The sequence below is a fragment of the Modestobacter sp. KNN46-3 genome (genome assembly GCF_011039295.1).
This window is the reverse complement of sequence record NZ_JAAKGN010000025.1, coordinates 1-43325: the sequence shown is the minus strand read 5'-3', so window position 1 is coordinate 43325 and position 43325 is coordinate 1. Positions and strand designations below refer to the sequence as shown.

The 43325-nt window shown below is 74.5% G+C and carries 38 protein-coding genes and 1 pseudogene; 25 read left to right on the top strand and 14 right to left on the bottom strand.

All coding sequences use genetic code 11. The features are described from left to right. Positions 1–169 precede the first annotated feature (169 nt). The 8 genes and pseudogenes from G5C62_RS08325 to G5C62_RS08290 all read right to left on the bottom strand — a co-directional run. Positions 170–433 (bottom strand): annotated as a pseudogene (locus G5C62_RS08325) (malate:quinone oxidoreductase); the annotation flags it as partial. 65 nt (positions 434–498) lie between these two features. Then, complete coding sequence (locus G5C62_RS08320) at positions 499–1428, bottom strand: AEC family transporter (protein ID WP_164700622.1); 930 nt, start codon at positions 1426–1428, stop codon at positions 499–501. Between the two features lie 25 nt (positions 1429–1453). After that, entirely contained in the window at positions 1454–2317 is an 864-nt protein-coding gene (locus G5C62_RS08315) for a RimK family alpha-L-glutamate ligase (RefSeq protein ID WP_164700621.1), read from the bottom strand. Further along, positions 2314–3828 (bottom strand): aldehyde dehydrogenase (NADP(+)), encoded by a 1515-nt coding sequence (locus G5C62_RS08310; protein WP_164700620.1) that lies wholly within the window; start codon positions 3826–3828, stop codon positions 2314–2316. Before G5C62_RS08310 ends, G5C62_RS08315 begins: the two co-directional genes overlap by 4 nt. Before the next feature lie 29 nt (positions 3829–3857). Next, on the bottom strand, positions 3858–5030 hold the full coding sequence (locus G5C62_RS08305; RefSeq protein ID WP_036334455.1) for an L-talarate/galactarate dehydratase: 1173 nt from the start codon (positions 5028–5030) through the stop codon (positions 3858–3860). A 20-nt stretch (positions 5031–5050) separates the two neighbouring features. After that, a complete protein-coding gene (locus G5C62_RS08300) occupies positions 5051–6382 on the bottom strand; it encodes an enolase C-terminal domain-like protein (RefSeq protein ID WP_164700619.1) in 1332 nt (443 codons plus the stop codon). A gap of 46 nt (positions 6383–6428) precedes the next feature. Further along, positions 6429–7343, bottom strand: a complete 915-nt coding sequence (gene kdgD, locus G5C62_RS08295) for a 5-dehydro-4-deoxyglucarate dehydratase (protein WP_164700618.1) — start codon at positions 7341–7343, stop codon at positions 6429–6431. 134 nt (positions 7344–7477) lie between these two features. After that, the gene (locus G5C62_RS08290; protein WP_164700617.1) at positions 7478–8371 is read right to left on the bottom strand and encodes a LysR family transcriptional regulator; all 894 of its coding nucleotides are present in this window, start codon (positions 8369–8371) and stop codon (positions 7478–7480) included. 142 nt (positions 8372–8513) lie between these two features. On the opposite strand from G5C62_RS08290, the gene G5C62_RS08285 reads away from it, so the two are divergent. The 4 genes from G5C62_RS08285 (at position 8514) to G5C62_RS08270 (ending at position 12168) form a co-directional block, all read left to right on the top strand. Further along, positions 8514–9524: a tripartite tricarboxylate transporter substrate binding protein gene (locus G5C62_RS08285; RefSeq protein WP_164700616.1), complete on the top strand. Its 1011-nt coding sequence runs from the start codon at positions 8514–8516 to the stop codon at positions 9522–9524. A gap of 70 nt (positions 9525–9594) precedes the next feature. Further along, the gene (locus G5C62_RS08280) at positions 9595–10227 is read left to right on the top strand and encodes a tripartite tricarboxylate transporter TctB family protein (RefSeq protein ID WP_164700615.1); all 633 of its coding nucleotides are present in this window, start codon (positions 9595–9597) and stop codon (positions 10225–10227) included. A 10-nt stretch (positions 10228–10237) separates the two neighbouring features. After that, positions 10238–11767 carry a tripartite tricarboxylate transporter permease gene (locus G5C62_RS08275; RefSeq protein WP_164700614.1) on the top strand — a complete coding sequence of 510 codons (1530 nt, stop codon included), beginning with the start codon at positions 10238–10240 and terminating at the stop codon, positions 11765–11767. Then, positions 11764–12168 carry a universal stress protein gene (locus G5C62_RS08270; protein WP_164700613.1) on the top strand — a complete coding sequence of 135 codons (405 nt, stop codon included), beginning with the start codon at positions 11764–11766 and terminating at the stop codon, positions 12166–12168. The genes G5C62_RS08275 and G5C62_RS08270 overlap by 4 nt, the downstream gene beginning before the upstream one ends. A gap of 72 nt (positions 12169–12240) precedes the next feature. Here G5C62_RS08270 and G5C62_RS08265 read toward each other — a convergent pair whose 3' ends face one another. Together G5C62_RS08265 and G5C62_RS08260 are read right to left on the bottom strand one after the other, a co-directional pair. Further along, entirely contained in the window at positions 12241–13434 is a 1194-nt protein-coding gene (locus G5C62_RS08265; protein WP_036334444.1) for an acyl-CoA desaturase, read from the bottom strand. 36 nt (positions 13435–13470) lie between these two features. Next, complete coding sequence (locus tag G5C62_RS08260; protein ID WP_164700612.1) at positions 13471–14577, bottom strand: ferredoxin reductase; 1107 nt, start codon at positions 14575–14577, stop codon at positions 13471–13473. A gap of 89 nt (positions 14578–14666) precedes the next feature. Between G5C62_RS08260 and G5C62_RS08255 the strand changes: the two genes are divergently transcribed. Continuing rightward, a complete protein-coding gene (locus tag G5C62_RS08255) occupies positions 14667–15866 on the top strand; it encodes a CdaR family transcriptional regulator (protein WP_241175784.1) in 1200 nt (399 codons plus the stop codon). A 27-nt stretch (positions 15867–15893) separates the two neighbouring features. Beyond that, on the top strand, positions 15894–16643 hold the full coding sequence (locus tag G5C62_RS08250; RefSeq protein WP_164700611.1) for an SDR family oxidoreductase: 750 nt from the start codon (positions 15894–15896) through the stop codon (positions 16641–16643). Between the two features lie 6 nt (positions 16644–16649). Here the strand turns inward: G5C62_RS08250 and G5C62_RS08245 are convergent, their stop codons facing one another. Then, positions 16650–16967, bottom strand: a complete 318-nt coding sequence (locus tag G5C62_RS08245; protein WP_241175783.1) for a metalloregulator ArsR/SmtB family transcription factor — start codon at positions 16965–16967, stop codon at positions 16650–16652. 145 nt (positions 16968–17112) lie between these two features. On the opposite strand from G5C62_RS08245, the gene G5C62_RS08240 reads away from it, so the two are divergent. Genes G5C62_RS08240 through G5C62_RS08205 form a run of 8 tightly spaced genes read left to right on the top strand, consistent with a single transcriptional unit; the run spans position 17113 to position 25210 of the window. Beyond that, positions 17113–17463: an NADH-quinone oxidoreductase subunit A gene (locus G5C62_RS08240; protein WP_241175782.1), complete on the top strand. Its 351-nt coding sequence runs from the start codon at positions 17113–17115 to the stop codon at positions 17461–17463. After that, positions 17454–18584 (top strand): hypothetical protein, encoded by a 1131-nt coding sequence (locus G5C62_RS08235; RefSeq protein WP_206330526.1) that lies wholly within the window; start codon positions 17454–17456, stop codon positions 18582–18584. Before G5C62_RS08240 ends, G5C62_RS08235 begins: the two co-directional genes overlap by 10 nt. Further along, on the top strand, positions 18581–19513 hold the full coding sequence (locus tag G5C62_RS08230) for an NADH-quinone oxidoreductase subunit H (protein WP_164700609.1): 933 nt from the start codon (positions 18581–18583) through the stop codon (positions 19511–19513). The genes G5C62_RS08235 and G5C62_RS08230 overlap by 4 nt, the downstream gene beginning before the upstream one ends. Before the next feature lie 11 nt (positions 19514–19524). Then, positions 19525–20064 (top strand): NADH-quinone oxidoreductase subunit J, encoded by a 540-nt coding sequence (locus G5C62_RS08225; protein ID WP_164700608.1) that lies wholly within the window; start codon positions 19525–19527, stop codon positions 20062–20064. Then, positions 20061–20363 carry an NADH-quinone oxidoreductase subunit K gene (locus G5C62_RS08220; protein WP_164700607.1) on the top strand — a complete coding sequence of 101 codons (303 nt, stop codon included), beginning with the start codon at positions 20061–20063 and terminating at the stop codon, positions 20361–20363. The genes G5C62_RS08225 and G5C62_RS08220 overlap by 4 nt, the downstream gene beginning before the upstream one ends. Then, a complete protein-coding gene (locus G5C62_RS08215) occupies positions 20360–22282 on the top strand; it encodes a proton-conducting transporter membrane subunit (RefSeq protein WP_164700606.1) in 1923 nt (640 codons plus the stop codon). Before G5C62_RS08220 ends, G5C62_RS08215 begins: the two co-directional genes overlap by 4 nt. Positions 22283–22286: 4 nt before the next feature. Continuing rightward, positions 22287–23774, top strand: a complete 1488-nt coding sequence (locus tag G5C62_RS08210; protein WP_164700605.1) for a NuoM family protein — start codon at positions 22287–22289, stop codon at positions 23772–23774. Further along, positions 23774–25210: an NADH-quinone oxidoreductase subunit N gene (locus tag G5C62_RS08205; protein ID WP_206330525.1), complete on the top strand. Its 1437-nt coding sequence runs from the start codon at positions 23774–23776 to the stop codon at positions 25208–25210. Before G5C62_RS08210 ends, G5C62_RS08205 begins: the two co-directional genes overlap by 1 nt. Positions 25211–25224: 14 nt before the next feature. Here G5C62_RS08205 and G5C62_RS27995 read toward each other — a convergent pair whose 3' ends face one another. Both G5C62_RS27995 and G5C62_RS08195 read right to left on the bottom strand, forming a co-directional pair. After that, positions 25225–26136: a LysM peptidoglycan-binding domain-containing protein gene (locus G5C62_RS27995; RefSeq protein WP_164700604.1), complete on the bottom strand. Its 912-nt coding sequence runs from the start codon at positions 26134–26136 to the stop codon at positions 25225–25227. A 244-nt stretch (positions 26137–26380) separates the two neighbouring features. Further along, positions 26381–26788, bottom strand: coding sequence for a hypothetical protein (locus G5C62_RS08195; RefSeq protein WP_164700603.1), 408 nt, complete (start codon positions 26786–26788; stop codon positions 26381–26383). Positions 26789–26928: 140 nt separating this feature from the next. Here G5C62_RS08195 and G5C62_RS08190 point away from each other — a divergent pair, with 140 nt between their 5' ends. From G5C62_RS08190 to hutH, 11 genes are all read left to right on the top strand, one after another. Further along, complete coding sequence (locus G5C62_RS08190) at positions 26929–28374, top strand: cytochrome P450 (protein WP_241175781.1); 1446 nt, start codon at positions 26929–26931, stop codon at positions 28372–28374. A 140-nt stretch (positions 28375–28514) separates the two neighbouring features. After that, positions 28515–29540 (top strand): 3-oxoacyl-ACP synthase III, encoded by a 1026-nt coding sequence (locus tag G5C62_RS08185; protein WP_036334427.1) that lies wholly within the window; start codon positions 28515–28517, stop codon positions 29538–29540. Beyond that, positions 29537–32107 (top strand): alpha/beta fold hydrolase, encoded by a 2571-nt coding sequence (locus G5C62_RS08180; protein WP_241175780.1) that lies wholly within the window; start codon positions 29537–29539, stop codon positions 32105–32107. Before G5C62_RS08185 ends, G5C62_RS08180 begins: the two co-directional genes overlap by 4 nt. After that, on the top strand, positions 32104–33072 hold the full coding sequence (locus tag G5C62_RS08175) for an NAD(P)-dependent oxidoreductase (RefSeq protein WP_036334425.1): 969 nt from the start codon (positions 32104–32106) through the stop codon (positions 33070–33072). Before G5C62_RS08180 ends, G5C62_RS08175 begins: the two co-directional genes overlap by 4 nt. 17 nt (positions 33073–33089) lie before the next feature. Then, a complete protein-coding gene (locus tag G5C62_RS08170) occupies positions 33090–33647 on the top strand; it encodes a hypothetical protein (protein ID WP_052090929.1) in 558 nt (185 codons plus the stop codon). A gap of 101 nt (positions 33648–33748) precedes the next feature. Then, entirely contained in the window at positions 33749–35638 is a 1890-nt protein-coding gene (locus tag G5C62_RS08165) for a hypothetical protein (protein ID WP_164700602.1), read from the top strand. Positions 35639–35788: 150 nt separating this feature from the next. Beyond that, entirely contained in the window at positions 35789–38437 is a 2649-nt protein-coding gene (gene nirB, locus G5C62_RS08160; RefSeq protein WP_164700601.1) for a nitrite reductase large subunit NirB, read from the top strand. After that, on the top strand, positions 38434–38820 hold the full coding sequence (gene nirD / locus G5C62_RS08155; RefSeq protein WP_164700600.1) for a nitrite reductase small subunit NirD: 387 nt from the start codon (positions 38434–38436) through the stop codon (positions 38818–38820). Before nirB ends, nirD begins: the two co-directional genes overlap by 4 nt. Before the next feature lie 86 nt (positions 38821–38906). Then, on the top strand, positions 38907–39470 hold the full coding sequence (locus tag G5C62_RS08150; RefSeq protein WP_036335359.1) for a dihydrofolate reductase family protein: 564 nt from the start codon (positions 38907–38909) through the stop codon (positions 39468–39470). Between the two features lie 41 nt (positions 39471–39511). Then, positions 39512–40312 carry an IclR family transcriptional regulator gene (locus G5C62_RS08145; RefSeq protein WP_206330524.1) on the top strand — a complete coding sequence of 267 codons (801 nt, stop codon included), beginning with the start codon at positions 39512–39514 and terminating at the stop codon, positions 40310–40312. Positions 40313–40385: 73 nt separating this feature from the next. After that, positions 40386–41936: a histidine ammonia-lyase gene (hutH, locus tag G5C62_RS08140; RefSeq protein ID WP_164700599.1), complete on the top strand. Its 1551-nt coding sequence runs from the start codon at positions 40386–40388 to the stop codon at positions 41934–41936. 434 nt (positions 41937–42370) lie between these two features. Here the strand turns inward: hutH and G5C62_RS08135 are convergent, their stop codons facing one another. Further along, on the bottom strand, positions 42371–42802 hold the full coding sequence (locus G5C62_RS08135) for a hypothetical protein (RefSeq protein WP_164700598.1): 432 nt from the start codon (positions 42800–42802) through the stop codon (positions 42371–42373). Positions 42803–43325 lie beyond the last annotated feature (523 nt).

Below are 43325 nucleotides of genomic sequence, written 5' to 3'. Positions count from 1 at the left end.
GATCACCGCCGGGCAGCGGGTGCAGGTGCTCAAGACCACGGAGGGCCGCGGCAGCATGGTCGGCTTCGGGACCGAGCTGGTGACCTCGGCCGGCGGCTCCCTGGCGGCCCTGCTCGGCGCCCCGCCCCAGCCCCAGGTGCGGCACCGAGCGGATGAAGTCCTCCGGTGGGCCGAGGAGACCGCGCTCGACCAGGTGGGCCCACAGGGTCAGCGAGGTGAGGAACTGTGCACCGATCTGCACCGCGGCCGACACGTCGACGGTCCCGTCGGGACGGCGGGGCGTGTAGTTGAACTCGCACAGCCCGGCGTGCCCGGTGCCCGCGTTGTTCCAGGCGCTCGAGCTCTCCAGCCCCGCGGCGTCCAGCCGCTCGACCACGGTGATCGTCCAGCCCGGCTCCAGCTCGCTGAGCAGCACGCCCAGCGTCGCGCTCATCACCCCGCCACCGACCAGGACGACGTCCCGGTGCTCTGGTCCGACGTCGGTCATCGCTCTCCCTCTCATCGCAGCAACAGCGCCACACCGAGCAGCACCGGCACCGACAGCACGGTGGTCAGCAGCACCACGTCGCGAGCCACCGCACTGCCCCGGTCGTAGGTCGTGGCGTAGACGAACACGTTCTGTGCGGTGGGCAGGGCGGAGGTGAGCGTGACCGCCAGCAACGGCACCCCCGCCAGCCCGACCCCCCAGCGGCCCAGCGCGTAGGCCAGTGCCGGCTGCACCGCCGTCTTGAGCGCAACGGCCAGCCAGACCTGGCCACCGCCGTCCCCGGACGCCGGCCGCGGCGCCCCGTGCAGACTCGACCCGAAGGCGAGCAGCGCCGCGGGGACGGCGAGGGCGGCGAGCAGCTCGACCGGCTGGAGCACGACCGCGGGCAGCCGCCACCCGGTCTCGGCCAGCAGCAGGCCGACCAGGCAGCCGAGCACCACCGGCGTGCGCACCGGCTGGCTGAGCACCTGCCAGCGGGACGGCGCGCCCGCATCCGGCCCGCGCGAGCCGGCGAGCACCGCGAGCCCCACCGGGGCCATCACCAGCACCTGGAAGAGCAGCACCGGCGCCACGTAGGTGGCGTCGCCGAGCACGTAGACCGCGATCGGGAGGCCGAGGTTCCCGGCGTTGACGTAGGAGGACGCGAGCGCACCGGTGGTCAGCGAGGCCGGGCGCAACCGCCACCACCAGCGGGCGAGCCCGGCGTACAGCGCGGCAGCGACCAGGGCACTGCCGCCGGTGGCCACCAGAGCGGCGGTGAACAGCCCGGCCGGGTCCGCCTCGGCCAACGTCAGCAGCAGCAACGCCGGCGTCGCGACGAAGTAGGACAGGCGGGACAGCACCCCGGCGGCGTCGGGGCCCAGTGCTCCGGTGCGGCCGGTGAGCCAGCCGACGGCGATGACCGCGGCCAGGGCGGCGAACCCGCTCAGGACCGCGGTCACGTGGCCGCAGGCCGCACCGTGGCGGTCACCGGATCGCGTCCCCCACCGCGGCCACCAGCTGGGCGAGGGCGCCGTCCGGGGCCTGCGGGAGGAAGAGGCTCGGCTCGGCCAGCTCGAGCTCGAGCACCACCGGGGAGCCGCCCGCATCGGCGACCAGGTCGATCCGGGCGTACAGCACCGGGGCGGCACCGGGCACGAGCGACGGCACCGCGTCGAACACCGCCTGGGCGACCGCGCGCTGCTCCGGGGTCGGCTCGACCGCGCGCAGGTCGCCGCGGCTGTCGCGGTCCTGGCGCACCCCTTCGCCGCGCTGCAGCAGCGGGCCCTTGCGCACGGCGTGGGAGAACCGGCCGCCGAGGAAGAGCATCGCGGTCTCCCCGGCGTCGTCCACGCTGGCCAGGTAGGGCTGGACCATCGCCGTCCGGCCGGCCGCGGTCAGCTCGGCGACGTGCCCGAGCACCGCCGCCGGCTCGGTCCACCGGGCGGTGTCCCGGGAGCCGGCCGAGATCGACGGCTTCACCACCCACTCCCCCGCCTCCGGCAGCGCGACGACGTCGGTGGGGTCCCAGACGGTCGGGACGACGGGCAGCCCGGCGGCGACGAGGTCGCGCAGGTGGGCCTTGTCGGTGTTCCAGGCCAGCACCTCGACCGGGTTGCGCAGCCGCGGGACGGCGGCGGCCCAGTCCAGGAACTCCGCCCGCCGCCAGGCGTAGTCCCAGCAGGACCGGACGACGGCCAGGTCGTAGTCCGCCCAGTCGACGTCCGGGTCGTCCCAGCGCACCAGGTCGACCGCCAGCCCGGCCGCGCGCAACGCGGGCGCCGCGATCGGCAGGTCCGGGTCGACCCGCAGTCCCCGCTCGCTGCTGACCAGCGCGACCCGCGCGCTCACGCCGGCAGCTGGAGGACGCCGTCGATCCGCCGCGGGATGCCGGTGTGGTCGTCGGTGAGCTCGGCCGGGAGCACGTCGGCCGGGGCGCCCTGCCAGGTGACCGGGCGGAGGAACCGGCGGATCGCCGAGGTGCCGACCGAGGTGTGCTGGGAGTTGGTCGACGGCCACGGCCCGCCGTGGTGCTGCGCCCAGGACACCGCGACACCGGTCGGGTAGGCGTCGTAGACGATGCGGCCAGCCCGGGTGCGGAGCTCCTGGGAGACCGCCAGCGGCAGCTGGGTCTCCCCTGCGCCCCGCAGCACCGTGGCGGTGAGCGAGGAGGGCATCTTCGCCAGCGCGGAGAAGAGCTCCGGCTCGCCGTCGTACCGGGCCACGACCGTGACCGGGCCGAAGACCTCCTCGGTGACCTGCTCGGGCAGCCCGGCGGCCGAGGTGGTCAGCAGCAGAGGCGTCGCGGCGAAACCGGTGCCGTCGCCCTCGGTGCCGCGGGCGACAGCGGTGACCCCCGGCGCCTCGGCGATGGCGGCGGACAGCTTCCCGAACGACGCCGCGATGCCCTCGTTGAGCAGCACCTGCGGGCTGCTGCCGCGCACCGCCTCGGCCATCGCGTCGACGACCTGGTCGCCCTCGGCACCGGCGGGCACGAGCACCAGGCCGGGCTTGGTGCAGAACTGACCGGCGCCGAGGGTGAAGGACCCGACGAGCTCCGCCCCGAGCTGGCTGCCGCGCTCGGCGGCGGCCTGCGGGGTGACCACGACCGGGTTCAGGCTGCTCAGCTCCCCGAAGAACGGGATCGGGTCCGGGCGCTGCTCGATGATCTGCAGCAGCGCACGGCCGCCGTTCACCGAGCCGGTGAAGCCGACCGCGCGGATGGCCGGGTGGGCGACCAGGGTCGCGCCGGCCTGCAGGCCGTGCACCAGGCCGAGCGTCCCCTCGGGGGCGCCGGCCTCGCGGGCCGCGGCCACGAACACCTCGAAGACCAGCTGAGAGGTGGCCGGGTGCGAGCCGTGCGCCTTCACCACCACCGGGCAGCCGGCCGCCAGGGCCGAGGCGGTGTCGCCGCCGGGCACGGAGAAGGCGAGCGGGAAGTTGCTGGCGCCGAAGACGGCGACCGGGCCGATCGGGAGGAGCATCCGGCGCAGGTCCGGGCGCGGGCCCATGGGGGTGTCACCGGCGTGGTCGATGGTGGCCTCGAGGTAACTGCCCTCTCCGAGCACCTCGGCGAAGAGCCGCAGCTGGTAGGCGGTACGGGTCAGCTCGCCGTTCAGCCGGCCGGTGCCCAGGGCGGTCTCCCGGTCGGCGACGGCGACGACGTCCTCCCGCCGGGCCTCCAGCGCGTCCGCGAGGGCCCGCAGCAGGCCGGCCCGGCCGGCCCGGCCCATCTCCTCCAGAGCCGGGGCAGCGGCCAGGGCCGCCTCGCACAGCCGGGCCACCTCCTCGGGGGTGGTCTCCTCTGCGACCACCTCGGCCGCCTGTCCGGTGCGCGGGTCGATGCTCACGACGTCGGTCATGGGTGCTCCTGTCGGTTCGGGGTGGCGGGTCAGTGGGGCGCGTCGACGTGGACGCGGTCCACGGTCCAGGCGCGCGCCTGCTCGGTCAGGGTGACACCGAGACCGGGGCGGTCGGACAGGTGCATCCGGCCGTCGCGGGTCTCCAGTCGCTCGTTGAACAGCGGGTGCAGCCAGTCGAAGTGCTCGACCCACGGCTCGTGCGGGTAGGCCGCGGCCAGGTGCACGTGGATCTCCATGGCGAAGTGCGGCGCGATCTGCAGGTTCGCGTCGTCGGCGAGCGCGGCCAGCTTCAGGAACTGCGTGATGCCGCCGATCCGCGGGGCGTCGGGCTGCAGGATGTCGACCGAGCCGGCCCGGATAAGCTCGCGGTGCTCGGCGACGCTCGTGAGCATCTCCCCGGTGGCGATCGCGGTGTCCAGCGAGCGGGCGAGCTGGGCGTGCCCCTCGGCGTCGTAGGCGTCCAGCGGCTCTTCGATCCACACCAGGTCGAACTCCTCCAGCCGGCGGCTGACCCGCATGGCCGTGGGCCGGTCCCACTGCTGGTTGGCGTCCACCATGAACGGCACACCGTCACCCAGGTGCTCGCGGACGGCGCGCACCCGGCGCAGGTCCTCCGCCGAGTCCGGCAGCCCGACCTTGATCTTGATGCCGCCGACGCCGCTCTCCAGCGTGCGCGTGGCGTTGTCCTTGACCTGCTCGATCGTCTCGTGCAGGAAGCCGCCGGAGGTGTTGTAACAACGCACCGAGTCGCGGTGCGCGCCCAGCAGCTTGGCCAACGGCAGCCCGGCACGCTTGGCCTTGAGGTCCCACAGCGCCACGTCGATCGCGGCGATCGCCTGCGTCGAGGCCCCGCTGCGGCCGACCGATGCCCCTGCCCAGACCAGCTTGGTCCACAGCCGGGCGATGTCGTTCGGGTCCTCGCCGATCAGGCCGGGGGCGACCTCCCGGGCATGGGCGAACTGCGCCGGCCCGCCGGCCCGCTTCGAGTAGCTGAAGCCCACGCCCTCGTGGCCCGCCTCGGTACGGATCTCGGCGAACAGGAACGCCACCTCGGTCATCGGCCGCTGCCGGCCGGTGAACACCTTCGCGTCGCTGATCGGGTTGGGCAGCGGCAGCGTGACCGAGGAGAGCGAGATCGACTCGATCCGGTCCAGGACAGCGGGGGCTGTGGTGGTCGGGGTCGGGGCGGAGGTCGTCGTCATGGCAGCTCCAGGCATCGGGGTCAGCGCACCAGGCAGGGACGCTTGGGGTCGAAGCCCCAGTCGGGCACGAGGTACTGCATGGCGACCGCGTCGTCCCGGGCGCCGAGCCCGTGCTCGCGGTAAAGCTCGTGCGCCGCGGCCAGGGCGTCCCGGTCCAGCTCGACACCGAGCCCCGGGGCGGTGGGGACGGCGATCGCCCCGTCCCGGATCTGCAACGGCGACCGGGTGAGCGCCTGGCCGTCCTGCCAGATCCAGTGGGTGTCCAGCGCGGTGATCTCCCCCGGTGCGGCAGCCCCCACCTGGGTGAACATCGCCAGCGAGATGTCGAAGTGGTTGTTGGAGTGCGATCCCCAGGTCAGGCCGAAGTCGGCGCACAGCTGGGCCACCCGCACCGAACCGCGCATGGTCCAGAAGTGCGGGTCGGCCAGCGGGATGTCCACGGCGTGCGACCGGACGGCGTGCGCCATCTGCCGCCAGTCGGTGGCGATCATGTTGGTGGCCGTCGGCAGCCCGGTGGCCTGCCGGAACTCCGCCATGACCTCCCGCCCGGAGAAGCCGCCCTCGGCCCCGACCGGGTCCTCGGCGTAGGCGAGCACCCCGTGCAGGTCGCCGAGCAGCCGGACGGCGTCGGAGAGCAGCCAGCCCCCGTTGGGGTCCAGCGTGATCCGGGCGTCGGGGAACCGCTGCGCCAGTGCCCGGACGGCGGCGACCTCCTGCTCGCCGGCGAGCACGCCGCCCTTGAGCTTGAAGTCGGTGAAGCCGTAGCGGGCCTGGGCCGCCTCGGCCAGGGCCACGACCGCCTCGGGCGTGAGCGCGGGCTCACGCCGGAGCCGCTCCCAGTCGTCGGCCGGCGAGGGCTCGGCGACGTAGGGCAGGTCGGTCGCCGTCCGGTCCCCGATGTAGAAGAGGTAGCCCAGCATGGGCACGGCGTCGCGCTGCTGCCCGTCGCCCAGCAGCTCGGCGACCGGGACCCCCAGGTGCTGCCCGAGCAGGTCCAGCAGCGCGGACTCCAGCCCGGTCACCGCGTGGACGGTGGTCCGGAGGTCGAAGGTCTGCAGACCCCGGCCGCCGGCGTCCCGGTCGGCGAAGGTGTCCGCGACCGAGCGCAGCAGCCGGCCGAAGGCGGCCACCGGCTGCCCGACGAGCAGCGGGCCCGCGTCGGCCACCGTCCGCCGGATGTCCTCGCCGCCGGGCACCTCCCCCACGCCCTCGCGGCCCTCGTTGTCGGTGACGATCACGATGTTGCGGGTGAAGAACGGGCCGTGCGCGCCGCTGAGGTTCAGCAGCATGCTGTCGTGCCCGGCGACGGGCACCGCCTCGACGCGGGCGACGGTCGGCGTGGTGCCGGTCATCGGGTTCCTCTCAGCAGACGGCGGGCAGCGGGTCCGGCAGACCTGGTCAGGAGACCTTGGAGACCAGCGTGGTCAGCTCGCCGAGCTCGGCCTCGGTGAGGTCGGTGAGCGGCGGGCGCACCCGGCCGCCGTCCCGGCCCACCGCGGTGAGACCGGCCTTCACGATCGAGACCGCGTAGCCGCGGGCCCGGTCGCGGATGTCGAGGTACGGGAGGACGAAGTCGTTGAGCATCCCGTACACCGCCACGCGGTCCTGGGCGCGGACGGCGGCGTAGAACCGGAGCGCGAACTCGGGCACGAAGTTGTACAGCGCCGAGGAGTACGTGCTCACCCCCAGCTGCAGCAGCGGGAGAGCGAACGTCTCGGCGGTGGGGAGGCCACCGACGTAGATGAGCCGGTCGCCGACCTTGGCGTAGGTGCGGGTCATCTGCTCGATGTCGCCGACGCCGTCCTTGAGCCCGATGAGGTTGGGGTTCCGGTCGGCGAGCTCGGCGACGGCACCGTCGGTGAGCACGGCGTTGGCCCGGCTGTAGACGACCACGCCCAGATCGGTGGCCCGGCAGACGGCGCTGACGTGCTCGACCAGACCGGCCTGGCTGGCCTCGGTGAGGTAGGGCGGGAAGAGCAGCAGGCCGTCGGCACCGGCGGCCTGGGCGGCCTGGGCCTGGGCGACGGAGACGGCGGTGCCACCGGTGGCCGGGGCGATGACGGGCACCCGGCCGGCCACCTCGTCGACGGCCACCCGGACCACCCGGTCGATCTCGGCGGGGGTGAGCGAGAAGCCCTCCCCGGTGCCGCCCGCGGCGAACAGGCCGGCCACGTCGAAGCCCGACTGCCAGGCCAGGTGCTCGCGATAACGCTGTTCGTCGAACTGCAGCTCGGCGTCGAAGTGGGTGACCGGGAACGACAGCAGACCGGACTTCAGCCGGTCAGCGAGAGCATCCGGGGGCAGCAACGTCACAGGTCGTGTCCTTGGGTTCGACGGGTCCGCGCACTGGTCGACCGGAGGTCGCGGGCGGTGGTCGAGGTCACCCTAGGAACGGCCCGCGATGCCTGTCCAAGAGCAGTTCCGCATCGCTCGATGCGCTCAGGGCATCATGAAAGCGCTTGCCCATCCGCCAGGACGTCCAGGGCGCGCCACAGGGCGGGGTTCTTCGACTCCCGAGCCCAGAGCAGGTGCAGCTCGACCGGCTCGGGCACCGGTGTCTCCAGGCGCACCAGCCCGACCCCCGCGATGGTCAGCCCGGCTGCCGACTCCGGGACGAACGCGATCCCCCGGCCGGCGGCGACGAGCCAGAGCATGGTGAGCACCTGGCTGACGGTGTGCACCGCGTTCTCCGAGGCCGCCGGCACGAACCCGACCACCAGGTCGTAGAAGTACCGCGCCTGGGTCGGCGAGTGCATCACCACCGGCTCACCGGCCAGGTCGGCCGCGGTGACCGGCCGGTCCAGCGCGAGCAGCCGGTGCCCCAGCGGGGCGGCGACCAGGAGGGACTCGCGGTGCAGCAGCCGGGAGCCGAACCGCTCGGCGTCGAACGGCGGCCGGGCCAGCCCGAGGTCGATCTCCTCCGCCAGCAGGCCCGCCACCTGCTCCCTGGTCACCATCTCGGCCAGGTCGACGTCCACGTCGGGCAGGGCGGCACCCAGGTCGTCGAGCAGCCGGCCGAGCACGCCGTAGGCGGACGCCGCGGTGAAGCCGATCCGCAGCACGCCACTGGACCCGGAGGAGACCCGGCGCGCCAGCTCCGGCGCACCGTCGGCCAGCGTGAGCAGCCGGCGGGCCTCGACCAGGAAGACCTCACCGGCGGCGGTGAGGCCGACCCGCCGGTTGTCCCGCTCGAGGAGCTGGGCGCCGACCACCCGCTCCAGCTTCTGGATCTGCCGGCTGAGCGGTGGCTGGGTCATCGAGAGCCGCTCCGCCGCGCGACCGAAGTGGAGCTCCTCGGCGACGGCGACGAAACCGCGGAGTTGCTCCAAGGTGAACGCCATGCACCGAAGGTATCAATCAATGCTGCAATGGATTTGGACAGGCATGAGCGGCCGTTCCTACTCTTCGGTCGTCCCCGCGTTCGTGACGGCACTCACAGCACCCCCAGGCCGGACCGACGGCTTCTCGAAGAGGAGAACCACCATGACCACGAACCACCGCGCCCGTCGCTGGGCACTGTCCGGCGCCGGACTCACCCTGGCCCTCTCCCTCACCGCCTGCGGGGGGAACGTCGGCGGCGGGTCGGACTCCGAGGAGGAGTTCCCCGGCGGCGACCCGATCACGATGCTGGTCGGGCAGGACCCCGGCGGCAGCACCGACCTGATCGCCCGCGCGGCGGCCGACGGCCTCTCCGACGAGCTCGGCGTCCCGGTGACCGTGGAGAACCGGCCCGGTGCCAACGGTGCACTGGCCGCCCAGCAGCTGGCCGGGGAGGACCCGGACGGCCACACCCTCATGGTCTACAACGGCAGCCTGGCCTACATCACCCCGCTCGCGGTGGGCGAGGGCGAGGCCCCCGACATCGCCGACTTCGACATCGTCACGGGCCTCTCCCTGGACGACTACGTCCTGGTGACGGCGCCGGGTTCGGGCTTCAGCACGGTCGAGGACCTCGCCGCGGCCGGTCGCCCGATCACCTTCGGCACCACCGGGGTGGGCACCGGCAGCCAGCTGTCCCAGGAGCTGCTGTTCGCCCAGGCCGACATCGACGCCACCGCCGTCCCGTTCGACGGCGGTTCACCCACGCTGACCGCCGTCCTCGGCGGGCAGGTGGACGTCGGCTCCGTCCAGCTCGGTGAGGCCATCGAGCAGATCGAGTCCGGCGGCCTCACCCCGATCGTGACCTTCGCCGAGGAGCGTCCGAGCTACCTGCCCGACACCCCGACCGCGGTCGAGGCCGGCTACGACGTGCCGGTGCAGCAGTCGCGCGCCGTCTTCGCCCCCCAGGGCGTGCCGGACGACGTCATGCAGACGCTGCGCGACGGTTTCGAGGCCGCGTTCGAGACGGAGGCCTACCAGCAGCTCAACGAGGACAACCTGCTCACCCCCCTCGAGGTCGACGGTGAGGAGATCCGGGAGCGGTGGACCGAGAACCTGGACAACTACCGTGCCGTGGTCGAGGAGTACGGCATCGACCTCGGTGGAGATGCGTGATCCTCGGGTCCCCGATGGTCCGGGACGCGACCTGCGTCCCGATGACCCCGAGCAGGAGCGAGGAGAACTCGTGAGCTCTGCGCACGACGGGGCGCACACCCTGGGGAGCCCCGGCGGCCGCACGGCCGCCGGGGCCACCCCCCAGGGGAACGTGGCCCCCCACCCGGACGACACCGCACCGGCGACCACCGACACCCCCTCGACGCTGCACGACCTCGAGGAGCTCGCGCAGGAGGTCGAGGAGGAGGCCGAGCACCGCCCGCCACCGGCCGGCCCGGCCTCGAACCTGGTGATCGCGGCGCTCGTGGTCGCGCTGGGGGCAGCCGCGGCCGTCGGCGCCCTGGCGCTCGGCGCCGGCACCGCACGCACGCCGGGACCGGGCATCTGGCCCTTGATCCTCGGCGTGCTGCTGGTCGTGCTGGGCCTGGGTCTGGCGGCCACCGCCCGCCGGACCGCCGACACCGAGCAGTTCTCGAGATCGTCCTGGCTGGTCCTCGCCGGGCTGGCCACGATGCTCGTCTTCGTCGCCCTCATCGGCACCATCGGCTTCGAGATCCCTTCCGCACTGCTGGCCTTCGTCTGGCTCCGCTTCCTGGGCGGCGAGAGCTGGCGGACGTCCGCGCTCGTCAGCATCGGCGTGGTGGTCGCCTTCTACCTCGTCTTCGTCGCGGCCCTCTCGGTCCCCATCCCGCACCTCTTCTGAGGAGAGTCCGTTGGACCTCGCCCCGGTGCTCGACGGCTTCGCCGTCGTCCTGGAACCGACCAATCTGCTCTACTGCCTGATCGGCGTCGTCGTCGGCATGCTGGTCGGCGTGCTACCGGGCCTCGGCCCCGCCGCCACCATCGCGATCCTGCTGCCGATCACCATCGGCATCGAGCCGGTGACCGCGATCATCATGCTGGCCGGCATCTTCTACGGCGCCCAGTACGGCGGCACGATCACCTCCGTCCTGCTCAAGCTGCCGGGCGAGGCGTCGTCGGTGGTCACCGTCTTCGACGGCTACGCCATGGCCCGCCAGGGCCGGGCGGGGACCGCGCTCGGGATCGCGGCGATCGGCTCGTTCGCCGGCGGCACGATCTCGATCGTCGCGCTGTCCTTCCTCGCTCCCCTCGTGGCCAGCTTCGCGCTGGACTTCGGGCCGCCGGAGTACACCGCCCTGGCGCTGCTCGGCATCCTGCTGGTCGCCACCGTCAGCAGTGGCAGCCGGCTCAAGGCCGTCGTCGCGGCCTGTGTCGGCCTGCTGCTCGCCACGGTCGGCCGCGACGGCTTCACCGCCACCGAGCGGTTCACCTTCGGTAACCTGAACCTGGCCGACGGCCTGGACTTCGTGCCGATCGCGATGGGCCTCTTCGGTCTCGGCGAGATCCTCTACAACCTGGAGCAGCGGCACAACGCCACCCAGGCGCCGACCAAGGTCGCCAACGTCTGGCCCTCCCGCCAGGACCTGCGCCAGTCCTCGGGCGCGATCGGCCGCGGGTCGGTGATCGGCTTCTTCCTCGGCATCCTCCCCGGGGGTGGTGCGACCCTCTCCTCGCTCGCCGCCTACGCGGTGGAGAAGCGGCGCTCCAAGACGCCTGAGCGCTTCGGCAAGGGGGCGGTCGAGGGCGTGGCCGGGCCCGAGACGGCGAACAACGCCGCCGCGACGTCGTCCTTCATCCCGCTGCTCACGCTGGGCATCCCCGCCAACGCGACCATGGCGGTGATCTTCGGCGCCCTGCTGGTGGTGGGGGTCACCCCCGGCCCCCAGTTGGTCACCGAGGAGCCGGAGCTGTTCTGGGGCGTCGTCAACTCGATGTACATCGGCAACATCCTGTTGCTGATCATGAGCATCCCGCTGGTCGGGCTGTTCGTGAAGATCCTCCGGGTGCGGCCGGCCATCCTGGCGCCGATCACCGTGCTCATCACGTTGATCGGCGTCTACACGGTCAACAACAGCGTCTTCGACATCGTGCTGGTCATCGTCTTCGGCGTGCTCGGCTACCTGATGAAGAAGGCCGGCTTCGACCCCGGCCCCCTGTTGCTGGCCTTCGTGCTGGGTGCTCTGCTGGAAGACGGGTTGCGCCGTTCGCTGCTGATCTTCGACGGCGACGCGACCGGCTTCTTCACCCGTCCCATCTCCGGCACCCTGCTCGTCGTGTTCCTGCTCGTGGCGGTCTACCCCTTCGTGGCGACCCTGCGGAGCCGCCGGCGGCAGGAGCCGGCCCAGGACACGTCCGACCCGAACACCAAGGAGCTCGTGTGACCGTCCTCGTCGGTTTCGTCCCCACGCCCGAGGGCGAGGCTGCCTTCACGGCCGGTCTCGCCGAGGCCCGCCGCCGGCAGGAGGGGCTGCTGGTGCTCAACACCCCGCGGGGCGGAGCACCGGTCAGCGCCGACGTCGCACCACCGGAGCTGGTCCGGTCGCTGACCTCTCGCGCCGAGGCCGACGGCATCGCCCTGGAGCTGCGGCAGACCCCGCACACCGGCGACCTGGCCGACGAGCTGCTCCGGGTGGCCGACTCCGTGGACGCCTCGGTGATCGTGATCGGCCTGCGCCGCCGCTCCCCCGTCGGCAAGCTGCTGATGGGCAGCAGCGCCCAGCGGATCCTGCTGGACGCCGACCGGCCGGTCCTCGCGGTCAAGCCGCAGCCCACCGCCGGCTGACCCACCCGGGACGGCACGAGGCCCGCCAGGAGATCTCCTGGCGGGCCTCGTGCTGTGTGCTGGGCCGGTCTGTCAGGCGGCGGCCTGGAGCGCCCGCCGCACCTTCGGGCCACCGGTGGTCATCTTGTAGAGCTTGACGACCTGGGCCGGGGCGTTGGCTGGGGTGGTCTGGGCCAGCCAGCCGTTGGGCAGCGACAGCCGGATGACCTTGTGCCACGCCGAGCCGACCTGACGGGGCAGCGACGCGGAGTGGTACCGCAGCCCGTAGCGGGCGAAGAGGTCACGGATCTGCGGGGCGATCTCGGCGTACCGGTTGGACGGCAGGTCCGGGAACAGGTGGTGCTCGACCTGGTGGGACAGGTTGCCGGTCATGATGTGCATGGCCTTGCTGCCGGAGATGTTGGCCGAGCCGAGCATCTGGCGCAGGTACCACTCACCGCGGGTCTCCCCGTCGATGGACTTCTTCTCGAAGGTCTCCACGCCCTCCGGGAAGTGCCCGCACATGATCACCGAGTGCGACCACAGGTTGCGCACCACGTTGGCGGTGAAGTTGGCCGCCAGGGTGGGCAGGAACGACGGGCCGGACAGCGCCGGGTGGACCACGTAGTCCTTCGTCATCTGCTTGCCGATCTTCTTCAGCACCTGCTTGCCGCGGGCACGGAAGCCGGGGTCGGCCCGCCGCTCCTTGGTGGCCAGGTTCTTGCCCAGCTCCAGGTCGTAGGCGGCGATCCCGTACTCGAAGAAGCAGGCGTTGATGAAGTTCCACACCGGCTGCAGCAGGTACAGCGGCACCCACTTCTGGTCCTCGTCGACGCGCATGATGCCGTAGCCGAGGTCGTTGTCCTTGCCGATCACGTTCGTGTACGTGTGGTGCAGCACGTTGTGCGAGTGCTTCCACTGCTCCGACGGGCTGGCCATGTCCCACTCCCACGTCGTGGAGTGGATCTTCGGGTCACGCATCCAGTCCCACTGCCCGTGCAGGATGTTGTGCCCGATCTCCATGTTCTCCAGGATCTTGGCGACCGAGAGCCCGGCGGTGCCGAGGACCCAGGCCGGCGGGAACTTGGAGAACAGCAGTACGGCCCGGCTGGCCAGCTCCATCTTGCGCTGCACGTCGATGACCCGGCGGATGTAGGCCGCGTCGTCCTCGCCCCGGCTGTCCACCACGGTCTGCCGGATGGCGTCGAGCTCGCGGCCGATGGCCTCGATGTCGGCCTCGGAGAGGTGGGCGATCGGGTTGTCGGGCTTCTTCTGCAGGACGGTCATGTGCAGCTCCTCAGCTGGTGGGACAGCGGTTCTGGATCAGTGGTCGATGTCGCAGGCGTCAACGGCGGCGCTGACGCAGGTCTGGATCAGGACGCCGTCACCGGGGGCGGCGGTGGTCAGCTCCCCGTTGCGCAGGTCGCGGACGGCGCCCTCGCGGAGCGGCAGCACGCAGCCGTAGCAGATGCCCATCCGGCAGCCGCTGGGCATGAGCAGCCCGGCCTCCTCGGCGGCGTCCAGGATCGGGGTCGCGCCGTCGACCTCGAGCGTGCGCTCGGACTTCGCGAAGGTGACGGTGCCGCCCTCGCCGGTGACCAGCACCCGGGGGCGGAAGCGCTCGGTGTAAAGCCGGTCGGCGATGCCCTGGTCCGCCCAGTGCTCCTCCAGCGCCTCGAGCAGCCCGACCGGGCCGCAGGCCCAGGTGGCCCGCTCGGTCAGGTCGGGCACCAGGTCGGCGATCGCCGGGGCGTCCAGGAAGCCGGCGTCCTGGGTGTGGTGCTCGACCAGCCGGATCCGGCCGGCCGCCGCCAGCTCGCGCAGCTCGGCACCGAAGATCACGTCCTCGACGGTCGGCGCGGAGTGCACCAGGACGACGTCGCACCCGGCGTCCTCGCCCAGGTTTCGCAGGATGCCCATGACCGGCGTGATGCCCGAGCCCGCCGTCACGAACAGCGCCTTCGCCGGCCGCGCCTCGGGGAGGACGAACTCGCCGGTCGCCTGGTCCAGCTGCACGATGGTGCCCGGCTGGGCGCGGTGCACGAGGTGGTTGCTGACCTTGCCGTCGGGGATCGCCTTCACGGTGATGGTGAAGCAGCCGTCGGCGCGGCCGAGCACCGAGGTGATCGAGTACGCGCGCCACAGCCGCACGCCGTCGATGTCGATGCCGATCCGGACGTACTGGCCGGGGGTGTGCGGGAGCCAGTCGCGGCCCGGCCGGATCACGATGCTGGCGGCGTCCCGGGTCTCGTGGTGCACCGCCTCGATCCGGCCCCGCAGCGCGGCGCCGGACCGCAGCGGGTCGACCAGGTCCAGGTAGTCCGCGGGCAGCAGCGGCGTGGTGACCAGCTCGGCCACCTTGAGCACCCGGTCGCGCAGCGTGGTCAGCACAGGACGGGCCGACGACGGACGCGGGACGGTGGCGGTCATGTACTGATCATTACCCGCTCCGGGGGCGAACAACTGTGCTTCTGACGTGAATCGGGCTGTATCTTCTGTTCCCTGCGAACAACGAGAGGGTGAACACCACGAGCGATCAGGTCACGTTCCCGCCGCCCGTCGTCGCCGCGATGCAGGCGCAGCTCCCCGCCGTGGCCCAGCAGACGGTGGCCAGCATCGTCGTCGAGGTGCCCAGCTACGCCGACGCCTTCTCCGGGGAGATGGGCCGGGCGATCTCCAACGCCGTCCAGCTCGCCCTGGGTGGCTTCCTGGAGCTGGCCACCACCGCCGGGGGCGTCGACGCGAGCCGGCCGATCGGCCCGGCGCTGGAGGGCGCGTACTCCCTCGGCCGGGGCGAGGCGCGCAGCGGGCGGTCGATGGACGCCCTGCTGGCCGCCTACCGGGTCGGCGCCCGGGTGTCCTGGCGGCACATGAGCGACACCGCGGTGGGCGCCGGCCTCTCGGTGGGGTCGCTGGCCCGCTTCGCCGAGCTGGTGTTCGCCTACATCGACCAGCTGTCGGCCGCCAGCGTCGCCGGGCACACCGACGAGCTGGAGAGCACGGGCCGGGTGCGCCGGCACCACCGCGAGCGGCTGGGCGCGCTGCTGCTGGCCGGGCGGCCGCTGCACGACCTCACCCCCGCGGCCGAGCGGGCCGGTTGGCTCCCGCCCCGGACGCTGACCGCCGTGCTGCTCCCCGAGGTGCGGGCCCGCGGTGCCGTCGCGCTGCTCGGCCAGCGCACGCTCCAGCTGGACGACGACCCGCCCGGGCTGGACCCGGCCCTGAGGCTCAGCGTCCTCCTGGTGCCGGACGCCGGCGAGGGCGCCCGGGCCGCCCTGCTGCGCGCCCTCGAGGGGCGGACGGCGGTGGTCGGCCCGGCCCGGCCGTGGTCCGCGGTCGCCGGCTCCTACGCCCGCGCCCTGCGCGCGCTGCGGCTCGGGCTGCGGGCCACCGGCCCGGCACCGCTGGACACCGAGCAGCGACTGCCGGAGCTGGTGCTGCGGGCCGACGAGGACGCCCTGGCCGACCTGCAGGCCGCGGCGCTCGCCCCGCTGGACGGGCTGACCCCGGCCACTCGGGAGAAGCTGGCCGCGACCCTCCGCTCCTGGCTGCTGCACCACGGCCGGCGTGACCAGGTCGCCGCCGAGCTGTTCGTGCACCCGCAGACCGTGCGGTACCGGATGGGGCAGCTGCGCGACCTGTACGGCGACCGCCTGGAGGACCCGCAGACGGTGCTGCAGCTGACCATCGCGCTCGGACCGCATCCCCCCGCGTCCTGAGCCTCCGCCGTCCCCGAGGATGGGGGCATGCGCATTGCGGTGGCCGGTGGCACCGGCCTGCTGGGGGCACTGGTGGTCGCCGAGCTGAGGCGGCAGGGCGACGACCCGGTCGTGCTCGCCCGCTCGCACGGGGTGGACCTGACCGACGGCACCGGCCTGGCCGCCGCCCTGGACGGCGTCGAGGCGGTGATCGACGTCGCGAACGTGACCACGACCAGCCGGCGCCGATCGGTGGCCTTCTTCACCGCGGCCACCACCCAGCTGCTCGCCGCGGCCGCCCGGGCCGGTGCCGGGCACGTGGTCACGCTGTCGATCGTCGGCGCCGACACCGTCGACTTCGGCTACTACCTGGGCAAGCGGCGGCAGGAGGAGCTGCTGGCCGCCGGTCCGGTGCCCTGGACGCTGCTGCGCGCCACCCAGTTCCACGAGTTCGCCGGCCAGCTGGTCGACCGCTCCCCCCGCCCGTTCGTCGTCGTCCCCCGGATGGCCACCCGGCCGGTCGCAGCCGGCGAGGTCGCCGCCCACCTGGTGCGGCTCGCGCACGGCGCCCCGCAGGGGACCGCCCAGCCGATCGCCGGACCGGAGGACCACGACATGGGCGACCTCGTCCGGCGGCTGCTGCGCGCCACCGGGCAGCGCCGGCTCGTCGTCCCGGTGCGGCTGCCCGGCCGGGCGGGTGCGGGGATGGCCGGTGGTGCGCTCGTCCCGGCCGAGCCCCACGTCCACGGCCGGCAGACCTACGCCGAGCACCTGGAGACGCTCGCGCACCGGAGCTGAGGCCGGTCAGTCCTCCCCGTCGGCCACCTGGCGGGAGAGCTCGACGAGTTGCCGCAGGCAGTGTTCCCGGAGCGGCCCCGGGAAGCCGTCGGCCAAGCGGTAGTAGACGACCCGCCCGTCCTTGCGGCTGGTGACGAAGCCGGCGGTGCGCAGCAGCCGCAGCGCGTAGCCGACCGCGTCCTCGGTCGCCTCCAGCGCCATCGCCAGGTCGCCCACGCAGAGCTCCTCGACCACGTCCAGGGCGTAGAGCACCCGGGCCCGGGTGGGGTCGGCCAGCAGGCTCAGCATCGCCGTCAGGCTCGCGGCGTCCTCGCGGCTGGGCACCCGCGCCCTCGCCGCAGCCACACGCACGGGGTCGACCGGATGGGGATGGTCCGTCACGATCGGCGCGGTTACCCGCATGGGCGCACGGGTATGCGCGCCGTCGGTCAGCCACGGCCCGAGGACGACGCGGACGGAGGACGAACTGGTGTCGGTCTACCTGAGCCTGGCCACGATGCTCGGCCTCGCCGTCGGCGGTGTGCTGCTGGCGTACCTGCTGCACCGGCGGACCGCGGTGGCGCCGGGCGCGGTCGCGACCCTGCCGTTCCTCTCCGGCTGGCGGCCCGCCGAGCACGCGCTGTCCCGGTTCGAGGCGCGGTACTACCCGATGACCCTGCTGTTCCTCGCCTTCGACGTGGAGATGCTCTACATGTACCCGTGGGCGACCGTGGTCGCCTCGATCGGGACCTCGGCGATCGTCGAGATGTTCGTGCTGCTCGGCGTGCTGATGACCGGCGTGCTCTGGGCCTGGCGCGAGGGTGCGCTGCGGTGGACCTGAGCCGGCTGGCCGCCCGCCGCACCGCGGTGCTCGCCGTCGAGGTGCCCGGCTGGGGCCGCACCCGCTGCGCGCTCGAGGAGCACGTCCGGCACCGGGGCTGGCGGCTGGCCGGCTCCCCCGCCGACGCGGACCTGCTCGTGGTGTGCGGACGCCCCGGGGCGCGGCTGACCGCCGCGGTCGACCACGTCTGGAGCCAGCTGCCCGGCCCTCGCGCCCGCGCGGAGGTGACGACCGCCGTCGACGTCCCGGCCGTCCTGGACCGCGCCGCGGCCGAGCTCGCCGACGGCGCAGCCCAGCGGCGCGACGCCGCCGACCGGCCGGCCGACCCCGAACCCGGCACCACCGCCACCGGCGACGGCGACATGGGTGACACGGACATGGACGACGACTCCGACGACGACGGCATGGGCGACCACGACATGGGCGACATGGACCACGGCGACATGGACCACGGCGACATGGACCACGGCGACATGGACCACGGCGACATGGACCACGGCGACATGGACATGCCGATGCCCGGCGGGATCGGCCTGGCCGGCGGCGGGGACGACGACCAGCTGACCGACCCCGACGCCCTCGACCTCGACGTGCTGCACGTGCCCCTCGGCCCGGTGCTGCCGCACTGGCCGGCCGGCCTGCTACTGCACACCACCCTCCAGGGCGACCTGGTCGTCGCCGCCCGGGCGGAGGTCCTGCTGCCGGCCGACGACTCCCCCACCGACGCGCCGGTGCACGGCACCCCGGCCGGCCGGTGGGACGCGGTGGCCACCCTGCTGGCCCTGGCCGGCTGGGACGACGCCGCCACCCGGGCCGCCCGGGTCCGCGACGCCCTGCTCGCCGGCGGGCAGCCACCCGCGGCCGAGCGGCTGGCCCGCCGGATCATCCGGTCGCGGCTGCTCCGCTGGTCGCTGCGTGGTCTGGGCCGGCTCCCCGAGGGCGATGCGCACGACCGGCTGCGGCACTGGCTGGAGGGCACCGAGCAGCGCCGGTCCACCGAGCTGACCGCGGTGGCCGAGCTGGTCACCGGGCTGGACCTCGCCACCGCCCGGCTGGTGGTCGCCTCGCTCGACCTGGACACCGCCGACCGGGTGACCGTGCCGGTGGAGGCGGGCTCGTGACCGTCACCGAGGTCTCGGTCGGCTGGGTGCCGGTGGCGGCCGCGCTGCTGCTCGTCGTCGCGGCCGCCGCGGCGAGCCTGGACGGTGCGCTGGCCGCGCGGTCCGCCGGGCAGCCGCTGGGTGGGGGCCTGCTCACCCCGGTGGCGGAGACGGCGCGGCTCTTCGGCCAGCGCCGCCGGACCACCGTGGCCGCGGACCTCCCGTTGCAGCGGATCGGCGGCGCCGGGCTGCTCACCGCGGCGCTGCTGATGGTCGCCGTCGTCCCGTTCGGCCGGTGGACCGTCGCCGACCTGACGGTGGGCATCGTCTGGTTCAACGCGATGGACGTGCTGGTGTGGGCGGCGGTCTGGCTGGCCGGCTGGGGTCCCAACAGCGCCCACGCCCTGGTCGGCGGGTACCGGTTCCTGGCCCAGGCGCTGTCCTACGAGCTGCCGTTGATGTTCGCGCTGACCGCGCCGGCGGTCGCCGCCGGCAGCCTCCGGCTCGGTGACGTGGTGGCCGCGCAGTCCGGGCTGTGGTTCGTCGTCTGGATGCCGGTGGCGTTCGCCGTCTTCTGCGTCGCGGTCGCCGGGTTCTCCGTCTGGGGGCCGCTCGGTGCACCGACCGCGGCGACGACGGCCGGCGGGGTGCTCGTCGAGGCGGCCGGTGTCGACCGCTGGCTGGTCTCGGCCGGGCGGTACGCCCTGCTCACCGCCGGGGCCGCCTTCGGGGCCACCGCCTTCCTCGGCGGTGGGCACGGTCCGCTGTTGCCGGCCTGGCTGTGGCTGCTGGTCAAGACCGCCGGGCTGCTCGCGGTGCTCGTCGCGCTGCGGCGCCGGCTCCCGGTGGTCGCTCCGGAGCGGTTCGCGGCGCCCGCCTGGCTGGTCGCCCTCCCGTTGGTGCTGCTGCAGCTGCTGGTCGTGTCCGTCGTCGTCGTGGTCCAGGCCTGAGGAGGGTGGACGTGCTGACCGGGATCGTGTTCTGGGTGCTCGCCGTGATCGCGGTGGCCACCGGCGTCGCCGTCTTCCGGGTCGACTCGATGGCCCGGGCGACCTACGCGCTGGCCGCGTCCTTCATCGCCGTCGGCCTGGTGCTGCTGCTCGTCGACCTGGAGTTCCTCGGGGTCATCACCGTGCTGATGATGACCATGGAGATGGCCGTCATGGGCATCTACATGATCATGTTCATGGGGATGAACCCCGCGCTGATGCCGATGAGCATGGTGCACGGCAAGCGCGCGGCGCTGGCGGTCGCGACCGGCACGTTCGTCGTGCTGGCCGCCGGGGCGCTGCTGATCCCGTGGCCCACCCGCCGCGGTGCTCCCGCCGCCGACCTGGTGACCTCGTTGGGCGAGGCGGTCATGGAGTCGAAGATGCTGGTGATGATGACCGTCTCGCCGGTCCTCTTCGCCACGATCGTCGCTGCGCTGGTGCTGGCGTTGCCGAAGGGCCGGTACGACCGGCTCGGCGACGACCTGCGGGCCGGGAAGGCCCGGCGATGACGCTGCAGACGATGTTGCTGGTGGCGGCCGCGTTGTTCAGCGTGGGCCTCTACGGCGCCATCTCCCAGCAGGTCGTGGTCATGGTGATGATGGGCCTGGAGCTGATGCTCAACGGCGTCATCCTCACGGCGGCGGCCTTCTGGTGGTTCCTCTCCCCCACCCCGGACGGCCAGGTGCTGCTGCTCGTGGTGATCACCGCCATGACGGTGGAGATGGCGATGGGCTTCGCGGTGGCCACGCTGCTGCACCGGTCCCGGCAGTCGGACATGACCGACATGGCCACGGACCTGTCCCGGTGACCGGGCTGCTCTGGGCCTGCGCCGGGGTGCCCGCCGTCGTCGGCGCCGGGCTGTGTGTCACGGGACGGCGCGCGGACCGGGTCGCGCCGACGGTCGGGATCGTCACGGCGGGCGTCGTCGCGGTGCTGTCGATCGCGGTGGCGCTGGGCCGGCCGGCCGGCTCGGCGCCCTTCCTCCCGGGCGCGGTGTTCGGGCTGGCCGTCGACGCGCTGGCGGCCGTGGTGCTGCCCGCCGTCGCCGCCGTCACGCTGCTGGTGCTGCTGTTCGCCGCCGCCGACATCACCGGTGCCCGGGCCCGCTTCACCGGCCTGGTGCTGCTGTTCGCCGCGGCCGTGGTGGTCACCGTCTGCGCCACCACGCTGCCGACGCTGCTGTTCGCCTGGGAGGTGATGGGCGCGACGTCGTATGCGCTGATCGGCTTCCGCTGGCAGGAGCGGCACCGGGTCGGCGCCGGGCTGACCGCCTTCCTCACCACCCGCACCGCAGACCTCGGGCTGTACCTGGCCGCCGGGGCGGCGCTGGCCGCGGGGTCGGGCCTGGCGCTCACCGACCTGCCCGAGTTGCCGGCGCCGTGGCGGGACGTCGCCGCGGCCGGGCTGCTGGTCGCCGCGCTCGGCAAGGCCGCCCAGCTGCCGTTCACCGCCTGGCTCTCCGCGGCGATGCAGGGCCCCAGCCCGGTCAGCGCCCTGCTGCACTCCGCGGCCATGGTCGCGATGGGCGGCTACCTGCTGCTGCGGGTTGCGCCGCTGCTGGGCGCGACGAGCTGGGCCGGGCCGACGGCAGCCTGGGTGGGCGCGCTGACCGCGCTGCTGCTCGGCGCGGTGGCGCTCGCCCAGCGCGACCTCAAGCAGTTGCTCGCCGCCTCGACCGCGGCGCAGCTGGGGTTCGTGGTGCTGGGCGCCGGGGTCGCGGCGGTGGCCGGCGGCACGGCGCACCTCGTCGCCCACGCGGCCACCAAGGCCCTGCTGTTCCTGGCCGCCGGGGCGTGGCTGACCGCGCTGGGCACCAAGCAGCTGCCGGCACTGCGCGGCGCCGCCCGGCGCTGGCCGCTGGTCGGGGTCTGCGCGGGGGTCGGTGCGCTGGCCCTGGCCGGGGTGGCGCCGCTGTCGCTGTGGGCGACCAAGGACGCCGTGCTGGCGGGGGCGCACGAGGAGTCCCTGGCGCTGTACCTGGTCGGGCTGGCCGCCGCGGCGCTGTCGGCGGGCTACGCCGGCAAGGTGCTGTGGCTCGTCTGGCAGCGGCTCCCCGCGGACGCCGAGACGGGCTACGACACCGAGGAGGAGGGCACCCGTCGGGTGCGGGTGCTGCAGCAGGCGCCGCTGGTCGTGCTCGCCGTCGGTGCCGCCGTCCTCGGCCTGCTGGCCCTCCCCCCGGTCGCCGACACCCTGCGCCGGGCCCTCGGCGCGGGCAGTGCGCCCGCCCCGGGCCTGGTGGAGCTGGCCGTCTCCGCGCTCGTCGCCGTGGTGGTGCTCCTGCTCGTGCGGATCCGGCCGCTGCAGCCGCTCCCCGGATGGCTCGAGGGCTGGCTGGGCCTGGCCCGGGCGACCGACGTGGTCGTCGTCCGGCCGGTGCTGCGCACGGCCGAGGCGCTGGCCCGGTTCGACGACCGGGTGCTCGCCCGAGCGGTGACCGGCGCCGGCCGGGGCGCGCTGCGGACGGCGCGCGCCGCGGCCCGGTTCGACGACGGGGTGCTCGACCGGGCGGTGGCCGGCTCGGCCACCGCCGGTGTGCGACTGGCCGACGCCACGGGCCGGGCCGACCTCGCCGGACCGGACGCCGCCGTGCGGTCGCTGGCCGCCGGCACCCGCTGGCTGGGGGGCTGGGCCCGGCGCACCCAGACCGGCCAGCTGCACCAGTACTACGTCTCGGCCGCCGTGGTGCTCGCCGCCGCGCTGGCCCTCCTCCTGGCAGTGAGGTAGCCCCGTGCTCAGTTCGATCATCTTCCTGCCCCTGGTGGCGGCAGCCGTGCTGGCCGTGCCCCGGGTGCCCGACCGGGTGGCCCGCTGGACCTGGATCGGGGTCACCGCCGCCGAGGTCGTGCTGGTCGGCGTGCTCATCGCCCGGTACGAGACGCCCGCCGACGGCGGTCTCGCCTTCGAGGAGCGCGCCCGCTGGATCCCGTCGGTCAACAGCAGCTGGCACGTCGGTGTCGACGGGCTCTCGGTGCCGTTGCTGGCGCTGACCGCGGTGGTGTTCTGCGCCTGCGCGGTCTACGGGCTGCGCGAGGACCGGCGCCCACGCCAGCACGCCGCCCTCTTCCTGGCCCTGCAGGCCACCTGCATGGGGCTGTTCGCCGCCCAGGACCTGATCGTCTTCTTCGTCTTCTTCGACCTGTCGATCGTCGGCATGTACGCCGCGATCGCCGGCTGGGGGCACGGCCGGGACGCCGGCCGCTCGGCGCTGCAGTTCTTCCTCTACACGTTCCTGGGCAGCCTGGCGCTGCTGCTGGGCTTCATCGGCCTCTACCTGGCCGCCGACCCGCACACCTTCGACATCCCCGAGCTGGTCGCCGCCGCCCCGCTGCAGGACCACCCGGTCGCCGGCGGGTTCGTGCTGGCCGCCCTCCTGCTGGGGCTGGCGGTGAAGACGCCGACGATCCCGTTCCACACCTGGCTGCCCCCGGCGCACACCGACGCCTCGGCGATCGGTTCGGCCGTGCTGGCCGCGGTGCTGCTGAAGATGGGCACCTACGGCTTCGTCCGGATCGCCATGCCCGCGATGCCGGACGCCTGGCGCGGGGCGGCCTGGGTGGTGCTCGGGGTCGGGATCGCCTCGGTGCTCTACGGCGCGCTGGTCGCCCTGGCCCAGACCGACGTCAAGCGGATGATCGCCTACACCTCGATCAACCACATGGGCTACGTGGTGCTCGCGGTCGGTGCGGCGGGCCTGCTCGGCGGGGGGACGGCGGCCCGCCAGCTGGCCGTGACCGGCGCCGTCACCCAGATGGTCAGCCACGGCCTGATCACCGGGGCGCTGTTCCTGCTGGCCGGGGTGCTGCACGACCGGACCGGCAGCTACGCCATGCGCGACTACGGCGGCCTGGCCCGCAGCGCACCCGTCTGGTCGGGCCTGTTCGCGGTCGGCGCGTTCGCCTCGCTCGGCATCCCGGCGTTCAGCGGGTTCATCGCCGAGTTCCAGGTGTTCGCCGGGAGCATCGGCACCACCGCGTGGGCGGCGATCGCGCTGCCCGGGATCCTGATCACCGCCGCGCTGTTCCTCCGCGCGCTGCAGCTGCTGGTCACCGGGCTGCCCGGCGGCCGGTCGATCGGCTTCACCGACGTGCGGGCGGTCGAGGCGGTGCCGGTCACCGGGCTGTTGCTGCTGTCCCTGGCGATCGGCGTCCTGCCCTGGCTGCTGCTGGACCTGATCACCCCGGCGTCCGCCGTCCTCGTCGACCTGGTGGGCAGGTGATGGAGCCGGCGATGATGATGGAGCAGTCGCCGCTGGCGCTGCTCCCCGAGCTCTCGTTCCTCGCGGGCGCGGTGGCCACCCTGCTGGCCGGCTCCTTCCTGCCCCGGCAGCGGCAGTGGGTGGCCCGGCTGATCGCGGTCGCCGCCCTCCTCGCCGCCGCCGTCTCCGCCGCCCTCGCCTTTCCAAGCCACCAAAATGGCCATTTTGGTGGTGGGGACGCGGAGACGGTGTTCGGGGCGTTCGTGCTGGACACCGCGACCGGGGTCACCCGGCTGGTGGTGGTTGCCGCGGTGCTGCTGGTGATCGGCCTGGGCGTCGACGAGCTGGCCGGGACGGCGCGGGAGAGCGAGACCTACACGCTGCTGCTGCTCGGCGGGCTGGGCGCGATCGTGCTGGCCGCCACCGACGACCTGCTGGTGCTCGCCGTCGGCTTCCTGCTGGCCAGCATCCCGGTGTACGCGCTGGTCGGGATGGTCCGCACCCCTGGCGCAGCCGAGGCCGCACTGAAGACGTACCTGCTCGGCGCGCTGTCGGGGATCCTGCTGCTGCTCGGGGCCACGGTGCTGTCCGGCATCGCCGGTGGCACCGCGTACGTCGACCTGGCTGCCGGGCTGGCGCTGGCGCCGGCCGCCGCGGTGGCGGTCGGTGCGCTGGCGGTGCTCGCCGGCCTCCTGTTCGAGGCCGGCGGGGTGCCGCTGCACCAGTGGGTGCCGGACGCGACCCAGGGCGCCGGCACCGCCGCCGCGGCGTTCCTCACCACCGTGCCGAAGATCGGCGCGCTGGTCGCCGCCGCGCGGCTGGTCGACGTGCTGCCGGGCTCGCTGCCCTGGCCGCTGCTGGTCGGGCTGCTCGCCGCCGCCACCATGACGCTGGCCAACCTGGCCGCACTCGCCCAGACCGACGCCCGCCGGCTGCTCGGCTGGTCGACGGTCAGCCAGGTCGGCTACCTGCTCATGCCGGTGGCCGTGGTGGCCGGCACCTCCGCCGCGGTGCCGGCGCTGCTGGTCTACCTGGCCGGCTACGCGGTCACCAACCTCACCGCCTTCGCCGTGCTCGCCGCCGTCCCCGGGGCCCGGTCGCTGACCGACTTCCGCGGCCTGGCCCGGCAGCGGCCGGGCCTGGCGGCCGCGCTGGTGATCAGCCTGCTGAGCCTGGTCGGCACCCCGCCGACGGCGGTCTTCCTGGGCAAGCTGACCGTCTTCACCGCCGCGTGGGACGGCGGCCTGGCCTGGCTGGTGGTGGTCGCCGCGGTGAACACCCTGGTCAGCCTCTTCTACTACCTGCGGTGGCTGGTCGAGGCGTTCCGGCCCGGCGAGCCCGCACCGACGGCCGGCTGGGCACGCGCGGCGGCCGTGGTCGGGGCGCTGGGCGTGCTGGCGGTCGGGCTGGGTGCCGGCCTGGTGACCGCGCTGGTCGGCGACGGCACCCTCGGCTGAGCGCGGTGCCGGTCTCAGGCCGGCGGGAGGAGGAGCACCTGCCCGACCATGATCACGTTGCTGGTCAGCCCGTTGGCGGCCATCAGCTCGGCCACCGTCGTCCCGTGGTCCAGTGCGATCTGCCCCAGCGTGTCCCCCGCGGCGACCGTGTACGTCGCTCCCGGGACGGGCTCCGGGGCAGGTGACGGGGTCAGTTCCGGCATCGGGGTCGGCGAGCAGACGGTCGCCAGCGCCCCGGGGTCGGCCAGCCCTTCGACCACCTCGGCGCAGGTCCGGTGGTCCACCCGGGAGGCCACCCCGGTCCACCACGAGGTCTGGCCCAGGGCGCCGCTCCAGGACTGCGAGAGGTGCACGTGCCCGGTGTGCGGGTCGGCTCCGGTGTAGGGCAGCCAGCCGGCGGAGGCGCGGTCGGCCGACCACGTCCGGCCGTCCCAGATGACGTACATGACCCCGAGCCGCCGGGCCTGGTAGCCCGACTCCCCACCGGGGCCGTCGGCGGTCAGCCAGCCGAGGAAGCGGTCGGCGGCGGCGCGCTCCTCCGGGACGTCCGCCCGCACCAGCCAGTCCCAGGCGCGGCCCTCCTTGTGCTCGCTGGTGCCGCCGGCCGCGCAGTCACGGCTGATCCCCCCGTTGCTCCCGGCGGCGTACGCGGCGAGCACCAGGGCGGCCAGGTCCGCGGTGCCCGGTTTCACCGCGGGGTCGCAGACCGTCTGGCCGACGTAGGGGGCGGGCGGCTCGACCACCGGCGGCGCAGCGACGGGCGCGGTCGGGTCGCCGGGTCCCGAGGCCCGTGCCGTCGCAGGGACGAGCGCCCCACAGGCGCCGACCAGGACGAGCACGGCCGCGCGGCGCACGCCGGCCGGACGGCGCGTGGCCGGACGGTGGCCGACCGGGTGCCGACGCACCCACCGGGACGAGAGGGGCACGACGACTCCGGGCAACGGGACTCCAAGGCAGGGGGACGGCGTCGGGCTCATCCCAGGGGGCGCGCGTCGGTCGGGTCCACGGCGCCGACCGCCTTGCTGCCTCGATCCGGCGCGGCGCACACGGTGCGCGACCGCGGGCGTGGGCTGGCCCGCGTCCGATGTGGCCTGGCGCACATCGATGGTCGGCAGGCGCTGGACACGGATACCCGGGAGGACGGACCCCGCCGCAGCACCCCGGTGCGGGTCAGTCCTCGGGCCGGGGGGCGGCCAGGGCTGCGGCGATCGCAGCACCCGCCGCAGCGGCACCGCTGACCCAGGCGGGGCGGCGGTAGGCCGTCCAGGCCAGCGCGGTGGGCACCATGCTGGCCGCGTGGAGCGCGTCGGCGACCACGCCCGCCAGCACGAGCCCCCGGCTCGGGCGGAGGAGGACGGCGGTCTGCTGGACGAGCACCCGGCCACCGAGCACCCGGACCACCCAGGCGCTCGGCTCGCGCCCGCCACCGCTGACCGCCCGGGCGACCTGCTCGGGACGCACCAGCAGCACGGCGCCCCCCACGGCCAGCGGGGCGGCGAGCGCCCGGGTCAGGGCCCGGCGCCCGACGGCGGACCGGCGGGGCGGGCCGTCCCCCCAGAGCGAGTCCTCGGCGTCCATGGGCCGCAGGTGCCCGCCCGCTGCCGCCCGGCAAACCACCACCCGGCGGGGCGGGCGGGTGGACGGCGGAGTGGACGGCGGAGTGGACGGCGGAGTGGACGGCGGAGTGGGCGACCAGGTGAACGCTGCACCGACGGCGCGTGGCGGCCTTGATCGACAACGCCGTCCTGCAGTACGAAGACGACATCGACCACCAGCCAGCGGGAGGGGTCACCGACCCCGCACCCCGTGTCCCCGCGTCCCGGATCGCAGCCCTGCCGAAGTACCCCGTCCCCACGCCACGGTCGCCCGTCGGCGCGCGGGCGGGTGCGGGGGTGCGCGCCCGGGCGCGCGCCTGGACCGGCAAGCTGCTGGCGCGCCGCATCCAGAAGCGCGGCATCGACCTCTCCAGCCTGACCTTCATCCCCGAACGGACGAAGGTGCCGCTGCAGCGGGACGGCATCGACCCCGTCCCCCGGCTGGCGCAGCTGCGGGAGAACGACCCGGTGCACCGACTGAAGCTGCCGTTCGCCTTCTCCGTGTACCTGGTCACCGGCGCAGAGCACGTCAAGGCGGTGCTGGCCGACCGGGACAGCTGGAGCAACGACATCCGGCACCTGCTGCCGGGCCCTGGCCCGAGCAGCGCCGACGAGGTCGGCGGCCTCGGCTTCACCGACCCGCCACTGCACACCCGGCTGCGCAAGATCATCACGCCGGAGTTCACGATGCGCCGGCTGGCCCGGCTCGAGCCGATGATCGAGTCGATCGTGGCGCAGCGGCTCGACGCGCTGGCCGCGGCGGGGCCCCCGGCCGACCTGGCGAAGCTGGTGTCCTTCCCGGTGCCGTTCCGGACCATCTGCGCGCTGCTGGGCCTGGAGCTCGAGGACCGGGACGCGTTCGCCCGGCTCGGGGTCCAGCGCTTCGACGCGACCGCCGGCGCGGCCGCGGCCTTCGGTGCGGTCTCGGCGCAGCGCGAGTTCCTCTTCGACGCCGTCGCCCGGCAGCGTGCGGAGCCCGGCCCCGGGCTGATCGGCCAGATCATCCGGGACGAGGGCGACCGGATCTCCGACGTCGACCTCGCCGGCCTGGCCGACGGCGTCTTCACCGGCGGCTACGAGACCACCGCCGGGATGATCTCGCTGAGCACCATGGTGCTGCTGCGCGACCCGGCGCACGCCGCCCTGGTGCGCGACGGCTCGCGCGCGGACGTCGACCGGGTGGTCGAGGAGCTGCTGCGGCACCTGTCGGTCGTGCAGATGGCCTTCCCGCGGTTCGCCAAGCACGACCTGGACCTGTTCGGCGTGCCCCTGGAGGCCGGGGACGTCGTGCTGGCCTCGCTCAGCGGCGCGAACCGCGACCCCCGGTCGGCCGGGGACCAGCCGGAGGTCTTCGATCCCCTGCGGCGACCGACCTCCGGCCACCTGGCCTTCGGCCACGGCATCCACCGGTGCATCGGCGCAGAGCTCGCCCGGATGGAGCTGCGGGTCGTGCTGCCCGCGCTGTTCCGCCGCTTCCCCGACCTGGCGCTGGCCGTGCCGCAGCGGGAGCTGTCCTTCCGCGAGCTGTCCTTCGTCTACGGCCTGGACGAGCTGCCCGTCCGGTTCTGAGGCCGGGCCACCAGGAGGCTGTGAACTGCACCGCGGGTGGACGCCGGGCGGCATACCGGTGTCCTCGTCGGGTAGTGCCCAACGGAACGCCGGCGACACACATGGAAGAGTCGGCCCTTCTCGAGGACTGGACCCCGCCCATGAGTGGAAACGCCACGCACCGCTTCAGCAACACCAGCATCCTGACCGTGCAGACGGCCGATGCGTCCCAGGTCGTCACCTCCGACGACATCGACCAGCGGCTCGCCGACACCTACAAGCGGGTCGGGCTGCGCCCCGGCCTGCTCGAACGGCTGGCCGGCATCCATGAGCGCCGGTGGTGGGAGGACGGCGTCACCTTCACCGACGGCGCCGCCATGGCCGGCGCCAAGGCGATCAGCGAGAGCGGCGTCGACCCGGCCGGCATCGGCCTGATGATCAACACCTCGGTCAGCCGCAGGCACCTGGAGCCCTCGACGGCCGTCGCCGTCCACCACGCGCTCGGCCTCCCCCGCTCGGCGCAGAACTTCGACGTCACCAACGCCTGCCTCGGCTTCGTCAACGGCATGGAGCTGGCCGCGGCGATGATCGACTCCGGCATGATCGAGCACGCCGTGATCGTCAACGGCGAGGACGCCCAGACCGTGCAGGACCGCACCATCGACCGGCTCAACCAGCCGGACACCACCGCCCGGGACGTGATCGCCCAGTTCGCGACGCTGACCCTGGGCTCGGGTGCCGTGGCCATGGTCCTCGGCCGGTCCGACCAGCACCCGGAGGGCCACCGGCTGGTCGGTTCGGTCAGCCGGGCCGGCACCGAGCACCACGAGCTGTGCATCGGCGACAACGACATGATGCGCACCGACCTCAAGGGCCTGCTGGAGGCCGGCCTGGACCTGTCGATGGACATGTGGGAGGAGGCCGCCGCGGACTTCGACTGGCAGCGCGGCATGGACCGCTACGTCATCCACCAGGTCTCCAAGGTGCACACCGCCGCGATGTGCGAGCGGTTCGGCATCGACGAGGCACGGGTGCCGAAGACCTTCCCGACCCGCGGCAACCTGGGCCCGGCCTCGGTGCCCTACACCCTGGCCAGCGCGCAGCACGAACTGATCGACGGCGACCGGGTGCTGCTGATGGGCATCGGCTCAGGCCTCAACGCCTCCTGCCTCGAGATCGCCTGGTGAGCGTGCCGATCGACCTCCCCGCCGGCCTCCCCGGGCTCGACCCGGCCTGGTCCCGCCGGCTCAGCGTCGCCGACGCCACCGGCACGAAGCACGAGTGGCACCTGCTGGACAACGGCGTTCCCGACCCGGTGGGCACGTTGCTCTGCGTGCACGGCAACCCCACCTGGTCCTACCTCTGGCGCCGGCTGCTCGCCGCCGCCCCGCCCGGGTGGCGGGTGATCGCCCCCGACCAGCTCGGCATGGGCTTCTCGGCGCGGCTTCCCGGGCCCCGGCCACTGGAGCAGCGGGTCGCCGACCTCGGTGACCTGACGGCTGCGCTGGGCCTCACCGGCCCGGTGATCACCGTCGGGCACGACTGGGGCGGGGTCATCTCGCTGGGCTGGGCGCTGGCGCACCGCGACCAGCTGCGCGGTGTCGTCCTGGGCAACACCGCCGTCTCGATGCCCGAGGGGGACCTCGGCCCGGCGCTGATCCGGATGGCGCACGCCCCCGGGGTCCGCTCGGTGGCCACCGTCGGCACGCCGCTGTTCGTCCGGGCGACGACGGCGCTGTCCTCCCCGAGGCTGCCGGCCGACGTCCGGGACGCCTTCGCCGCGCCCTACCGGACGGCGGCCCGCCGGCGGTCGGTCGGGGACTTCGTGGCCGACATCCCCTTCTCCCCCGGCCACCCGTCCCGGGCCGCGCAGGAGGCGATCGCCGAGGGCATCCGTTCCCTCGACGTGCCGGCGCTGCTGCTGTGGGGCCCGCGCGACCCGGTCTTCGGCGAGCGGTACCTGGCCGACCTGCGCGAGCGGCTGCCCCAGGCCCAGCTGCACCGCTACGAGGGCGCCTCGCACCTGATGCCCGAGGACGCCCCGCAGTACGCCGATGCGGTCGCTCAGTGGGTCACCGACCTGTCCACCGGCCGGTACACCGTCGACACCGCCGACCGCCCGCGCAGCGCGCAGCCCCAGCCGCGGGGCCTCGGCTCAGCGCTGGCCGACCGGGCCGCCGACGACTCCCCCGCCGTGGTCGAGGTCGGTGGCACCACGGTCAGCTGGGCGCAGCTGCACCGCCGGGTCGAGCACCTGGCTGCCGGGCTGGCCCACGCCGGCATCCGCCCGGGGCAGCGGGTCGCCCTGCTGGTCGAGCCCTCCGTCGACCTCACCGCCGCGGTCTACGCCGTCTGGCGGGCCGGCGCGGTCATCGTCGTCGCCGACAAGGGCCTGGGCCTGCGCGGCATGCGCCGTGCGCTGCACAGCGCCCGGGTCGACGCGGTCATCGGCGGCGCCCCCGGTCTCGCAGCCGCCCGGGCCATGCGCCTGTCCGCCACCCGGATCGCCGCCACCGGGCTGCCCGCAGCTGCGGCGCGCGCCCTGGGCGTGGCCCACACGCTCGAGGAGCTGGAGCGCGCGGGCAGCACCGCGCCGCTGCCCGCCGAGGCCGACCTGGACACCGACTGCGCCGTCCTGTTCACCTCCGGCGCCACCGGCCCGGCCAAGGGCGTCGTCTACACCCGGCGCCAGGCACTGGCCCAGCTGGACCTGGTCGGTACCACCTACGGGCTGTCCCCCGACGACCGCCTGGTCGCCGGCTTCGCGCCGTTCGCCCTGTTCGGCCCGGCGCTGGGCATCGGCTCCGCGGTGCCCGACGTCGACGTGACCGCGCCGGGCTCGCTGACCGCGGCCGCCCTGGCCGACGCCACGGCGGCGATCGACGGCACGGTCGTGTTCGCCTCGCCGGCCGCGCTGCGCCGGGTCGTCGCCACCGCCGACGAGCTGACCGGGCCCCAGCGGACCGCACTGAGCCGGGTGCGCCTGCTCATGTCCGCCGGGGCGCCGGTGCCGCTGCCGTTGCTGCGGGAACTGCGCCAGGTGCTGCCCGCAGCCGCTGCGCACACCCCGTACGGGATGACCGAGGCGCTGCCGGTCACCGACGTCTCCGCCACCGAGATCGGGGCCGCCGGCCCCGGGAACGGCGTGTGCGTCGGCCGGCCGCTGCCCGGGGTCGAGGTCCGGGTCAGCCCGCTGTCCCCGACCGGGTCGGCCGACGGTGACCTCACCGACGTCCCCGGGACCACCGGGGAGGTCGCCGTGCGGGCCGCGCACGTCAAGGACCGCTACGACGCCCTGTGGGCCACCGAGCGCGCGTCGTCCCGCGACCCGGGCTGGCACCGGACCGGCGACGTCGGGCACCTGGACGCCGAGGGCCGGCTCTGGATCGAGGGCCGGCTGCCGCACGTCGTGACCACCGCCGACGGGGTCGTCACCCCGGTCGGCGTCGAGCAGCGGGTCCAGCTGCTGGACGGCGTCAGCGCCGCCGCCGTCGTCGGTGTCGGGCCGGTCGGCGCCCAGGTCGTGGTGGTCGTGGTCGTCCCCGCCGACGGTGCACGCCGCCGCGCCGGCTTCGAGCTCGCCGACCCCGCCCTGTCCGACGCCGTCCGTGGGGCCGCCGGCACCGAGGTCGCCGCCGTCCTGGTCACCGGCCGGCTGCCGGTCGACATCCGGCACCAGTCGAAGGTCGACCGGCGGGAGGTGGCCCGGCGCGCGACCCGCACGCTCGCCGGAGCACGGGCACGCACCCGATGAGGGTGCTGGTCACCGGGGCCAGCGGCATGCTCGGCCGGGCCACGGTGCAGGGCCTGCTCGACCGGGGCGACGAGGTGACCGTGCTGCAGCGCCGCCCGGCCGGGCTGCCCTGCCGGGAGGTGCGCGGGGACGTCGCCGACCCGGCCGTGGTGGCCCGCGCGGTCACCGGGCATGACGCCGTGGTGCACCTGGCCGCGAAGGTCGACGTCACCGGCCGGTGGGCGGAGTACGCCCGGGCCAACATCGAGGGCACCCGCGCCGTGGTCGACGCCTGCCGGCAGGCCGGGGTGGGCCGGCTGGTGCACGTCTCCTCCCCGTCGGTGGCGCACGGCGGCTCGGCGCTGGTCGGGGTCGGCGCTCAGTCGGCCGACCCGGCGCGCGCCCGCGGGCACTACTCACGCTCCAAGGCCGTCGCCGAGCAGGTCGCACTGGCGGCGGACGACGCCGCGCTCGCCGTCCTGGTCGTGCGGCCGCACCTGGTCTGGGGCCCCGGGGACACCCAGCTGGTCGCGCGGATCGTCGAGCGGGCCCGGAGCGGGCGGCTGCCGGTGATCGGCTCCGGTGCCGCGCTGATCGACACCACCTACGTGGACAACGCCGCCGCTGCCCTGGTCGCCGCCGTCGACGCCTGCGGGCCGGTGCACGGGGAGGCGCTGGTGGTCTCCAACGGCGAGCCCCGTCCGGTCGCCGAGGTCATCGACCGGTTGTGCCGGGCCGCCGGCGTCCCCGGGCCGCGCCGCCAGGTGCCGTTCCGGGCGGCCTGGGCCGCCGGGGGCCTCGTCGAGGGGGTCTGGGCGGTGACCCAGCGCCGGGACACTCCTCCGCTGACCCGGTTCCTCGCCGAGCAGCTGGCGACCGCGCACTGGTTCGACCAGCGCCGCACCCGCGAGGCGCTGCACTGGACCCCGCAGGTGTCGCTGGACGAGGGCTTCGCCCGGCTGGCGCAGGCGTACACGGCGGCCTGAGCCCCTACGGTGCGGTCGTGACCTACGACCGGCTGGCGGAGAGCGTCGCGCTGATCCAGCACGGACTGCGCAGCGACCCGGCACGGCTCAGCCGACGCCGACGGTTCGCCGCCCTCGCCGTGGACGTTGACGGCGACGTGGCCTGCACCGCCTTCGTACGGCGAGGCGTCAGCTGCCCTGAGGGCGACACCCACCTGCTGGAGCGGCGTGGTGACACCTGGCGCCTGCTCGGTGGCGGTGGCGGCAGCTGGGACGACGACGGGTTCGCCGACCGGCCAGGGGCGGTGGAGCTCGGTGGACTGGTCGTGGTGCGCGGCGGCGGCTCGGTGCTGCGCAACGCCGACCGCCGGATGCCCTGGGGTGCCCGCTACGTGCACGACGTCCAACTGCGGGTCAGTGCCGAGGTGCACGCCGTCGTGGTCGGCGGCTCCCGCACGCTGACGGTGCCGCGGCACGGGCACCTGGTGGTGGTCTGGGCCGGTGGCCGTCCCCCGGCGCTGGCCGTGCACGACCGGGTCGGCCGGCTCCTGGCACCGGTGCCGCCGCTCGACGGCACCGTGCCCTGGGTCCGCTGAGCCGGGTCGCGCTGCGGATCGGCGGGTCGTCGGCGACCGTGGCAGGTGGACCCGGCGGCTGGCGTGCGCCGAACACCGGACGGCCGACCGGAGGGGGCACGGTGCGAGACGGCGGGAAGCAGGACGACGGGGCGCAGCACGACGCGGACTTCGCGCGGTTCGTCGCCGACCGGCGTCCCGGACTGCTGCGCACCGCGCTGCTGCTGACCGGCGACCGGGCCACCGCCGAGGAGCTGGTGCAGCGGGCGCTCACCCGCACCCGGCGAGCCTGGCCCACGCCCGATCCGCTGGCGACGGCCCGCCGGGCGCTGGTGGCCGGCGCTGACCGCCGGGGGCTGCGCGGCGAGCAGGTCCTCGAGGAGCTGCCCGATCCGCTCGCCCCGGCGGTGGACGACGAGCTGTCCCGCGCGCTGCGCGCCCTCCCCCCGCGCGTCCGGGCCGCCACGGTGCTGCACCACGCCGACGAGCTGGACGCGGCCGCCCTCGCCGCCGTGCTCGGCCGCCCGGTGGCGGAGGCCGAGGCGGCTGCGGCGGCGGGCGCCGGACGGCTGCGACCGGCGGCGCGGCCGGACCCCTACCGGCGCGCCCAGCCCGCGACGGACGACGAGCGGCTGCGGGACGGGCTGACCCGGCTGGCCGGGACCCCGGTCCGGTGGCGGCTGGACGCCGCCCAGGCCGTCGCCGACGTCGGGCACCGCCGGACGGGGCTGCGGCGGCGGGTGCTCGCCGCGGCGACGGTGGCCGCCGTCGTCCTCGCCGGTGCCGTCGGCGCGCTGACCCGGCCGGTGGCGGAGGAACCGCTCCCCGCCGCGGCGCCGTCGGCCGTCGCTCCCGCCGGCGCCGGGCCGTCGGTCCGCAGCGCGCCCGTGCTCACCGGTCCCGCCCGGGGCTCACTGGCGGACGACCCGGCGTTCCTCACCTCCGTCCAACAGGCCGAGTGGGGTGGGCTGGTGGCCCCACCGGTCGCGGACCGGACCGTGGTCTTCGCCGGGGACACCCCCTCCGGGCGCGCGGCGCTGGTCGTCGGCACGGTCGACGAGGACTTCCGCGGCACCTGGCTCATCGGGCCGGTCGGGGCACCGGCGGACGCGCTCGTGCCGCACCTGCCGCCGGGGCTGGGCCGCGGCCGACCGGTCACCCTGCTGCTGGGCGGGCCGGGTCCGGGGTCGCTGGTCGTGGTCGCCGGGCGCGGCGACACGATCGAGGTCTCCGAGCGGCTGCTGGTCGGGCCGCGGGGCACGGTCGGCCGCAGGTACGCGCCGGTGGAGGCGGTCGAGGGCGTGGCCGTCGTCCCGGCCACCACCACCGAGGACGGCCCGGCGCTGAGCGTCCGGGTCACCCGGGAGGGCCGGCTGCTGCACCGGTCGGCCGTCGACTGGCCCGGCGACCGGCCCGGCCGCACCACCCCCCTCCCGGTGCTGGAGCCGATCCGCCCGGTGACCCAGGAGCCCGACGCGCGGGTGGTCGCGGCCGCGCTGGTCGGGCTGGCCGTGCCGCTGGGGGTCGAGCCGGCCGGGCTGCAGCCGGAGCTGCTGTGGTCGGGCACCCTGCCGCTGAGCCGGGGGCCGGGCACCGTCGCCGTCGTCGTCGGCCGCAGCCCCGGCGGTGCGCTGGTGGTCACCACCTGGGCCGGGGGCGGCGGCGGGGCCCTCGCCTGCGGCACCGTGACGCCGGCCGGCAGCACCCCGGTGTCGTCCCTGACCGTGGCCCGGACGTGCACGGTCGACCTGCCGGGGCTCGGTCAGTCCGGCGACGGCAGCTGGCTGGTCGTCACCGCACCACCGGACGCGACCGCCGTGGAGGTGCTGGGCGCCACCGACCGGGTGATCGCCCGGCTGCCGCTGACCGGGGGCGGCAACGTCGTCCCCCTCCCCGACGGCGCCCAGACCGTGCGCACCCTGGACGCCGCTGGGCAGCTCCTCAGGCAGGCACCGGTGGCCCCGATGACCGGCGAGCCGTTCGGCGACTTCGGCTCCGGTGCCCAGGGCTGAACGGCTCACGCCGGCGCCGGCGGCACTGTGCGCTCGACCTTGCCGCTCCGTAACGCGGCGCGACGCCGACGGAAACACCGCGTCCATAACTTCGCTCGGCAAGGGGCCGCCGTCCCGCAGCACCGCCGCCGTCGAAGGAGCACCCTGCGCATGAGCACCCCCGCCCCGAGCACCGCCGGACCCCGCCAGCTCGTCGTCGTGGGCGGCGGGATGGTCGCCCACCGGCTGGTCGAGGCGCTCGTCGACCGGGGTGGGGTCGCCGACGGCGGCTGGCAGGTGACCGTGCTGGCCGAGGAGCCGCGTGCGCCCTACGACCGGGTGGCCCTCACCTCCTACTTCTCCGGCCGGGACCCGCAGGACCTGGCGCTCGGCGACCCGGCCCTCTGGGACACCCCCGGCGTGCAGCTGCGTCGCGGTGAGCAGGTGACCGAGGTCGACCGGCAGGCCCGGCTGGTGCGGACGGCGGGTGGCCGGGAGCACCGCTACGACGCGCTTGTGCTGGCCACCGGCTCGGCGCCGTTCGTCCCCCCGGTCGAGGGCAAGGACCTCCCCGGCTGCTTCGTCTACCGCACGATCGACGACGTCGCCGCGCTCCGCCAGTACGTGACCGAGGTCGATACCCGACGGCAGGAGGACGGCAGCCCTCGCCCCGTCACCGGCGCCGTCGTCGGCGGTGGGCTGCTCGGGCTGGAGGCCGCCGGCGCGCTGACTGCCCTGGGCGTGCAGACCCACGTCGTCGAGTTCGCCCCCCGGCTGATGCCGCTGCAGGTCGACGAGGGCGGCGGCGAGGCGCTGCAGCGGCTGGTCGGCGCGCTCGGCGTGCAGGTGCACGCCGGCACCGCGACGGCCAAGCTCACCGCGGGCCGGGACGGCCGGGTCGCCCGGATGCACGCCGCCGAGGGGTCCGCGGCGGGGCTGACCCACCTGGACGTCGACGTCGTGGTGTTCGCCGCCGGCGTGCGGCCCCGCGACGAGCTGGCCCGGGCGTGCGAGCTCCCGGTCGGCCCGCGCGGCGGGGTGGCGGTCGACCCGACCTGCCGCACCGAGGACCCGGCCGTCTGGGCGATCGGCGAGGTCGCCGCGGTCGAGGGCCGTACCTACGGGCTGGTCGCGCCCGGGTACACGATGGCCGAGATCGTCGCCGACCAGCTGCTCGGCGGGGCGGCGGAGTTCCCGGGTGCGGACCTGTCCACCAAGCTGAAGCTGCTGGGGGTCGACGTCGCCAGCTTCGGCGACGCGTTCGGCACCTCCCCTGGCGCGCTGTCGGTCGTCTACGGCGACCCGGTGGCCGGGGTCTACAAGAAGCTGGTGCTCTCCGACGACGCGCGCACCCTGCTCGGCGGCATCCTGGTCGGCGACGCCGGCGCGTACGCCGGGCTGCGGCCGCTGGTCGGCCGCGAGCTGGGCGGCGACCCGGCCGCGTGGCTGCTGCCGGAGGGCGCCGAGGGCGGGCCGGCGTCGGCCGAGCTGCCCGACGACGCCGCCGTCTGCTCGTGCAACAACGTCAGCGCCGGGGCGATCCGGGACGCCGTCCGCTGCGACGGCTGCACCGACCTGGGCGCGGTCAAGGCCTGCACCAAGGCCGGCACGAGTTGCGGCTCCTGCCTGCCGCTGGTGAAGAAGCTGGTGACCACCGAGCTGGCGGCCGCCGGGGTCACCGTCAGCTCGGCGCTGTGCGAGCACTTCGACGTCAGCCGGGCGCAGCTGTTCGACGTCGTCCGGGTCACCGGGATCACCAGCTTCAGCGAGCTGGTCGACCGGCACGGCCGCGGCCGGGGCTGCGACATCTGCAAGCCGGTCGTCGCCTCCATCCTGGCCAGCCTGGACTCCGGGCACGTGCTCGACGGCGAGCGGGCCACGCTGCAGGACACCAACGACCACGTGATGGCCAACATCCAGAAGGACGGCACCTACTCGGTGGTGCCGCGGATCCCCGGCGGCGAGGTGACGCCGGAGGGGCTGATCGCGATCGGTGAGGTGGCCCGCGACTTCGGGCTCTACACCAAGATCACCGGCAGTCAGCGGATCGACCTCTTCGGCGCCCGGATGGAGCTGTTGCCGGCGATCTGGGAGCGGCTGGTCGCGGCCGGCTTCGAGTCCGGGCACGCGTACGGCAAGTCGCTGCGCACGGTGAAGTCCTGCGTGGGCTCGACCTGGTGCCGGTACGGCGTGCAGGACTCGGTCGCCCTGGCGATCGCCCTGGAGCTCCGCTATCGCGGGCTGCGCTCCCCACACAAGATCAAGCTCGGGGTCTCCGGCTGCGCGCGGGAGTGCGCCGAGGCGCGCGGCAAGGACGTCGGGGTCATCGCCACCGACAACGGCTGGAACCTCTACGTCGGCGGCAACGGCGGCTTCACCCCGCGGCGCGCGAAGCTGCTGGCCGAGGACCTGGGCACCGAGACGCTGGTGCGCACCATCGACCGCTTCCTCGTCTACTACGTGCGCACCGCCGACCGGCTGCAGCGCACCGCGCCGTGGCTGGAGGAGATCGAGGGCGGGCTGGACCACGTGCGCGCCGTCGTCCTCGACGACAGCCTGGGCATCGCCGCCGACCTGGACGCGGCGATGGCCGACCACGTCGAGGGCTACACCGACGAGTGGCGCGCCACCCTGGAGGACCCGGAGAAGCTGCGCCGGTTCGCCTCCTTCGTCAACGCCCCCGACTCCCCCGATCCGTCGCTGTCCTACGTCGTTGAGCGGGGGCAGCCCCGGCCGAGCACCGCGGCGGAACGGACGGCCGGCGAGGCCGCCGGCGCCGTCCTGGTGGCCGGCCCCCGACTGGAGGTGTTCTCCCGATGACCGCGACCCTGCCCCCGGAGACCACGATCCCGACCGGCTGGACGGTCGTCTGCCGGTACGCCGACCTACAACCCGAGCGCGGGGTGGCCGCCCTGGTCGGCGACCAGCAGATCGCCGTCTTCCGGCTCTTCGACGGCGCGCTGCACGCCGTGGGCCACCGCGACCCGGTGAGCGGTGCGCACGTGATCGCCCGGGGCATCGTGGGCACCCGCGGCGAGGCACCGACGGTGGCCTCCCCGATGTACAAGCAGGTGTTCGACCTGCGCACCGGGGTCTGCCTGGACGCACCGGACGACCCGGCGCTGCGGCTGCCGGTCCACCCGGTGCGGCTGCGCGACGACTGGGTGGAGATCGGCGCGGCCGAGGTGCAGGCGGGCGGCTGAGCCGCGGTCCGCCCGGGACCGATGAGTCCGGCGTTGCACGACGGTCTCGTCTCCGGCAGGACCAGGCGATCGGGACGGAGAACAGCATGCGCAGAGTCGTGGCCCAGATGGCGGTGTCGCTCGACGGGTACTTCGAGGGCCCGGACGGCGACATCAGCTGGCACCTCGTCGACGAGGAGCTGCACGACCACTTCAACCGGCAGCTGGCCACGATGAGCGCCTTCCTCTTCGGCCGGGTGACCTACGAGCTGATGGAGCAGTACTGGCCGGCGGCGGACCAGGACCCCGACAGCTCGCCCACCGAGGCGGAGTTCGCTGGCATCTGGCGAGGGATGCCCAAGGTGGTCTACTCGAGCAGCCTCGCCGCCCCGGGTCCGAACGCCACCCTGGTGCGCGAGGTCGTGCCCGACGAGGTGCGGGCACTGCAGGCGCAGCCCGGGGGCGACATGGTGCTGGGCGGGGCGCGCCTGGGCGCGGCCTTCCGGCGGCACGACCTCATCGACGAGTACCGGCTCTACGTGAACCCGGTCCTGCTGGGGGCCGGGCGCCTGCTCTTCGGTCCTGGCGAGAAGCCCACGGACCTGCGCCTGGTCGAGACCCGCACCTTCGGCAACGGCGTTGTCCTGCTGCGGCACGAACGGCCCCGCTGACCGCGGGCAGCGCGGGGTCGATCGCGCCGTAGGCTCCCCCGGTGCCGGAGCCGGTCCCCTCACCCCGGACGCCGCGGGGCGGGGTGCCCGCCGCCCGGCAGGCGCTGGCGCTGCTCCAGGCGCTGGCCCGCTCCCCCGGTGCCGTCCCCGCCGCCGCCCTCGCCCGCGACCTCGGGCTGCCGCGGTCGACGACGTACCACCTGCTCGCCGAACTGGTCGACGCCGGCTTCGTCGTCCACCTGCCCGAGGAACGCCGGTACGGGTTGGGGGTGAGCGCCTTCGAGATCGGCAGCGCCTACTCCCGCCAGGAGCCGCTGGCCCGGCTGGCCCGCCCGGTGCTGGCCCGGCTGGTCGACGCGGTCGGCCACTCCGCGCACCTGGCGGTGCTGCACGGCCGGGAGGTGCTCTACGTCGTCGAGCAGCGGGCGCCGGGCCGGCCGCCGCTGGTGACCGACGTCGGCGTCCGGCTGCCGGCCCAGCTGACCGCCAGTGGCCGGGCGCTGCTGTCCGGTCTGCCGCCGGCCCAGGTGCGAGCACTGTTCCCCGATGCGACCGCGTTCGTCGACCGGCACGACCTGGGTCCCCGCCGGCTCTCGGAGCTGCGCCGGCTGCTGGGCGAGGTGCGCCGGGCCGGGTACGCCGACGAGGACGGCGAGGTCACGCCAGGGTTCGCCTCGGTCGCCGCGGCGGTGCACGACCACGCCGGCCGGCCGGCGGCGGCGGTCGCGGTCACCTTCCCCACCGAGGACGTCGACGCCCCCGGGCGGACCGAGCTCGCGCAGCGGGTGGCCCGAGCGGCCGCCGAGCTGACCCGCCGGATCAACGGTCGCCGCCCCGACTGAAACGTCTGGGATACCAGACAGCACCCGGCTCGCGAACCTGGATCCGCTGCCGCGGGCCAGGTCAGATGGAGCCATGAGCACAGCGGTGGACACCCAGCAGGTCGTCGTCGGCAGCGAACCGGTCACCCCGGAGGACGTCGTCCGGGTGGCCCGGGACGGCTACGGCGTGCGGCTGTCCGAGGAGGCGCTGGCCGGGATCGCCGCCACCCGCGAGGTCGTCGAGCGGCTGGCCGACGACGACCGCCCGCACTACGGCGTCTCCACCGGGTTCGGCGCGCTGGCCACCCGGCACATCCCGGTCGCCCAGCGGGCCCAGCTGCAGCGCAGCCTGATCCGCTCGCACGCCGCCGGCTCCGGCCCGGAGGTGGAGCGCGAGGTGGTGCGCGCACTGATGTTGCTGCGGCTGTCGACGCTGGCGACCGGGCGCACCGGCGTCCGGCCCGAGACCGCCCGTGGTTACGCGGCGATGCTGGACGCCGGGATCACCCCGACGGTGCACGAGTACGGCTCCCTGGGCTGCTCCGGTGACCTGGCGCCGCTGTCGTCGATCGCGCTGGCGCTGATGGGCGAGGGCACAGTCCGGGGCGCCGCCGGGGAGCTGCGCCCTGCCGCCGAGGCGCTCGCTGACGCCGGGCTCACCCCGGTGCAGCTGGCGGAGAAGGAGGGCCTGGCGCTGGTCAACGGCACCGACGGGATGCTCGGCATGCTGCTGCTCGCGCTGGCCGACCTGCGCCGGCTGCTGAGCACCGCCGACGTCGCCGCGGCGATGAGCGTGGAGGCGCTGCTGGGCAGCGACGCGGTGTTCGCCGCCCACCTGCAGGAACTTCGCCCGCACCCCGGGCAGGCGGACTCGGCGGCCAACCTGCGGGCGCTGCTGGCCGGCAGCGGGGTGATGGCGAGCCACCGCGGCCCGGAGTGCACCCGGGTGCAGGACGCCTACTCGCTGCGTTGCGCCCCGCAGGTGCACGGCGCCGCCCGGGACACCGCGGCACACGCCGCCACCGTGGCCGAGCGGGAGCTCGCCGCCGCGATCGACAACCCGGTGGTGACGGTCGACGGGCGGGTGGAGTCCAACGGCAACTTCCACGGCGCCCCGGTCGGCTACGTGCTGGACTTCCTGGCGATCGCGGTCGCCGACGTGGCCAGCATGAGCGAGCGGCGCACCGACCGGTTCCTGGACGCCGCCCGCAGCCATGGCCTCCCGCCGTTCCTCGCGCACGACGCCGGGGTCGACTCCGGCCACATGATCGCCCAGTACACCGCCGCCGGGATCGTCAGCGAGCTCAAGCGGCTCGCGGTGCCGGCCAGCGTCGACTCGATCCCCTCCTCGGCGATGCAGGAGGACCACGTGTCCATGGGCTGGGCTGCCGCCCGCAAGCTGCGCCGGGCGCTGGACGGGCTGACCCGGGTGCTGGCCATCGAGGTGCTCACGGCGGCCCGGGCGCTGGACCTGCGCGCCCCGCTGCAGCCGGCGGCGGCCACCGGCGCGGTCCGGGACGCCGTCCGGGCCGCCGGGGTGCCGGGCCCCGGCCCCGACCGGCACCTGGCCCCGGAGATCGAGGCCGCCGTCCAGCTCGTCGCCAACGGCGACGTGCTCACCGCCACCGGGCTGTCCCTTCGCTGAGCCGGAGCCCATCGGTGAGGTGACGTGAGCAGGCTTCGATGACTTGGCGCCGCTCCGGCGAGTGCGCCCTGAAGGCGGCTTCAGGGACACCTACTGAGATGCGCCTTGGCGTCTTGGTGCCCTACTGTCGGGAAGATGTCCAGTTCCTGGCTGCGTCCTCTCGGGACGTTCGACCTGGTGTTCTGGACAGTCGTCTGGTGCGTCTCCATGGTCGCTCTAGTCCGGGCGCTCGGCGATCACGATGGATGGAAGCTGTTCATCTCCGGCCTTCTGCTTCTGACGTCATCGGTTTGGCTTGTTCGGATCTTCTACGCCCGGCGAGAGCGCACACGACAGGCCGACCAACCGTTGCCCTAGAGGTGCCGTCAGGCGATGTCCCTGAGCGGGCCGCTCAGAGCGGCGCGCGCGGGCTTGGTGGAACGGAGTGGGCCCGATCAGTCTCCGGACGGACCCTCACCATCGGGTGGCGCCGGCCACGAGTCGACGAACCGCTGAAGTGCCGCAGCGAACGGCCCTGCGACGGTCAGCGGTAGGTACAGCGTCAGCTCGCGGTCCTGGGGGACACCCAGGTGCCCATGGGTCAGCTCCAAGCGGAGGACGTACTCGCGTTCGCCCTCAACCACCTCTGCCAGGGCGCCGCCGCCGATCCGGTAGCCGCGTAGAACGTTCGGCATGGTGAAGTTGGCGTCGCCCTCCAGAAGCAGGACCGCGTCGTCGCTGGTGTCCCTGGCCCAGAGAGCGCCGTCGCGAATCGCCTGCCGATGGCGGGCGCACACCCGGTAGTCGCGGGGCTCCGGACGGCTCACGTGCCAGACCTCGGCGGCGTCATTCTGACAGCGCAGGACGGCGCAGGTGCTCACGCTCATGTCCTGCATCCTGCCCGGAGACGCTGGAACAAGATGGGCCGCTTCGTCGCACTGCAGAACTACGGGAGAACGGTGTCCCTGCTCCTCGAGGGTCCGGGAGACAGCAGGTACGTGGAACAGAGGGCGGCCTCCGACGCACACACGATCCGGCGGTCGCTCCGTTGCGAGGGTGTCCCATTGTGGGCCGCTATGGGACAGGGACGCTGACCGCCCAGAGGCGGCCTCCAGGACTGCAAGCAAGACATCGGCCGAAGGCGGCCGGGTGTTCGACCGCCTCCTCGTAAGTCCGGCAGCCCACCGCTGCCGTCCGGAACCGAGACGGCAAGCTACCGTGCTCGCATGTCACCGGAGGTCCGCGGCCGGCGCTTTTGGGTGCTCTTGCTGCTGTTTAGCGCGCTAGGTGTACTGCCCGGACAGGTTGGTGCAGCGCTGCGATGAGCAGCTGATCTTGATGTGAGGAGGGACCTCCGGGTTGGGTGTGGGAGCCGCCAAGCACCCGCACCGACCCAGGAGGTCCCTCGTG

Excerpts from the sequence above, each read along its gene's own strand:
- G5C62_RS08195 (WP_164700603.1), bottom strand. The coding sequence starts at position 26,788 with ATGGACGCCGAGGACTCGCTCTGGGGGGACGGCCCGCCCCGCCGGTCC.
- nirB (WP_164700601.1), top strand. The coding sequence starts at position 35,789 with ATGAGCACCCCCGCCCCGAGCACCGCCGGACCCCGCCAGCTCGTCGTC.
- G5C62_RS08260 (WP_164700612.1), bottom strand. The coding sequence starts at position 14,577 with ATGACCGCCACCGTCCCGCGTCCGTCGTCGGCCCGTCCTGTGCTGACC.
- nirD (WP_164700600.1), top strand. The coding sequence starts at position 38,434 with ATGACCGCGACCCTGCCCCCGGAGACCACGATCCCGACCGGCTGGACG.
- G5C62_RS08185 (WP_036334427.1), top strand. The coding sequence starts at position 28,515 with ATGAGTGGAAACGCCACGCACCGCTTCAGCAACACCAGCATCCTGACC.
- G5C62_RS08250 (WP_164700611.1), top strand. The coding sequence starts at position 15,894 with ATGCGCATTGCGGTGGCCGGTGGCACCGGCCTGCTGGGGGCACTGGTG.
- G5C62_RS08300 (WP_164700619.1), bottom strand. The coding sequence starts at position 6,382 with ATGACCGGCACCACGCCGACCGTCGCCCGCGTCGAGGCGGTGCCCGTC.
- G5C62_RS08175 (WP_036334425.1), top strand. The coding sequence starts at position 32,104 with ATGAGGGTGCTGGTCACCGGGGCCAGCGGCATGCTCGGCCGGGCCACG.
- G5C62_RS08220 (WP_164700607.1), top strand. The coding sequence starts at position 20,061 with ATGACGCTGCAGACGATGTTGCTGGTGGCGGCCGCGTTGTTCAGCGTG.
- G5C62_RS08305 (WP_036334455.1), bottom strand. The coding sequence starts at position 5,030 with ATGACGACGACCTCCGCCCCGACCCCGACCACCACAGCCCCCGCTGTC.
- G5C62_RS08310 (WP_164700620.1), bottom strand. The coding sequence starts at position 3,828 with ATGACCGACGTCGTGAGCATCGACCCGCGCACCGGACAGGCGGCCGAG.
- G5C62_RS08290 (WP_164700617.1), bottom strand. The coding sequence starts at position 8,371 with ATGGCGTTCACCTTGGAGCAACTCCGCGGTTTCGTCGCCGTCGCCGAG.
- G5C62_RS08150 (WP_036335359.1), top strand. The coding sequence starts at position 38,907 with ATGCGCAGAGTCGTGGCCCAGATGGCGGTGTCGCTCGACGGGTACTTC.
- G5C62_RS08205 (WP_206330525.1), top strand. The coding sequence starts at position 23,774 with ATGGAGCCGGCGATGATGATGGAGCAGTCGCCGCTGGCGCTGCTCCCC.
- G5C62_RS08135 (WP_164700598.1), bottom strand. The coding sequence starts at position 42,802 with ATGAGCGTGAGCACCTGCGCCGTCCTGCGCTGTCAGAATGACGCCGCC.
- G5C62_RS08265 (WP_036334444.1), bottom strand. The coding sequence starts at position 13,434 with ATGACCGTCCTGCAGAAGAAGCCCGACAACCCGATCGCCCACCTCTCC.
- G5C62_RS08285 (WP_164700616.1), top strand. The coding sequence starts at position 8,514 with ATGACCACGAACCACCGCGCCCGTCGCTGGGCACTGTCCGGCGCCGGA.
- hutH (WP_164700599.1), top strand. The coding sequence starts at position 40,386 with ATGAGCACAGCGGTGGACACCCAGCAGGTCGTCGTCGGCAGCGAACCG.